The organism is Bacteroides sp. DH3716P (assembly GCF_025914115.1).
GTDB classification, from domain to species: domain Bacteria; phylum Bacteroidota; class Bacteroidia; order Bacteroidales; family Bacteroidaceae; genus Bacteroides; species Bacteroides ovatus.
Map to the genome: position 1 here is coordinate 3,371,210 of NZ_CP083673.1, position 47,754 is coordinate 3,418,963.

Here is a 47,754-nt window from a genome sequence, read left to right on the forward strand (position 1 = left end):
GAGATCCATTAAAAAACATCTGGAAAGACCGTCCCTCCATACCTGACTCTCCAGCCTTAATTTATGATATCAAATATGCAGGAAAAAGCTGCAAAGAAAAAATATCCGCCATCCGTGCGGAGTTGAAGAAGAAAGGTGTCTATGCCTTATTCATATCTGCACTGGACGAAATAGCATGGACTCTCAATCTACGAGGAAACGATGTACATTGCAATCCAGTCATAGTGAGCTACCTGTTAATTACACAGGATGAGGTGACTTACTTCATTTCTCCGGAAAAAGTGACGCCGGAGGTCGAGACTTATCTGAAGAAACAACAAATAGGAATACAGAAATATGATGAGGTAGAGACATTCCTGAATTCTTTCCCCGGAGAAAATATTCTTATTGATCCACGGAAAACGAATTATGCGATTTACTCGGCCATCAATCCGAAATGTTCCATTATTCGTGGCGAGTCTCCCGTCACATTATTGAAAGCCATTCGCAATAAACAGGAAATAGCCGGCATCCATGCTGCCATGCAACGAGATGGAGTGGCACTTGTCAGATTCCTCAAGTGGCTGGAAGAATCTGTATCCACCGGAAAAGAAACTGAATTAAGTATAGATAAAAAGCTGCATGAATTCAGAGCAGCACAGCCCCTCTACATGGGAGAAAGTTTCGACACCATTGCAGGATATAAAGAGCACGGAGCAATCGTGCATTATTCGGCAACGCCGGAAAGCGATGTAACTCTTCAGCCTAAAGGATTCCTACTCTTAGATTCAGGGGCACAATACTTGGACGGAACCACTGACATCACTCGTACCATCGCATTAGGCGAACTGACGGAAGAGGAAAAGACGGATTATACCTTAATATTAAAGGGACACATAGCATTGGCTATGGCTAAATTCCCAGCCGGAACCCGTGGTGCGCAACTCGATGTACTGGCGCGTATCCCTATCTGGAATCACAGAATGAACTTTCTCCATGGCACAGGGCACGGCGTCGGGCATTTCTTGAGTGTACACGAAGGACCACAAAGCATTCGTATGAATGAAAACCCTGTAATTCTCCAGCCCGGTATGGTTACATCCAACGAACCTGGTGTTTATAAGACAGGCAGTCACGGGATACGTACGGAGAACTTGACGTTAGTTTGCAAAGATGGAGAGGGAATGTTTGGAGAATATCTTAAGTTTGAGACTATCACTTTATGCCCCATCTGCAAAAAAGGGATCATCAAGGAGATGCTGACAAATGAAGAAATTGAATGGTTAAACAATTACCATCAGACTGTCTACGAGAAACTATCACCGGATCTTAACGAAGAAGAAAAAGTTTGGTTACAAGAGGCGACTGCTTCCCTTTAAAAAGAACTTGCCTGACACCCGGGTGTCAAGCATACCAACACCCGGGTGTCAGACTGCTCAAGACCCGGGTCTCATACATCACGACACCCGGGTGTCGTACAACATAGAACTGCATTAAATAAAAAACTTTATTAGAAACAAATATTATATGGCTTTAATTAAATCAGTACGGGGTTTTACTCCCGAAATCGGAGAAAACTGCTTCCTCGCAGATAATGCAACTATTATAGGAGATGTAAAAATAGGAAATGATTGTAGCATTTGGTTTAATACGGTATTAAGAGGTGACGTCAACTCCATACGAATCGGCAACGGTGTCAATATTCAAGATGGAAGTGTCTTGCATACATTATACCAGAAATCGACTATTGAAATTGGCGATCACGTATCCGTAGGACATAATGTCACCATTCATGGGGCGACCATCAAAGATTACGCATTGGTCGGGATGGGGTCAACCGTACTGGATCACGTTGTAGTCGGTGAAGGAGCAATCGTTGCCGCCGGCTCTCTGGTATTAAGCAATACCATCATTGAACCGGGAAGCATTTGGGGAGGAGTACCCGCGAAATTCATTAAAAAGGTAGATCCTGAACAAGCCAAAGAACTGAATCAAAAAATTGCTCACAACTATCTGATGTACTCACAATGGTATAAAGAATAGCTTTAAATAAAACCTAAAACAAAACTTCGTTCCTCCTTACTCTTATATTTTTAAGAAAAGGGGGAACGTTTTTTTTCAGAACACCATTGACACTTCAATAGCCACATAAATAAGCCATTTACAAACACATACCATAAGATCCACACTACTAAGACTAATCATCATTGATTTCCAAAGTCCATATTTATATTATTTAACCCTCTGAATATATTTTTATTACGAATTATTCGTAGATTTGTAAGGCATTAAATCTGAGCAATGAACCAACAAACACTTATTCATTATGAAAATAAAACTACTACTTACAATTCTCTTATTGGCAGAAATAATAACCGCCAATGCACAAAACGCAGAAAAAGAATATTTAAAGAAAGTACTTACCAATTTAGAAAAGATTGAATCTGCAACCTACTATGTCACTAACGAAAGCTGGCAACCTAGTGATTCAACCGCATTATTTACCTTGCATGGCTTCGTTAAAGAGTACGATAATCCAATGGACTCAACCATAGGCGCAAGCTATGTTTCACTAGATGCCAATGATACAACAAAACTAGAATTTTGTTATGACGGCAACATAAGAGTATTACCTTATCACGAAAATAAGAAATTAGCAATTGATGATTTCACATTCAGACCACTTCCTTTCAGACTAGTAAGTCCCCCATTCTTCAACCATGCAAAGAATATCATCAAATATGCACTTACCACTAAGGATCATATTGTAACAGAGTTGAAAGACGAGGGCGATAATTATTATTTCAAATTAGTAATTGATGAGAATCAACAAGTTGAATTCTTTGGAAAAGCTTATCATATACCACTTCCCCCATTCGATATCAACAGTACAACTTCTATTTATGAGTTATGGGTCAACAAATCGAATGACTTACCTTATAAAAAACGAAGAGAGATGTCGCATGATATTTCCGTTTCAACCTGTTCGAATCTTGAAATCAATAAACTAACAATCAACGACTTTAATGCGACTGATTATTTCCCAAAAGATTATGAAATAGTAAAATACAGCGACCTCTACAAGAAAAATGAAGAATCAACAGCATCCGAACTTATAGGGAAAAAAGCTCCAGACTGGATATTAGAAAATATAGAAGCACAACCGGTATCATTAGCCGACTGTAAAAGCAAAATCATACTAATCAACTTCACAGGCATTGGTTGTGGTGCCTGTCAGGCGGCTGTTCCTCTTCTGAAACAGTTAAAAGGATTATTCACCAGTGAAGAGTTTGAGTTGATTGCAATAGAATCCTGGAGTCGTAAAGTATCTGCCATCCGGAATTATGCAAACCGAAAGGAATTGAATTATACCATTCTAAATGCAACAAATGAGGTTATCAAACAATACCAGACCGGTGGTGCCGCACCCTACTTTTTCATAGTAGACCAAGAACGAATCATACGAAAAGTAATCAGAGGTTATAGTAATGAGAATACAGATAAAGAAATAATAAATGCAATAAAAGAACTACTATGAACATGAACAGACTATTTACTTGTCTTTGTTTGTCCTTGTTATTCAACCTGGCACAAGCACAATTACCCATCCCCGAATATCAGAAAGGAAAGGCCATTTTAAGTGGTACAATCGCCAATTACCATCCGAATGATAATCTGATATTCAAGATCGGAGCTCCCAATATCGTGATGGGAACAGCCGAAACTCTTTATCCGACTGTTGAGTCAGACGGAAGCTTTACTATTAATATTCCTCTCTACCATCATACACAAGTACGGATGATGATAGGAAATGCTGATTTAGTCATTCTGCTAAGTCCCGAAAAAGAAACAAATGTAGCTATCAATCTAAGTAATCCACCAGGAAAACAGTTTGTATTTAGCGGTCAATATGCTACCATTAACAATGAATGGTGCCAGCCGGAACTAATAACAAAGATACCACCTGTTTATAGTGATGGCGACCTATTGGATTCCATTGTAGGCATTAGTGCCAATGAATTCAAAAAACGATGTATCAACCAATACAAACGATATGTAACGCACAACAACGCACAGTTACAATTCAGCGAAGACACTCGCACACTCGCCAATCTCTCATGCGCATTTGATTGCCTGGAAAATCTACAGGCCACCCACTATTGCCTGCAAACTGCTTATCAAAAGAAGGAAAACATTACGCGGGAACAAGCTTTTGCTGCTTTTCTTGATGTATATTTGCCCGATGATTTCCACAATTATTTGAAGGATTTCCCAGTCAATCACCCTTTAGCACTCTATTGTTATAATTACCGCAATGTAGTCATGGATTTATATGATACCCACAAAGACCCACTCGCTTACGAAAAAAATCTATTGAAAAATGCACCACTCACTAAAGAGGAACAGACACTTATCCATCAATATGAAACGGCTTTCAAAGCAGGTATCTCCTTTCAGCAAGAAAGCGAGCTAATGGCACTTAGTGCAAAATACTTCAAAGAAAATGACCTATTCAGATGGGAGTCATTCTCCAAAGCAAAAGAACGTCTTAGTAATATCATACAAGACAGCACAAGTTTAATAGTTGACTACATACGAGCAATCTATATGCGTTCCAGTTTTTACAATTTACAACCTCTGACACCCCGACAAGAGCTCATGGCTTCGGAAATTACCAATCCTATTTTCTTAGGTATCATTCAAGACATGAACCGCCAGATGCAACCCCGACAGAAAACGATAACAAAGAAATTCACTATTTGCGAAGCACCACAAGTTCCGGAAAAGGAACTGTTGACTGCTCTCATTGCCCGCCACAAAGGGAAGGTACAGTTTATCGACTTTTGGGCTACCTGGTGCGGTGGCTGCCGGCAAATCATCAAGGAATATGAACCACTAAAGAAAGAAATAGGTGAAGACAAAGTTGCTTTCATTTACCTCACAGGCCCCAGTTCTATAAAAAAGACTTGGGATATACTAATACAAGACATTGCCGGAGAACATTACTGGTTGAACAAAGAACAGTGGGGTTATCTTTGGAATCATTTTCAGATGACGGGATTACCGATGTACCTGATAATAGATAAAAAAGGAAATATCGCAAAACAATTCACCCACGTAACAGCCAAAGAGTTGAAAGAGTTGCTAGAGTTAGAAGTCAACAGATAAGGTGCCTAGCTACAAATGCAGGAAACAGGTTCTTCGTCAAATCTGGTGAAAAGTTGTCCTCTATTCATTTATATAATTCAGTAGATGCCTGTTTTTCTAAAGGATTTACCACCCAATTTGACAAAGAGCCGAAAGCAATGAGAAGTGTGCCAAAGCTCCTTAATAAACAAAGAATCACCTTTACCACAGATAATTGTGATAAAGGTGATTCTTTGTTTATTAAGGTTTTGTATTGCCCTCTTATATCGAATTCACATTGATCTACAATATATATTTAGAAATTAATCATGTGCATAATCTTCTCCGTCGCACCGGCATTGCTAGTCACATAATAACCGGCATTCGTTCCGGTTTCCCGCAAAAACACCTCATCTGTCAGGAAACGATCCAGCAAAGTTTTCAGTTCATCATAGTCTTTGATAGAATAGGCACCTTTTGCTTCCAGCAATTGAACAGCCTCCATGAATTTCTGATACTTCGGTCCGAAAATCACCGGAATACCATATACAGCCGCTTCCAAGGTGTTGTGGATTCCGACCCCGAAACCACCGCCGATATAAGCTATTTCACCATAGCGGTAAATAGAGGACAGCAGTCCGAAGCAGTCTATAATAAGACAATCCGCTTTCAATACATTCCTCTCATCGGCACGGGTATAGCGCACATACGGACGCTTCAGTTTACCGATGATCTCAACCAGGTGATTCTCATCGATCACATGCGGAGCAATAATCAGTTTCATTTCCGGATGATTATTGAAATATTCGAGGAATAAATCCTCATCAGGTCCCCATGAACTTCCGGCAACAAAAGTAAAGGAGTTGTTTCCTTTAAATTTCTCCACCAGCGGGAGTTCTTTCGCCTCTTCACGGATTTGCAACACGCGGTCAAAACGGGTATCCCCCACTACTGTCACACGACTGATGCCGATTTTCGACAAATAACGTTTGGATGCCTCATTCTGAACAAACAGATGATCGAAATCTTTCAAGACATTGCGATAAGTGCCACCGTACCATTTAAAGAATATTTGTTCGCGACGGAAAATAGACGACACACTATATACCGGAATACGGCGCTTGTGAAGCTCATCCAGATAATTCTTCCAAAACTCATATTTGATAAAGAACGCCATGCAAGGATTTGCAATATCCAGGAACTTCTTCACATTCCTCGGCTTATCAAACGGCAGATAGCAGACAATATCCGCCCCCCGGTAATGCTTGCGCACTTCATAACCGGAAGGAGAAAAAAATGTCAGCAATATCTTATAGTTAGGATATTTCTCACGAATCATTTCTATCAGAGGGCGTCCTTGTTCAAACTCCCCCAGTGAAGCAGCGTGAAACCAAATATACTGTTCCCCTTTTTCCACTTGTTGGCGTAAGAGTTCATACACCACCCAATGCCCCTTCATCATCTTCCGTGGCTTACGGCTAAACGGAGCAGCCAAATGGACGATAAAGTCATAAATGACTATTGCCAGGTCGTAAAGCATAGTACTGTGTCGATTACTTCAAAACCTCTACCGCTCGTTTCATACGAGCTATCGTCTCCTCTTTGCCCAATACCCAGGAAATATCGAACATGTGCGGGCCTTTTCCTTCACCCACCAATGTCAGACGGAAAGCATTCATGATATTACCGGTATGGTAACCTTTCTCTGCAATCCAGTCCATAACGACTTTTTCCTGTCCTTCAATGCTAAAATCTTCAATACCGGCAATCACTTCTGCCAATTCGGTCATACATTTGGCAGAATCTTCTTTCCAGCGTTTCTTCACCGTCTTTTCATCATATTCGGTAGGAGCCACAAAGAAGAAGCTACATACATCCCACAGTTCTTTAATGAAACTTACCCGGTCTTTCATCATGCCAACCACAGTCACTACCTTTTCGAAAGGAGCCTCTACGCCTTGTTCTTTCAAGAAAGGCAAGAACAGTTCCGCAATTTCTTCGTTAGGTTTCTGCTGTATATATTGATGATTGAACCATATTCCTTTTTTATAGTCGAACTTAGCTCCCGACTTGCTGCAACGGTGAAGATCAAACAACTTAATCAATTCATCCATCGACATCACTTCCAGATCATTACCCGGATTCCATCCCAATAAAGCCAGGAAATTAATCACAGCTTCGGGTAAATAACCGGATTCGCGATAACCAGAAGAGATTTCTCCGGATTTCGGATCGTGCCATTCCAATGGAAATACAGGGAATCCGAGACGGTCACCGTCACGCTTGCTTAATTTTCCATTACCTTCCGGTTTCAATAACAAAGGCAGGTGAGCAAATTCCGGCATCGTATCTTCCCAACCGAAAGCACGGTACAACAACACATGCAAAGGAGCGGAAGGCAACCATTCTTCACCACGAATCACGTGGGAAACTTCCATCAAATGGTCATCCACGATATTTGCCAAATGGTAAGTAGGCAGTTCGTCAGCCGATTTATAAAGCACTTTGTCATCCAGAATAGATGAGTTGATTACTACTTCGCCACGAATCAGGTCATTTACATGTATATCTTCATTCGGTTCGATTTTGAAACGAACAACATATTGTTTGCCTTCAGCAATCAGTGCATCCACTTCTTCTTTCGGCATAGTTAATGAATTGCGCATCATACCACGGGTAGATGCATCATATTGGAAGTTAGCAATTTCAGCACGCTTAGCGTCCAGCTCCTCCGGAGTATCAAAAGCGATGTAAGCTTTTCCATTTTCCAGCAAAATCTGCACATATTTCTTGTAGATTTCGCGGCGCTCCGACTGACGGTATGGACCCTGTTCACCACCGAAGCTCACTCCCTCGTCAAAGTGGATACCTAACCACTTAAAAGATTCGAGTATATACTCTTCCGCTCCCGGAACGAACCGGTTAGAGTCAGTGTCTTCAATACGAAATATCAAGTCTCCGCCGTGTTGACGTGCAAATAGATAATTATACAAAGCTGTACGCACACCACCGATGTGCAATGCTCCCGTAGGACTTGGAGCAAAACGAACTCTTACTTTTCTTTCTGCCATAATTTGGGTTAGTATAGGTAAATCGTGGCAAAATTAAACCTTTTTTTCCACACTATTGTTTTTTTTTGTACTTTTCGCAAAAATTTCAGTGGATATGGAACATTTGAAGAAGAAAAAAAGATTTTCATGGAGAGATTTACTATATAAATCACTGCTGTTTGTAGGCACTGTGGCGCTGATTGTTTATTTCCTGCCACGTGACGGAAAATTCAATTACCAGTTCGACATCAACAAGCCCTGGAAATACGGACAGTTGATCGCTACTTTCGACTTTCCTATTTATAAAGAGGATGCAGTGGTAAAAAGGGAACAAGATAGCCTGATGGCTTTCTTCCAACCTTATTATCAACTGGATAAAAATATAGAAAAAGACGCAATCGCCAAGCTGAAAGAGAATTACCATACGAATCTGAAAGGTATTCTCCCTTCCATCGATTATTTGCGGTACATTGAGCGCACTTTAAAAGAAATCTATCAGGCAGGCATCGTTTCGACAGAGAATATACAGCTGCTTCACAAAGACAGCACTTCATCTGTCATGGTGATTGATGACAAACTGGCTAATCCACAGGCTACCGAGAATCTTTACACGGTAAAAAAAGCCTATGAGCACTTGCTGTCAGCAGACTCTACTCATTTCAACCGGGAAATTTTAAGGCAATGCTCCCTGAACGAATACATCACCCCCAACCTTACCTTTGACGAGGAACGTACCCAGGCTGCCAAAGAAGAAATCCTGAACAACTATTCCTGGGCAAACGGATTAGTAGTCAGCGGGCAAAAGATTATCGACCGGGGGGAAATCGTCAGCCCGCATACCTATAATATCCTGGAGTCATTACGCAAAGAATCCATCAAACGGAATGAGTCCATGGGACAGAACCGTCTGATTCTCGGCGGACAGATTCTGTTTGTAGGAATGCTGATGCTTTGTTTTATGCTTTATCTCGACCTGTTCCGAAAAGACTACTATCAACGAAAAGGCAGTCTGTCATTGCTATTCACGTTGATTGTATTTTACAGTGTCATAACCGCTTTTATGGTAACACATAATCTATTTAATGTGTATATCATCCCGTACGCGATGCTACCCATTATCATCCGTGTTTTTCTTGATTCGAGGACTGCTTTCCTGACGCATGTCATCACTATATTGATATGCTCCATATCCCTACGCTTTCCGCATGAATTCATTCTGACACAGTTGGCAGCAGGATTGGTGGCGATATTCAGTCTAAGAGAGCTATCGCAAAGGTCCCAACTTTTCCGGACGGCTTTATTGGTTATACTGACTTATGCAGCCATTTACTTCGCCTTCGAATTGATGACAGAGAACGGTCTTTCCACCGACTTCTCGAAGTTGAACATACGAATGTACACTTACTTCATCATCAATGGAATTCTGCTATTATTCACCTATCCTTTACTCTTTTTATTGGAAAAGACTTTCGGATTTACTTCCAATGTAACGTTGGTAGAACTTTCGAATATCAATAATGACCTTTTGCGGCAAATGTCCGAGACGGTTCCGGGCACCTTCCAACATTCCATGCAAGTGGCCAATCTTGCTGCAGAAGCAGCCATCCGTATTGGAGCTAAAAGCCAGTTAGTACGTACAGGAGCTTTGTATCATGATATTGGTAAGATGGAAAACCCTGCTTTTTTCACAGAAAATCAGTCAGGAGGAGTTAACCCGCATAAGAACCTGAATTACGAACAAAGTGCGCAGGTCGTCATCAGTCATGTGACGGATGGATTGAAGTTAGCCGATAAACACAATCTGCCTAAAGCCATCAAGGACTTTATCAGCACGCATCATGGACGGGGGAAAACAAAATATTTCTATATTTCCTGGAAGAACGAGCATCCGGACGAAGAGCCGAATGAAGAACTGTTCACCTATCCCGGCCCGAATCCGTTCACCAAAGAACAGGCTATCCTGATGATGGCGGATGCCGTAGAAGCTGCCTCACGCAGTCTTCCGGAATATACAGAAGAAACAATCAGCAACCTGGTCGATAAGATTATCGATTCCCAGGTCACTGAAGGTTACTTTAAAGAATGTCCTATCACTTTCAAGGATATAGCAACAGTGAAAGCTGTGTTCAAAGAAAAACTAAAGATTGCTTATCACACCCGGATCAGTTATCCTGAGTTAAAGAAGTAAGCAAACCTGCGCAAGCATCTTCAAGAACATCAAGTACATATTCAAACCCCTCGGCCCCTCCATAATAGGGGTCGGGTACATGATCTGCAGGAATACGGGTGCAATACTCCGTCATGCGATGAATCTTCTTCCATTCTTCGGGAGAAGGAGCTTTGTCTTTCAAGTCATCTATGTTCCGGTCGTCCATACCGATAATCAGATCAAAATTATAAAAATCTTCCGTACGGACGGGGCGAGAACGATGCACCAATTGATAACCGCGACGGGCTGCATGAGCACGCATCCGGCTATCCGGCAATTCCCCCTGATGATAAGACAGGATTCCGGCAGAATCTATCACAAATTCTTTTTCCAGTCCCGCTTCTTCTATTAAATGAAGCATTACGCCTTCAGCCGTAGAGCTACGGCAGATATTTCCTAAACAGACAAATAATATTTTCTTCATATATACATGATTGTTTCTCAAAAAGAGTTCAGTATCTGATTGGCCCGGTTCACGGTTATTGCGGCCGGGATTTCCGGCATACTACCCAAATTGAACGGAGCAAGCATTTTTTCTATCTTCTTTAATCCGGCCTTATTTCCTTTTTTCTCAAATTCCTGACGAAGGATATTGATCTTCTCATGCGCCTGTATTCCTTCAATCAAACGCTCGAAACGAATACAGCTACGAGCTCCCGGATATACAAGGTAAGTATCTCCGCCTGCCCAACTACGGAAACGGGAATCGAGCAGCGGTTCCAATGGCCAGCTGTTATATGCCCAACGCAGATAACCATCCAGATGTTTCTTAGATGAATAATAACTCATCCAGGCTGCTTCTGCAGGATCAGAGAAAGTAAACGTGTTGGGATGGGCTTCCGTACAGCAGGTATAATAATTAGTACGCTTGTTCTCGGCAACACGACGCAGACGCACTTCTTCCGGGAAGTTCTGTCCGATAACAATACAATAATCATATAGATCGGGCTCAATTTCTTCATGATAGTTCCCGGCCAACGATACTTTAAAATCCGGATCAGCTTTACGAATCACTTTCAACGTCTTCTGCATCACTTCCATCGGACGTTCGTCCATTGCAATAGCACAAATATCAAACCATCCTTTTTCTTTCAGATGCTTGGAGAAAGAGGCAAGCATCGCTCCCCACATTTCTTCATAAGCCGCATCACCCGGTGCAGTTTTCACGAATTGCAGAGAGTTGGTTGCCTGATCGTAGTATTGGAATGACAATTCCCATGGAACCATTGAGTAACAATTAATCTGTTTATCAATGCCTACACTCATCATAAATTCCACCCAACGGTCGAAGATAGTATAATCAAAAGCCCATGTTCCATCTGCCCGTTTCATCCAGGTGACCATTGTATCAAAATAATCTTCTGTCTGACCATTCCAGGGTTTATGTGTCAAAGTAGCCGTGATAATCTTCTGTCCGGCATCTGCCAACATTTTCATCAAAGGACGCATAGCGTCAAAATGCTCCTGGCTCCATAAAGGAACCTGATAATAACGTGCCACTGCATAAGGACTTTGCCATAAATCCAAGTGATAAGCCCATTCCGAAGGTTGAGGAAGTTCACGGGAAGAAACGGTAATTTCGAGATTCAGGCGTTGCAATAAACGCGAGCCGTCATTGATTAACAATTCCCCTTGATAAGTTCCGGGAGTAGCCGATTGAGGAATCCAACACTGCACCCAGACCGGTTGAACAGTACGAGCGGGCAAAGCCATCGTTTTCAGGTTGGTATCAATAGGATCGGCCACCAATAATGAATCATAATCTATAGACTTCCGATATCCGCAGGCACCTCTCCCATCCTTATTCAATTCATCCGTCATCACATAACGGACAAAACCACCTGTAAATGCATCTTTGGGAAGAACATTTCCCTTTTTGTCTTCAAAATCACCAAAGCTGAAATTCAGGTCTTTCAGTTCTACGCCTGTCCACACAACAGCTTGCGCGTTCACACGTTCACCACGCCAGCCTTTCAGGGAAACAGTCTGTTGTTTCTTCAACTGCGGGAGTTGATGTTTTGCATACCGAGTATCTGTTGTACCCCAAGAAACTTGGGTGGAAGTCACCGCTGCCCACTCTTTATCAGAAGGTGCAGTAGGATCAGGTAACTCCTGATAAGTCAGTAAAGGGAACTTCGGTTGTCCTGTCGGAACGCCACATTGAGTTACTCCCTGCTGGGCAAAAACTGCACCCATGCTAAAGAGACAAGTCAGAGAAAAAATAGTAAGTCGTTTCATGGTTAGTTAATTAAATGATTAAAGGTTATTATATGGGGGAAAATTATTAAATCACATAGGGTCTACATCATAATAGACAATCAAAGATTTATAGCGTTCGTCCGCCAACATCTCGCGCTGGATACGTAGCAACAATTCCCGTGCACGTCCCATCGGGGCATTCTGCTCAATCTTGACAACAATCTTCTTGATAAACAAAGTCTGGATACGGGCAACAGGAGGTTTATCCGGGCCTAATACCCGATTGCCAAATACAGCCCGCAACTTATCCGCCATCACTGCCGCCATCTGATCCAGCAACGCTTCATTATGATTTTTCAGATAAACATATACCAGCCGGTAATAAGGAGGATAATGGAACATCTGACGTTCCACCAATTGTCCGCCTACCATATCTTCATAATCATTGGCAATGACCTGATGAATGATAGGATGATCGATGCTCTTGGTTTGCAATACCACCCGTCCGCGTTTATTCTTACGCCCGGCACGTCCCGCTACTTGTGCCATCAACTGAAAAGCACGCTCATAGGAACGGAAATCGGGATAATTCAACATGGTATCGGCATTCAATATACCTACTATACTGACATGATCGAAATCCAACCCTTTTGATACCATTTGCGTACCGATCAATATGTCCGTCTTTCCCTGCTCAAAGTCTGCAATAATCTTCTCATAGGCGGAACGGGTACGTGTAGTATCCAAGTCCATCCGGGCTACGGCAGCTTCCGGGAAAAGGATTTTGATGTCATCTTCAATCTTTTCCGTACCGAAACCACGGTTCACCAGTTCTGTTCCCTCGCAGGCAGGACAGGATTTCGGCAGTTGATACGTATAACCGCAGTAGTGACAGGTTAATTGATTGATTCCTTTATGATAGGTAAGGCTTACGTCGCAATTCTTACACTTAGGCACCCAACCGCAGGTACGACACTCCACCATCGGAGCAAACCCACGACGGTTCTGAAAGAGAATCACTTGTTCTTTCTGTTCCAAAGCCTCTTTCATATATTGTATCAGAAGTGGCGAGAATTGTCCGACCATCCGCTTTTTGCGATGCAGTTCCTTGATATCCACCGGAATAATCTCCGGCAACTGGATTTCTTTATATCGTTCTTTCAGTTGTACGAAACCATATTTTCCCTCTCTTGCATTCTGCCATGACTCGATAGAGGGAGTGGCCGTACCCAACAGGGTTTTAGCTCCGTACATGGCGGCCAGTACAATAGCCGCGCTACGCGCATGATATCGGGGAGCGGGATCTTGTTGCTTATACGTATTTTCGTGCTCTTCATCCACAATCACCAATCCCAGATTTCGGAAAGGCAGGAAAATAGAAGAACGAACACCCAGAATAATATCATACCCGTTCTCTCCCAGTTGCTTCCGCCATATTTCAACCCGTTCGGCATCAGGGAACTTAGAATGATAGATACCCAGACGAGCACCGAAGACCCGTTGCAAACGCTCCGTGATTTGAGTGGTCAATGCAATTTCCGGCAACAAATATAACACCTGCTTTCCCTGACGAATCGCTTCTTTTATCAGATGGATATAAATTTCAGTCTTACCACTGGACGTTACCCCATGAAGCAGACAGACATTTTTCTCCTGAAAAGACTGCACGACTTCATCAAATGCACGCTGTTGAAACTCATTCAAAGGATTTAATTCGACAATCTCCTTCTCCTGCTTATCCAACCGCCCGATTTCATGGTAGTAGATTTCAAAAATCTTCTTATCCACCAATCCATTCAATACAGAAGGAGCCACATTAGTCCGCTGCAACAGTTCTTTCTTGGAGACTTCTTTCGGAGTTCCCGCTCCTAAAACGCCGGAACACTCCACATACTTCATGAGTAATGCCAACTGCTTCGGAGCACGAGACAGAATATCAAACAGGATATGAAGCCGCTTTTCATCCGCTGTACCCGCAAGCCGAACCCGTGCCTCTGTTTTAGGTTTATAAGTACGCCTCAACTCCTCCTTTACGAAAATCGCTTCTTTATCGAGCAAAGACTTGATGACCGTAAGAATATTTTTGATACCACTGTCCTTCTCCAGTTTAGTGACGCACTGTTGCGAATCTACGGCAAGTAAATCCAAAATACGTTGCTCACGTTCCGGCAATGGCGCATCCGCTTCAAAATCAGGATTATATTCAACGATCGTTTCACTCTCCAGTTTCAGGCCGGAGGGAAGTGCCGCTTTATAGACATCGCCTTGTGTACAGAGATAATAATCAGCTATCCACTCCCAAAATTTGAATTGAGCGGGTAACAGAATGGGAGAAGCATCCAGCAATGCAGATATATCTTTCACTTCGTACTCCGTTGGAGCACAATAATGAACGTTAAGGACGATAGCCGTATAAAACTTCTTCCGCCCGAAAGGAACTACCACACGGCAGCCTATCTTCACATCTTCCGCACATTCATCCGGCAAAGAGTAAGTAAAACTCTTCGGAAGCGGAAGCGGTAATATGACATCTACATACTTTTTCATTGTAATCAACAAAGTTACTACAAAAAAGTGAAATGCGGAAAGATATAGTGATAGAATTGAGTTACAAGGGTTTTGGTTGAAGTGGCGAAAATTCGTGAAGCCATTACAATCCCTGCCGAAGCCAAATCCTGACGCTGCAACGTTACTTGTTCGTAACCATGCCCGAAAATGCGACAAACGGGCACGAATGGCGAAACAAGGCACTATGTTATAGTGAGTTACCCACAACTCACGCGAAAAATCCGGTTACGGAAAAAGATTGCTCCGTTCCTCCCCGTTTTGCGTACCGACACCGGACTCTTCACCAACTAATTTTGAAACCAAAAAATTAAGAACGATGAAGAGTACATTTTCAGTAATCTACTACCTCAAGCGTCAGGTAGTGAAAAAGGACGGGACGGTTCCCGTCATGGGACGCATCACGGTGGACGGCAGCCAGACGCAGTTCAGTTGCAAGCTGAGTGTCGATCCGAAGCTGTGGGACACCAAAGGAGGACGTGTTACGGGCAGAAGCACGGCGGCACTCGAAACGAACCGTATGCTTGACAAGATGCGGGTACGTATCAACAAGCATTATCAGGAAATCATGGAGCGTGACAACTTCGTCACTGCTGAGAAGGTGAAGAACGCTTTTCTCGGACTGGAACACCGCTACCACACGCTGATGCAGGTGTACCGTCGTCACAATGAGGACTATGAGAAACAGGTGGAAGCAGGCATGAAAGCAAAAGGTACACTGGAAAAGTACCGTATCGTTTACAAGCACCTGCAAGAGTTCCTCGACATCCGCTACCATGTGAAGGACATCGCACTGAAAGAGCTTATCCCCGCTTTCATCTCCGACTTCGAGATGTTCCTGCGCACGGACAAACACTGCTGCACCAATACCGTGTGGCTGTATGTCTGCCCGCTACGGACGATGGTGTTCATCGCCATCAACAACGAGTGGCTGACACGCGACCCGTTCCGCGAGTATGAAATCAAGAAGGAGGAAACAACACGCAGTTTCCTGACCAAAGAGGAAATTCGCCTGCTGATGGACGGGAAACTGAAAAACGCCAAACAGGAACTGTACCGCGACCTCTACCTGTTCTGCGCTTTCACCGGGTTGTCTTTCTCGGATATGCGCAACCTCACGGAAGAGAATATCCGCACCTACTTCGACGAACACAAGTGGATAAACATCAACCGCCAGAAAACGGGTGTGGTGTCCAACATCCGCCTGCTTGACATCGCCAACCGCATAATCGGCAAATACCGGGGTCTGTGCGAGAACGGCAGGATATTCCCCGTCCCGCATTATAACACGTGCCTTGCCGGTATCCGTGCCGTCGCCAAGCGTTGCGGCATCACCAAGCATATCACGTGGCATCAGAGCCGCCACACGGCAGCCACGACGGTATTTCTCTCTAATGGCGTACCTATCGAAACCGTCAGCTCCATGCTCGGACACAAGAGCATAAAGACGACGCAGATTTACGCGAAGATAACCAAAGAAAAACTCAATCAGGACATGGAGAACCTTGCCGCAAGGTTGAACAGTGTTAAGGAATTTGCAGGTTGCACCATCTAAAAAAGAGAAGCCATGAAACGTGACATAATCATCATAGAGGACAAGGCGGTCAGCGTAACCGGTAACGACGTGTGGATGACCGCCACCGAAATCGCCGGACTGTTCCATACGACCGTCCCGGCAGTGAACGCCGCCATCAAAGCCATCCGCAAGTCGGACGTGCTGAACGACTACGAGGTATGCCGCTACATACAGCTTGAAAACGGGCTGTATGCGGACGTGTATGCCCTTGAAATCATCATTCCGGTCGCTTTCCGGCTGAACACCTACAACACCCACCTGTTCCGTACATGGCTGGTGGGAAAGGCACTCTCACAAGATAAAGGGCAAACATACGTGATGTTCATACATAACGGAAAAGCCGGGTATTGCTGATTACAGATACCCCTAAAACAAGGAAACGGGCGACATCTTGAATGGTGTCGCCCGTTTTTTTTCATGCCCGCCTCACTCCAGCGGCTTGCGGTAGTTCTCTTCCAGTACCTCGCGCAGCCCCGTTTCCGGGTAAAGCACCTTCCCTCCCAAAAGTATGAAAGGCAACACGCGGTTGTTGCGGTATTCCTGCAATGTGCGTCGGCTGACACGGAGCAGTTCTGCCACCTCAACGTCCGTCAGGTAACGTTCCCCGTCCAGCGGAGGACGGTAATTCTCCAGAAATGCAGACAGCCATTTCGAGCCTTTGCGCATATCCTGCACCACAGAGGCTATCGGCTCGTCTTCCATCGTAAAAACGTTGTCGTTCTCGTTCATCATAACTTCGGATTCAGTGGGTGAATAAATCAAATCATCTGCCGTGCGGATAAAGCGTGTCGACAAGCGGTATCAGCCGCTTCACCTCCTCCGGCTTGTAATAGAACCTGCGGTTTATCTGCGAGTAGCCGATAAGCCGCCTGTCACGCAGCGTCTGCAACGTACGCGGGCTTATTCTCAACTGCCCGCAGACCTCCTCGCCCGTGAGCCATCTTTCCATGCGCCCCGTGTCGCTTTTGCACCTCAGGGCGGCGACCTTCTCCGAGAGTGCGTCGAATGCCGCCACCATCATCTCGAAGGTCTTTTTCTCGATAGATACTATTTCCATATTCATGCAATTATCGGTTTGCCCGCAAAGGTAACGGTACGGTCCCGAATACGTGCCGTTTTCCGCTGAAAGGCTGCCTGTTGCGCCGTTTGACCGGGTTACGGAGCCATCTTCCGTAAAAATCTTACGTGAGTCACGTAGTGAGTTGTTAAAGCCCCTTTTGTTTATTGCCGAATTTTGCCGCAGATACAAAAAGAAAGAACTGAATATGAAAGTGATAACGATGGAAAGTTCCGTCTTCCGGTCATTAACGGAACAGATAGCGGAGATTGCGGCACACGTCCGTGCCGTCTCCGGCGACAAGAGAGCGGCATCGCCCGACAGGTTGCTCACCACACGCGAGGCGGCGCACCTGCTTAACGTGAGTACACGCACCCTCCAGCGTATGCGCAGCGAGCAACGCATCGGCTATGTCGTGCTTCGCGGTAAATGCCGCTACCGACAGTCGGAAATCGACCGCCTGCTTGAAGCATGTGCCGTCAACGAGGACGCGGCGACACCGCAGGAATTGAAACGCAACCACACGCTGCGCACGGGCGGCAAACCAAAAGGAAGGAGGACATAGGTCATGGAACTGCTCACACGAAACAACTTCGAGGGCTGGATGCAGAAGCTGATGGAACGGCTCGACCGTCAGGACGAACTGCTGCTGGCGATGAAGGCTGAGGGGAAACAGCCCACTATCACGGAAAGCATCCGCCTTTTCGACAATCAGGATTTGTGCATGTTGCTCCAGATAAGCAAGCGCACACTGCAACGCTACCGCAGCGTCGGCGCATTGCCCTACAAGACACTGGGCAAGAAAACCTATTACAGCGAGGAGGACGTGCTGACATTCCTTTCCAACCATATCAAGGACTTCAAAAAGGAAGATATAGCCTTCTACAAGGCTCGTATCCATAATTTCTTTCATAAATAACCCATTAAAACATTTTTCAGATGGCAAAGAAAAAAGACGAAAAGGACGTGCTGGTAGTCCGTGACGAGAAGACAGGCGAGATCAGCGTGGTAGCCGGACTGAATGCGGACGGCACACCCAAGCGTACCCCTGCGAAAGCGGAGAACGCGCAGAGTTTCCTGCAATTCGACCGACACGGCGACGTGCTGGACAACTTCTTCAAGAACTTCTTTCGGCAGTGCAAGGAACCCAGCCGCTTCGGTTTCTACCGCATTGCGGCAGACCAAGTGGATTCCATGCTAGGCGTGATGAAAGACCTGCTTCAGCATCCGTACCAGAACAAACAAATCCTTGCACCGCACAAAATCGACACCTTTCCCTATCAACAGCAGGTGCTGGAAGAACAAACAGCAAAACAAGAACCTCAAAAACAGGAAAACATGGAACAACAGAAAGAACAACAGGAAAACCCGCAGCAGACGCAGGGCAGACAGGGCTACCAACCCATCGACGAGAGCAAAATCAACTGGCAGGAGCTGGAGGACAGATGGGGCGTGAAGCGTGACGACCTTGAAAAGTCCGGCGACCTTACGAAGATGCTCAACTACGGCAAGTCCGACTTGGTGAAGGTTAAGCCCACCTTCGGCGGTGAATCATTCGAGCTGGACGCCCGCCTCTCCTTCAAGAAGGACGGCGAGGGGAATGTCAGCCTCGTGCCGCACTTCATCCGCAAGGAGCAGAAACTGGATGAATACAAGGAACACAAATTCTCCGACGACGACCGGAAGAACCTGCGCGAAATGGGCAACCTCGGCAGGGTCGTGGACATCGTGGACAGGGAAACGGGCGAGATCATCCCCTCCTACATCAGCATCGACCGCAAGACGAATGAAATCACGGACATTCCGGCAAGCAGGGTGCGCATCCCGGAGCGCATCGGCAAGACGGAAATCACCACGCAGGAGCGGGACATGCTCCGCGCCGGACTGCCCGTGCGCGACAAGCTCATCGAGCGCAACGACGGCAGGAAGTTCGTCACCACCCTGCAAGTGAACGTGGAGCAGCGCGGCGTGGAGTTCGTGCCGGGAACCGGCAAGTCACCCCGTACCGCACAGACGCAGGAAACCAAAGGCGACACTTCGAAAAATCAGGCGCAAGGCGGGGAAAATGCCGACCAGACCAAGAAGGAGCAACGCCGCAACACGTGGACGAACGAGGACGGCAGCATCCGCCCCATCAGCAAATGGAGCGGCGTGAACTTCACCGACCAGCAGAAAGCCGACTATGTGGCGGGCAAAGCCGTGAAGCTGGAGAATGTGACCGACAAGCAGGGCTTCCATGCCACGATGTATATCAAGTTCAACCCGGAGAAGGGACGCCCATACCGCTACGAAACAAATCCCGACATCGGGCAGCAGGTCGCCCCGTCCAACGAGAGCCGCACACAGGTGGCGGTGAACAACGAGGGCAAAACCAACGAGGCGACAAAGAACCTGAAAGAGCCTTTGCAGAAAGGTCAGACCGCCCCAAAGGACAACCGCCAGCAACAGCAGCAGGAGAAGCCGAAAAAGAAGAACAACAAAGGCATGAAAATGTAATCCCGTGTCCGCCACTGAATCCAAAATAAAATCCAAAGTATCAACAACAAAAGCAAGAAAACATGAAGACAATCATTGCAGAAAAGCCCTCCGTGGCACGTGAAATCGCCCGCATCGTGGGCGCGACAAAGAGAGAGGAAGGATATTTCGAGGGAGGCGGCTATGCCGTGACATGGGCATTCGGACACCTCGTTCAGCTTGCCATGCCCGACGGCTACGGCGTGCGCGGCTTTGTCCGTGACAACCTCCCGATTATTCCCGACACATTCACGCTCGTCCCCCGTCAGGTCAGGACGGAGAAAGGTTACAAGCCCGACAGCGGCGTGGTGTCGCAGATAAAAGTCATCAAAAGACTGTTCGACACAAGCGAACAAATCATCGTGGCGACCGATGCCGGACGCGAGGGAGAGCTTATCTTCCGCTACCTCTACCACTATACGGGTTGCACCACTCCTTTCGTGCGCCTGTGGATCAGCTCTCTCACCGACAAAGCTATCCGCGAGGGACTGCGGAAACTCGAAGACGGCAGCAAATACGACAACCTCTACCTCGCCGCCAAAGCGCGGAGCGAATCCGACTGGCTCGTGGGCATCAACGGCACACAGGCGTTATCCATCGCCGCCGGACACGGCACGTATTCCGTGGGGCGGGTGCAGACACCAACGTTGGCTATGGTATGTGAACGCTACTGGGAGAACCGCCGCTTTACGTCCGAAGCATTCTGGCAGCTCCATATCGCAACGGACGGTTGCGACGGCGAAGTCGTGAAATTCTCATCCTCCGAGAAATGGAAAGAGAAAGAACCGGCGATGGAACTATATAATAAGGTAAAGGCGGCAGGCTGCGCAACAGTAACGAAAGCCGAACGCAAGGAGAAGACGGAGGACACTCCGTTGCTGTACGACCTGACCACCCTCCAGAAGGAAGCCAACACCAAGCACGGTTTCACGGCGGAACAGACGCTTGAAACTGCGCAAAAACTCTACGAGAAGAAACTGATAACCTATCCGAGAACGGGTAGCCGCTACATCCCCGAAGACGTGTACGCCGAAATCCCCAAGCTGCTCGCCTTCATCGGCACGCAGCCAGAATGGAAAGACAAGGTGCGGGCGAAAGCTACACCGACACGCCGCAGCGTGGACGACGGAAAGGTGACGGACCACCATGCCCTGCTCGTCACGGGCGAGAAGCCGCTCTTCCTCTCCAAAGAGGACGGCATCCTCTACCACATGATTGCCGGACGCATGGTCGAGGCATTCTCCGAAAAATGTGTCAAAGACGTGACCATTATCACGACGGAATGTGCCGGAGTGGAGTTCACCGTGAAAGGTAGCGTTGTCAAACAAGCCGGATGGCGTGCCGTCTATGGCGAGGAGAAGGAAGATGTGATATTGCCTGATTTGCATGAAGGCGATTATCTGACGATTAAGGGCGTATCCGTCACAGAAGGAAGAACCAAGCCCAAACCGCTGCATACCGAAGCCACCCTGCTTTCAGCGATGGAAACGGCTGGCAAGGAAATTGAGGACGACGCGCTGCGTCAGGCAATGAAGGACTGCGGCATCGGCACTCCCGCCACACGCGCCTCCATCATCGAAACGCTCTTCAAGCGCGGTTACATGGAACGTTGCAAGAAATCGCTTGTGCCTACCGAAAAAGGTCTTGCCCTCAACTCCGTCGTCAAGACGATGCGCATAGCCGACGTAGCCATGACGGGCGAATGGGAACGGGAGCTTGCCCGCATCGAGCGCGGCGAGGTGTCCGCCGACGCTTTCCACAGGGAGATAGAGGCGTACACACGGGAAATCACTTCCGAACTGCTCTTGTGCGACAAGCTCTTCGGCAGCCGTGATTCCGGCTGTGCCTGTCCCAAGTGTGGCACGGGCAGGATGCGGTTCTACGGGAAGGTCGTCAGATGCGACAACGCCGAGTGCGGTCTGCCCGTGTTCCGGCTGAAAGCGGGACGCACCCTGTCCGACGACGAAATCAAAGACCTGCTCACCGAAGGACATACCAAGTTGCTCAAAGGCTTCAAGAGCAAACAAGGCAAGAGTTTCGATGCCGTCGTAGCCTTTGACGGGGAATATAACACGACTTTCGTGTTCCCGGAGGCTAAAAAGGGCAAGAAATTTTCAGGACGGAAGAAATAGTATTAACTTTGCCACTTGTTCAGAGTAATGAATTGTTCTTCGATACCGGATTACACTCATACTTTGGATTTAGTGGTGGCACTCGGAGGGATACCGAGTGCCTTTTTCTTCCTTTTCTCAACCGATTATCCCGTTAAATATCAATCCGCTAAACTCCAAAGTAATGAACAACAAGAAGAAAAACGAGGGTCAGACCGACTTTTCCTATTACGGTCTGTACCTGCTGGACTACCTCCGCACGAACAAGTTTGAACAGGCTGACGACACCGCGTTCATACGGGAACGGGCCGACCGTGCCGCCGAAACGTATGAGAAGGCACGGCTTGAAGGCTATCCCGCCGACGGTGCGCAGGAGCTGGCGATGGACACGCTGCTGCGCGGGCTGCGTTATTCTCGTTACGCCATCCTCCGCGAAGTCGTGGAAAACGAGTTTGCCGATGAAGTGCCGGAAGAGAAACAAGAAGCCTTTATCCATAAACTCCTGCCGCTGGTCGGCAACGTGTTCTCCGTCTATGACCTTTCGGACGACAACTTCGCCCTGTCTTCCGATTACGACCTGCTTTACACGGAGCTAACGGGAGCAACAGTCCTTTATATCGGGGAATATGGCGTTTAACCGCAAACAGAAACTGCGGGACAACATCGAGGCGATACGGACGGCATTCATACTTGACAGGGAACAGAGAACAGCGACAACCGAAGAGCGTGCCATACTCCAAAGGTACTGCGGTTTCGGAGGTCTGAAATGTATCCTCAACCCTGCAAAGGAACTGACGGATGCCGTCCGGTGGGCGAAATCCGACCTCGAACTGTTCGCCCCGACGGTGGAGTTGCACAGGCTTATCCGTGAGAACAGCAAGGATGAAACGGAGTATAAGCGGTTTGTGGATTCGCTGAAAGCGTCCGTGCTGACCGCTTTCTACACCCCCAAAGAGATAACCGACACCATCGCGGACGTGCTGGCGGATTACAGCGTCCGTCCTGCCCGTATGCTCGAACCGTCGGCGGGTGTCGGCGTATTCGTGGACTCCATGCTGCGGCACAACCCCAATGCGGATGTGATGGCTTTCGAGAAGGATCTGCTCACGGGTACAATCCTGAGGCATCTCTATCCCGACAAGAAAACGCGCACCTGCGGTTTTGAGAAAATCGAAAGACCGTTCAACAATTATTTCGACTTGGCGGTGTCCAACATCCCGTTCGGAGACATTGCCGTGTTCGACGCGGAGTTCGAGCGGAGCGATTCCTTTGGCAGACGCTCCGCCCAGAAAGCCATACACAACTATTTCTTTCTCAAAGGACTGGATACCGTGCGTGACGGCGGTATCGTGGCGTTCATCACCTCGCAAGGGGTATTGAATAGCACCAAAACCTCCGTGCGCAACGAGATGTTCAGTCAGGCTGATCTGGTATCCGCGATACGCCTGCCCAACAACCTGTTCACGGACAACGCGGGCACGGAGGTGGGCAGTGACCTGATTGTCCTGCAAAAGAACCTGAACAAGAAGGAAATGTCGCAGGACGAGCGGCTGATGACCGTGATACAGACGGACACGAAAACCGACCTGACCGACAACGCCTATTTCATCCATCACCCGGAACGTATCGTGCATACGACGGCGAAACTTGATACCGACCCCTACGGGAAGCCCGCTATGGTCTATCTGCACGAGGGCAAGACCGCAGGCATAGCCGGGGATTTGCGCCGGATGCTCAACGAGGATTTCCATTACAGGCTCGTCATGCGTCTGTATTCGGGAACAATCCGGCAGTCGGGAACGGAAGAAAAGGTTGCCGTACAAAAGGAAATGGAGCGTCCTGCCATAAAATTGGAAACGGCACCTTCGGCACAAGCGGTGGAAACTCCGACGGAAAAACCGCAACCCGTTGAGGAAAAACCGGAGATAGAGCCACGTCCGAAATATTCTGACGGTGTGCAGCTATCCTTGCTCGACCTCTGGGGTATGACGGAAGAAGTCTGCCAACAACCGAAAACCGCCAAAAAGAAAAAGGCGGCGAAAAAGGAAAGCCCGGCAAGGCGCATTCCGTCCAAGCCGCAGGTGCAGACCACGCAGAATGTTACGGAAAATAAAGAGGCGAAAGCGGACAGTGCCATCAAGCCTGCCGACCCGGACGACATCTATGCAAAGCTGGATTGGGAAACCAATCCTCCCATCAACGGCTTCTACGAGATGATGATGGGACTCACACCGGAGCGCAGGAAGGAACTTCGGGAGCTGGCAAGGCAGCATAATGAGAAACAGGAAAACAGAACGGCTGTGACGGTCACGCCGGAAGTACCACGTGAACAACCCCGGCAGGAGGAAATACAGCCGGTGATCGCCGCCACACCTGCCGCTACCGATGCCCAATCGGAAGCGGTGGCGACTTCCCTTTTCCCCGACATCGAAGCGGAGAAGCCGAAGGAGGAAGTCGTGGACCTTTCGCCGCGTGCCTACCACCGCACGCCGGAGATGCACCTGCGCGAAGGGTCGTTAGTGACAGATTGGGGACGTCATAACATCGGCTATCTGAAGGACATCACGCCTTACGGGGCGACATTCCAGCCGCTCAACCTGAAAGGATACCAGAAGGAGAAGGCGTTGCTGTATGTGTCGCTGCGTGACGCCTACGAGCGTCTGTACCGCTATGAATCGAACCTGCACGAAGCAAATGTCCCGTGGCGTGAGCATCTGAACACCTGTTACGATGAGTTCGTCATGCGCTACGGCAACCTCAACGCCAAACAGAACGTGAAGCTGGTGATGATGGATGCAGGCGGGCGTGATATCCTTTCTTTGGAACGGGCGGAGAACGGGAAGTTCGTCAAGGCGGACATCTTCGAGCATCCCGTTTCCTTCTCGGTGGTGAGCCATGCCAACGTAGGCTCACCCGAAGAAGCCTTGTCCGCGTCGCTCAACAAGTTCGGCACAGTCGATATTGACTATATGAGAACGATAACCGACAGCACGGCGGAGGAATTGCTCACAGCCCTGCAAGGGCGCATCTATTATAATCCGCTCGTGACCGGTTACGAAATCAAAGACCGCTTCATCGCCGGAAACGTGATAGAGAAGGCGGAACGCATAGAGGCTTGGATGGGCGACAATCCCGAAAATGAGCGTATGCCGGAGGTGAAACCGGCGTTGGAGGCTCTGAAAGAAGCCGAACCGCCGCGCATCGCCTTCGAGGATCTGGACTTCAATTTCGGGGAACGCTGGATTCCGACGGGTGTCTATGCCGCCTACATGAGCCGGCTGTTCGACACGGAGGTGAAAATCGCCTACTCTGCCAGCATGGACGAGTTTTCGGTGGCTTGCGGCTACCGCACCATGAAAATCACGGACGAGTTTCTGGTGAAGGGGTATTACCGGAACTATGACGGTATGCACCTCCTAAAACACGCCCTGCACAACACCTGCCCTGACATGATGAAGTCCATCGGCAAGGACGAGCATGGCAACGACATCAAGGTACGCGACAGCGAGGGAATACAGCTCGCCAACGCCAAGATTGACGAAATACGAAACGGCTTCTCCGAATGGCTCGAAGAGCAGTCGCCGCAGTTCAAGGAGCGGCTTGTGACGATGTATAACCGCAAGTTCAACTGTTTCGTGCGCCCGCGCTACGACGGCTCCCATCAGACCTTTCCCGACCTCAACCTGAAAGGGCTGGCAAGCCGGGGTATCAAGAGCGTCTATCCCTCACAGATGGATTGCGTCTGGATGTTGAAACAGAACGGCGGCGGAATTTGCGACCACGAGGTGGGAACCGGTAAGACGCTGATAATGTGCATCGCCGCGCATGAGATGAAGCGTCTGAAATTGGCACACAAGCCGATGATTATCGGGCTGAAAGCCAACGTTGCGGAGATTGCAGCCACCTATCAGGCGGCATATCCCAACGCGCGTATTCTGTACGCTTCGGAGAAGGACTTTTCGACCGCCAACCGTGTGCGCTTCTTCAATAATATAAAGAACAACGACTACGATTGCGTCATCATGTCGCACGACCAGTTCGGCAAGATACCGCAGTCGCCGGAGTTGCAGCAGCGCATCCTGCAAGCGGAGCTTGACACGGTGGAAGAAAACCTCGAAGTGCTGCGCCAGCAGGGAAAGAACGTGTCGCGGGCGATGCTGAAAGGTCTGGAGAAGCGCAAGCACAACCTTGAAGCGAAGCTGGAGAAGGTGGAACACGCCATAAAGTCACGCACGGACGACGTGGTGGATTTCAAGCAGATGGGCATCGACCACATCTTCATAGATGAGAGCCACCAGTTCAAAAATCTGACGTTCAACACACGCCACGACCGTGTGGCGGGGCTGGGAAACAGCGAGGGAAGCCAGAAGGCGTTGAACATGCTCTTTGCCATCCGCACCATACAGGAGCGCACAGGAAAAGACTTGGGAGCGACCTTCCTCTCCGGCACGACTATCAGCAACTCGCTGACTGAATTATACCTGCTGTTCAAGTACCTGCGCCCGAAGGAGCTGGAACGGCAGGACATAAGGTGTTTCGATGCGTGGGCGGCGATATTCGCCAAGAAGACGACGGATTTTGAATTTAACGTGACGAACAATGTGGTCCAGAAGGAGCGTTTCCGCTACTTCATCAAAGTGCCGGAACTTGCCGCCTTCTATAATGAAATCACGGACTACCGCACGGCGGAGGATGTGGGCGTTGACCGCCCAGCCAAGAACGAGATACTGCACCACATACCGCCAACGCCGGAACAGGAGGACTTCATACAGAAGCTGATGCAATTCGCCAAGACGGGCGACGCCACCCTGTTGGGCAGACTGCCGCTTTCGGAAACGGAGGAAAAGGCGAAGATGCTTATCGCCACGGACTATGCCCGGAAGATGGCACTTGACATGCGCATGATAGACCCGCATTACGAAGACCACCCCGACAACAAGGCGAGCCACTGTGCCAAAATAATCGCGGAGTATTATCAAAAATACGACGCGCAGAAAGGCACGCAGTTCGTTTTCTCTGATTTGGGGACATACCAGCCGGGCGACGGGTGGAACGTCTATTCGGAAATCAAGCGAAAGTTGACGGAGGATTACGGCATACCACCAAGCGAGGTGCGCTTCATTCAGGAGTGCAAGACCGACAAGGCTCGGAAGGCGGTGATAGACGCCATGAATGCCGGAACGGTGCGTGTGCTGTTCGGCTCCACCTCCATGCTCGGAACAGGTGTGAACGCACAGAAAAGGTGTGTGGCAATTCATCATCTCGATACGCCGTGGCGACCGTCCGACCTGCAACAGCGTGACGGACGCGGAGTTAGAGCCGGAAACGAAATTGCTAAGCATTTCGCCGGGAACAACGTGGACGTAATAATCTACGCGGTGGAGAAGTCACTGGACAGCTACAAGTTCAACCTCCTGCACTGCAAGCAGACTTTCATCAGCCAGCTAAAAAGCGGTGCGATGGGTGCGCGTACCATCGACGAGGGGGCTATGGACGAAAAATCGGGCATGAATTTCTCGGAATACATGGCGTTGCTCTCCGGTAACACCGACCTGTTGGACAAGGCGAAACTTGAAAAGCGCATCGCATCACTCGAAGGGGAACGCAAGTCGTTCAACAAAGGCAAGCGTGATTCGGAGTTCAAATTGGAGTCAAAGACGAGTGAGCTGCGCAACAACACGGCTTTCATAGATGCCATGACGGAGGACTGGAACCGCTTTCTTTCGGTGGCGCAGACTGACAAGGAGGGCAACCGTCTTAATATGATAAAGGTGGACGGCGTGGATTCCTCCGATGAGAAGGTTATCGGAAAGCGTTTGCAGGAGATAGCCAAGAATGCCACGACCGGAGGGTTGTACACGCAGGTCGGTGAACTTTACGGTTTTCCGATAAAGGTGGTGAGCGAAAGGATACTCAAAGAGGGATTGGAGTTCACCGACAACCGCTTCGTGGTCGAGGGGAACTACAAGTACACCTACAACAACGGGCATCTGGCGATGGCTGACCCGTTGGCCGCCGCCCGCAACTTCCTCAACGCGATGGAGAGGATACCCTCCATCATCGACCAGTACAAGGCGAAGAACGAGGTGCTGGAGAGGGAGATACCGCAGTTACAGGAGATAGCGGGTAAGGTGTGGAAGAAGGAGGACGAGCTGAAGCAGTTGAAGTCCGAACTTGCCGCCCTTGACCGAAAAATTCAGCTGGAGCTTGCGCCACCCACGCCCGAAGTCGCAGAAAAGGAGAATGAAGGGCAACAGCTCAAGCCGGAAGCGGAAGATGTGAGGAACAGGCAGGCGCAATATCCCGAAAATGCACCGCCGCAGATACGCAGTCCGGCGGATAGTATCGTTGCCAACCATGTCATAATCGGGCGTCCGGGACTGTATGCCAAGGAGGAAACCCGGTCCAAAGGATTGAAAATATAACCTAAGGAATTTTATCTGAAGTATTAATAAGGGCTATCCCAAAAGGTCTAAAAGTAAATTTTATCCTTTCTGCAAGTATCTATAGGATGGCAACTGCATTTTTTTCTTTTTGGGCAGCCCTTATTAAAATTTATTCTTATTTTAGGTTATATACATTCATGTCCATTTATGTAAAAAATTCCTGCTGACCTTGTTTATGTCTTGTCAGTCACCATTTGCAAAACCATATTTGACCCTCAAAGAGGCTGAATTTGATAAGTAACTTGCTACATACTCATAATAAGGAGCTAAATAGAACACGAATGGGAAATACACAAATGCTAAACTAAAGAAGATATTGGCCAAAATAAACGCTATACCGAGAGAGAAACTTGATTTTTCAACTTCCTAAAACGGTGTTGTTCAAACATTTCTACTTATTTGTACTTGCCAGTTGAACCTACGCTTCCCTAATAAAATGTCTATGGTAAAAAGTTAAAAAATCCTCCCACTTTTGTTAGATATATTTTTTTGTGTAATTTTGTAATCGTTATGCGGCAGTAATAATATACATATTAATACGAGTTAGTAATCCTGTAGTTCTCATATGCTACGAGGAGGTATTAAAAGGTGCGTTTCGACAATGCATCTACTGTAGTATATTATTGCTTAATCCAAATGAATATTATAAATTTAGGAATTCTTGCTCACATTGATGCAGGAAAAACTTCCGTAACCGAGAATCTGCTGTTTGCCAGTGGAGCAACGGAAAAGTGCGGCCGTGTGGATAATGGTGACACCATAACGGACTCTATGGATATAGAGAAACGTAGAGGAATTACTGTCCGGGCTTCTACGACATCTATTATCTGGAATGGAGTGAAATGCAATATCATTGACACTCCGGGACACATGGATTTTATTGCGGAAGTGGAGCGGACATTCAAAATGCTTGATGGAGCAGTCCTCATCTTATCCGCAAAGGAAGGCATACAAGCGCAGACAAAGTTGCTGTTCAGTACTTTACAAAAGCTGCAAATCCCGACAATTATATTTATCAATAAGATTGACCGTGCCGGTGTGAATTTGGAGCGTTTGTATATGGATATAAAAACAAATCTGTCACAAGATGTCCTGTTTATGCAAACTGTTGTCGATGGATCGGTTTATCCGGTTTGCTCCCAAACATATATAAAGGAAGAATACAAAGAATTTGTATGCAACCATGACGACGATATATTAGAACGATATTTGGCGGATAGCGAAATTTCACCGGCTGATTATTGGAATACGATAATCGCTCTTGTGGCAAAAGCCAAAGTCTATCCGGTGCTACATGGATCAGCAATGTTCAATATCGGTATCAATGAGTTGTTGGACGCCATTTCTTCTTTTATACTTCCTCCGGCATCAGTCTCAAACAGACTTTCAGCTTATCTCTATAAGATAGAGCATGACCCCAAAGGGCATAAAAGAAGTTTTCTTAAAATAATTGACGGAAGTCTGAGACTTCGAGACGTTGTAAGAATCAACGATTCGGAAAAATTCATCAAGATTAAAAATCTAAAGACTATTTATCAGGGCAGAGAGATAAATGTTGATGAAGTGGGTGCCAATGATATCGCGATTGTAGAAGATATAGAAGATTTTCGAATCGGAGATTATTTAGGTGCTAAACCTTGTTTGATTCAAGGATTATCTCATCAGCATCCCGCTCTCAAATCCTCCGTCCGGCCAAATAAGCCCGAAGAGAGAAGCAAGGTGATATCCGCTCTGAATACATTGTGGATTGAAGACCCGTCTTTGTCCTTTTCCATAAACTCATATAGTGATGAATTGGAAATCTCGTTATATGGTTTGACCCAAAAGGAAATCATACAGACATTGCTGGAAGAACGATTTTCCGTAAAGGTCCATTTTGATGAGATCAAGACTATCTACAAAGAACGACCTATAAAAAAGGTCAATAAGATTATTCAGATCGAAGTACCACCCAACCCTTACTGGGCCACAATAGGGCTGACTCTTGAACCCTTACCGTTAGGGGCAGGGTTGCAAATCGAAAGTGACATCTCCTATGGTTATCTGAACCATTCTTTTCAAAATGCCGTTTTTGAAGGGATTCGTATGTCTTGCCAATCTGGTTTACATGGATGGGAAGTGACAGATCTGAAAGTAACTTTTACTCAAGCCGAGTATTATAGCCCGGTAAGTACACCTGCTGATTTCAGACAGCTGACCCCTTATGTCTTCAGGCTGGCTTTGCAACAGTCAGGTGTGGACATTCTCGAACCGATGCTCTATTTTGAGTTGCAGATACCCCAAGCGGCAAGTTCCAAAGCTATTACAGATTTGCAAAAAATGATGTCTGAGATTGAAGACATCAGTTGCAATAATGAGTGGTGTCATATTAAAGGGAAAGTTCCATTAAATACAAGTAAAGACTACGCCTCAGAAGTAAGTTCATACACTAAGGGCTTAGGCGTTTTTATGGTTAAGCCATGCGGGTATCAAATAACAAAAGGCGATTATTCTGATAATATCCGTATGAACGAAAAAGATAAACTTTTATTCATGTTCCAAAAATCAATGTCATCAAAATAATGGAGCGGTCAGGAAATTTCTATAAGGCAATACGGTTGGGATATATACTTATCTCCATTCTTATCGGATGTATGGCATATAATAGCCTCTATGAATGGCAGGAGATAGAAGCATTAGAACTTGGCAATAAAAAAATAGACGAGCTCCGAAAAGAAATAAACAATATCAATATTCAAATGATAAAATTTTCTCTATTGGGTGAAACAATACTGGAATGGAACGATCAAGATATCGAGCATTACCATGCACGGCGTATGGCAATGGACAGTATGCTCTGCCGTTTCAAGGCCACCTATCCAGCAGAGCGCATCGATAGTGTGCGCAGTCTTTTAGAGGATAAGGAACGACAGATGTTCCAGATAGTCCGGTTAATGGATGAACAACAATCTATTAACAAGAAGATAGCCAATCAAATTCCGGTTATTGTGCAGAAAAGTGTGCAGGAACAGTCCAAAAAGCCAAAACGAAAAGGTTTCTTGGGCATCTTTGGCAAAAAAGAGGAAACACAGCCAACGGAAACCACGTCCATGCTTTATTCACTCAATAGAAACGTAATCAACGAACAGAATACGCAAAGCTGCCGATTGTCAGAACAAGCCGATAGCCTTGCAGCTCGTAATGTTGAACTTAACAGGCAGCTGCAAGGATTGATATTCCAAACAGAAGAGAAAGTACAAACCGACCTGCAAAATAGGGAGACTGAAATAGCCGCTATGCGTGAAAAGTCTTTTATGCAGGTAGGCGGTTTAATGGGTTTTGTCCTTTTGCTGTTAGTCATCTCCTATATTATCATACACCGTGATGCAAATAGTATCAAACAATACAAGCGCAAGACAACGGATTTGATAGGGCAATTGGAACAGTCCGTGCAACAAAATGAGGTACTCATAACCTCCCGAAAGAAAGCGGTATATACTATTACCCATGAGTTGCGTACACCACTGACGGCAATAACCGGCTATACCGAACTTTTGCGGAAAGAATGCAATAGCGGTAATAATGGGCAATATATCCAAAATATACTGCAATCCTCCGACCGTATGCGGGATATGCTCAACACTTTGCTTGACTTCTTCCGCCTGGACAACGGCAAGGAACAGCCCCGTCTGTCACCCTGCCGGATTTCTGCAATCACGCACACACTTGAAACGGAGTTCATGCCTGTTGCAGTGAACAAAGGGTTGTCCTTGTCCGTGAAGACTGGACACGATGCCATTGTATTGACCGACAAAGAGCGAATAATACAAATCGGGAATAACCTGCTGTCAAACGCAGTCAAGTTCACAGAAGAAGGCGGTGTTTCTTTGATTACTGAATATGATAATGGAGTTCTGACACTGGTCGTTGAAGATACAGGTACAGGCATGACAGAAGAGGAACAGAAACAAGCGTTCGGTGCGTTTGAACGTCTATCAAATGCCGCCGCAAAGGAGGGTTTCGGGCTTGGGCTTGCCATAATGCGTAATATTGTGTCGATGCTTGGCGGAACAATCCGTTTGGACAGCAAGAAAGGGAAAGGCAGTCGTTTCACAGTTGAAATTTCTATGCAGGAAGCTGAAGAACAGCTTGGATATACAAGCGATACACCTGTTTATCATAACAATAAATTCCATGATGTTGTCGCTATTGACAATGATGAGGTATTACTTCTGATGCTGAAAGAGATGTATTCCCAAGAAGGAATACACTGCGACACTTGCACCGATGCTGCGGCACTGATGGAAATGATACGCCAGAAAGAATACAGCCTGTTGCTGACAGACTTGAATATGCCCGGTATAAACGGTTTCGAATTGCTGGAACTGTTGCGTTCGTCCAACGTGGGCAATTCACCAACAATCCCGGTGGTTGTGGCAACCGCTTCGGGCAGTTGTAACAAAGGGGAACTATTGGCAAAAGGCTTTGCCGGATGCCTGTTCAAGCCGTTCTCCATATCGGAACTGATGGAAGTTTCCGACAAATGTGCCATAAAAGCGACACCGGACGGAGAACCTGATTTTTCAGCCTTGCTGTCTTACGGCAATGAAGCCGTCATGCTGGATAAGTTGATGACGGAAACTGAAAAAGAGATGCAGGCGGTACAGGATGCGGCAATAGAGAAAGACCTGCAAAAGCTGGATTCTCTTACACACCACCTGCGCAGCTCGTGGGAAGTACTACGTGCCGACCAACCGCTAAGGGAACTTTACGGATTGCTTCATGGCGATACACTCCCGGATGGTGAAGCGTTAAGCCGTGCTGTGACTGCCGTGTTGGAAAAAGGAGCGGAAATAATCCGGTTGGCAGAAAAGGAAAGGAGAAAATACGAAGATGGATAAGACAAAAATAATTGTGGTGGAAGACAACATTGTGTATTGCGAATATGTCTGCAATATGCTGTCACGGGAGGGCTACCACACTATGAAGGCTTACCATCTCTCAACCGCGAAGAAACATCTGCAACAGGCAACGGATAATGACATCGTGGTTGCCGACCTGCGTCTGCCTGACGGTAACGGTATAGACCTTTTGCGCTGGATGCGAAAGGAGGGAAAGATGCAACCCTTCATTATCATGACCGACTATGCCGAAGTGCATACCGCAGTGGAAAGCATGAAGCTCGGTTCGATAGATTATATCCCCAAACAGCTTGTGGAGGATAAACTGGTCACTCTTCTCCGTTCCATACAGAAAGAACGACAGGCGGGACAACGCCGTATGCCCGTGTTTGCCCGTGAAGGTTCCGCCTTTCAGAAAATCATGCACCGTATAAGGCTGGTAGCCGCTACCGATATGAGCGTGATGATATTCGGAGAGAACGGAACAGGTAAAGAACATATTGCCCACCACCTGCACGACAAAAGTAAACGGGCAGGCAAGCCATTCGTGGCGGTGGACTGCGGTTCACTCACTAAAGAGCTTGCACCATCAGCTTTCTTCGGACACGTCAAGGGCGCGTTCACGGGTGCGGATAGTACCAAGAAAGGGTATTTCTATGAAGCGGAAGGCGGCACGCTGTTTCTGGACGAGGTGGGCAACCTTGCGTTAGAAACCCAACAGATGTTACTCCGTGCCATACAAGAGAGGCGGTATCGCCCGATCGGTGACAAATCGGACAGAAGTTTCAATGTTCGCATCATCGCCGCCACCAATGAGGATCTGGAGGCGGCAGTGAGTGAAAAGCGTTTCCGGCAGGATCTGTTTTACCGTCTGCATGACTTCGGGATAACCGTTCCGCCCTTGCGTGACTGTCAGGAGGACATCTTGCCGTTGGCGGAGTTCTTCCGCGAGATAGCCAACAAGGAATTGGAATGCAATGTGAGCGGTTTCAGTTCCGAAGCCCGTAAAGCGTTGCTGACCCACGTATGGCCGGGCAACGTGCGGGAACTTCGGCAAAAGATAATGGGAGCTGTATTGCAAGCGCAGGAAGGTGTGGCGACGAAAGAACATCTGGAGCTTGCCGTAACCAAACCTACCTCACACGTCAGTTTCGCCCTGCGCAACGACGTGGAGGATAAGGAACGGATATTACGGGCGTTGAAACAGGCAAACGGCAACCGGAGTGTCGCCGCAGAACTGCTCGGAATAGGCAGAACAACACTATACAGCAAACTTGAAGAGTATGGACTTAAATATAAATTCAATCAATCATAGCCCGTAATTCACTGAATTTGGCTATCTTTGCATAACATTTGAGAAAAAACGGCGATTTGCAGGAGCTTTTCGCTGCCGACATATAGGATAAGACCGCAAGGCGTTTCAAGCGAAAATCTGGTAAATTGGAACTACGGAGACGATTGCGTGATGCTTATGCTATGCCTACGCATAGCGTGCATTCACGTACTCTCCGTAAAGGCTTTACCAGAGCCATCGCTTGAAGGTAGTGTGAATTGCACGCTACTTTTTTGTCCTTGCCTAACGAAAGGAAACGATTATGGGTAAAGTTCAGATTCTCGCCGTACTGACGATTGACGGATGTCTTTCTTCAGAGTTATATGATAAAGCACATCAGGATTTGTGCCTTGACCGTTGCGGTCTTGATGAAATCAGGAAGAAAGCCCTTTACCGTGTGACACCGGACTATTCCATTTCAATGCTGCACGAATGGAGAAAAGACTGCACAAACATCTGCTATCTCGCGGAAGCCACACCGGACACGGCAGACTATATAAACGGACTGCTGCGGATGCACGCTGTGGATGAAATCATACTATACACCGTTCCTTTCATATCCGGAAGCGGACGACATTTTTTTAAGTCGGCTCTGCCAGAGCAACACTGGACGCTTTCCTCTTTGAAAAGCTACCCCAACGGTGTATGTCGCATTATCTATATCCTTGATAAAAAAGCAAGATAGCCAAAATGTGCGGCAAGCATACATTTCTATTTTCAGGAATAGAATAAATGTTCTGATTACAAACAATTTAAGTCGGAGATAATTTGTCCTTGTGAAAAAATATTGAATTTTATGCCTCTGAAATCCAGCACTTTGTAAAATTGAGTGTTGGATTTAATATTTTCTGCCGCGCTTTTTGCCAATTATATTTATGTGCGCACGCAGAAAACAAAGTGTAATTTTCAAAATTGACAGAACCATGAATTATTTCTTGCTGGCGGAAACCGACTTTTTCCGCCTGATAAACGAAGCCGGCGACTGCAATATGGAAACGGCATACACGGCTTTCGCCACCCAAGTGATCGAACTGTGCAACGGCGGCATGGACATGAACCTTACTGTCATCGCGCTTGCCTACATCGAAATCGAGTTGCAGCACCATCCCGTACGTAATCTGTCAGAAGAAAAAAGAGAGATTGCCGCCTACGTCAGCAAGGCTCTGTCTTTCGTAAGAAAGATGCAGAAATTCCTTGCCACGCCCCAAGTGCCACCACTAATATCCGCCAACAACGCAACAGAAACCACCGCCAGCCTTCTTCAATGGACGGGCAATGCCATCGACCTCGTGGAACTTATCTACGGCATTGACGAAATGGGCTGCATCAACAACGGCAATATGCCGCTCAAACAGCTCGCCCCACTTCTCTATAAGATATTCGGGGTTGATTCTAAAGACTGCTACCGCTTCTACACTGATATCAAACGCCGGAAGAACGAAAGCCGCACCTACTTCCTCGACAGAATGCAGGAGAAATTGAACGAGAGGATGCTGCGTGACGAGGAGCTGGAACGTCTGAGAAAGTAGTCTTGCACCAGTGACGAATCAGGGGGGTGACGTTATGCTGCTCTCTAATTTTTATAAAATGTTCTTGCGGATAGACACTTTCCGCCGTCTATTCGCAAGAAAGCCAGCGAAAAACGCTATCTTTGCATTTAGGTTACACAATTGTATATGAGCATCGACAACCTTGACATAGTAAAAGGGCTGATAGCCGAAAAAGAATGCGGACGTGTGGAGTTCAAGGAAACCACCGGGCAGTTGGAGCGTGGCATGGAAACGCTTTGCGCCTTCCTTAACGGGAAGGGCGGCACGGTATTGTTCGGTGTCACCGACAAAGGAAAAATCATCGGGCAGGACGTGAGCGACAAGACCAAGCGGGACATAGCGGAAGCGATCCGGCGTATCGAACCGTTTGCGACTGTTGACGTTTCTTATATTGAAATCCCGGACACCGGCAAAAGCGTCATCGTCCTATCTGCGGAAGAACAAAGATATATGCGTCCGTTCTCTTGCAAGGGACGGGCTTACATACGGGTGGAAAGCGTGACGTCCACCATGCCGCAGGAGATATATAACCAATACCTGATACAGCGTGGCGGGAAATATACTTGGGAGGCAATCACGAATCCCGACCTCAAAATATCCGACCTTGACGAACATGCCGTCATAAGTGCTGTTCGCGGAGGAATCAGAAGTGGCCGTTTACCCGAAGCAACCATAAGGGAAGACCTGCCGACCATTCTTGAAAAATTCAGTCTGTTGCATGACGGGAAACTTAACAATGCTTCCGTAGTGCTGTTCGGTCGTGATTTTTATTACTACCCCCAATGCCTGCTCCGGCTGGCACGATTCAAAGGCACGACAAAAGACGAGTTTATAGACAATCAACGTGTCACCGGGAATATCTACGCGCTGCTGGATGCGGCAATGGCGTTCTTTTTCAAACATCTGTCACTTTCCGGCAAGATAGAAGGGCTATACCGTGAGGAAGAATTGGAAATCCCGTATAAGGCTTTAAGGGAGTGCTGCATAAATGCGCTGTGCCACCGCCTGTACCACCGTCCCGGCAGTTCAGTGGGAATCGCCATCTATGACGACCGTGTGGAAATAGAGAACAGCGGGACCTTTCCGCCAGATATAACAATGGAGAAACTGTTAAGCGGGCATAATTCAGAACCACAAAACCTCATTATAGCGAACGTGCTGTATAAAAGCGAGGTCTTGGAAAGTTGGGGACGGGGCATCGGGCTTATGATAAGCGAGTGCCGACGTGTCGGCATCCCAGATCCCGAATTCCACACGGACGGAAACAGCGTATGGATCGTTTTCCACTATACCCGGAAAGCAGTCGGGTATAACCCGACAGTCACCCGACAGTCACCCGACAGTCACCCGACAGTCACCCCGCAAGTGGAAAAAGTGTTGTCCGCAATCGGGAAACAGACACTCTCGACAAAAGAGGTCATGGAGATGATAGGATTGAAGGACAAGAGTAATTTTCTGGAGCTTTACCTGTATCCTGCAATAAGGCTGGATTTAGTAGAACCGATTTATCCGGAAAAGCCTAAACACCCGCGACAGAAATACCGTCTTACGGAGAAAGGTCTGAATTTAATTAAAAATAAATAGTCATGAACTCGCAAACTGTAGAAATAACATCTGCTGGCATTAGGAAGATATTGAATAAATATACTCCAGAGCGAGCTATTGCCGAATATGTATGGAATGGATTTGATGCAAAAGCGACCGTTGTAAATATTGATTTTGAAATTGACAATGCAGAATTGGACACAATCAAAAATATTAGAATAACAGACAATGGTACAGGCATCTGCTATGAAGAATTACCTATAAAATTCAAAAAATTCTATGAGTCTCAAAAGAGAATAGCCAACGAGAATAATACTGAATTTACAAGAGGAAAAAACGGTTATGGTCGTTTTACTTTCTATAAATTTGCAAGATTTGCTAATTGGGAAACACGCTATAGTAAAGATGAACAAATAATGTCTTATGACATTAGAATTGATAGCGACACTTTAAAAGACTACATAACAACAGAGCCACTTGTATCTGATAACACAACAACAGGTACTTGTGTCGTTTTTAATGAGATTTCTTCTGATATTTCCAGTTTGTTTATAACGAAAGCTCTTATTCCTTATCTTAAGGCTGAATTTGCGTGGTTTTTAGAATTGAAATCCGAATATCAAATATACATCAATGGGCAAGAATTAGATTATTCTTCTATAATAGCAGAACAAGAATCAATATCACCGATATTATCACATAACCAGAAAAATAGCATCAGCTTTCAATGCAAGTATATCCGATGGAATGTAAAAATGAATGATGAATATTCTCGATTTTACTTCTTGAATAATGACTTGGAATTGAAATTTACCAAAACGACATTATTAAATAAAAAAGGAGATAATTTTTGGCATTCTGTAATTGTGATTGATGATTTCTTCAATGAAATCAATTGTGATAGCGAATTAGACGATAATACTGTCCAACCTAAATTGTTTGATAATTCTGCCGATAGAAAATTATTTAAGGAACTAATTACGCAGCTCAATGATTTTCTCAAAAAGAAAAGACGCCCATTCCTAAAGGAGCAAGCAGAAGTTATGGTAACCAAATATAAGAATGAAGATGTTTTCCCTAAATTTGGTACTGAAGATTGGGATATAGTGCGTAGAGAAGGTTTGGAAAACTTCGTAAAGGAACTATACGAAGTAGAACCTGCTGTTTTCATGAAGTTGAACAAAGAACAAAAAAGGGTTTTCTTAGAACTTCTGAATTTGGTTATGGATAGCGGTGAGCGCGATAGTCTGTTTAAGATTTTAGATGCGGTTGTTGAACTAGACTCGAACGACAGGAAAGAATTTGCAAAAATATTAGAAATAACAAGGTTAAAACAAGTCGTTTCCACGATTAAGCTTATTTCAGACAGATTGCTGACACTGGAAAATCTAAAAAAGATTGTTTTTAATCATACTTTACAAGCCAATGAAGTTCGTGATTTGCAGTCGTTCATAGAAAAACACTATTGGATTTTTGGCGAAGAATATAGAATGGTATGTGCGGAAGAGGTCAAATTTGAAGAGGCTTTAAGAAAATACATTTATATTCTGCGTGGAGTTAGCGAGAAAAAATATATTGCTCATCCTAATAAATACAAAGAAATGGATTTATTTCTTACTGGTACTGATTTTAGGGATGGGAGACCTCATAATATAGTTGTAGAAATCAAAAATCCGACAACTATAAAACAATTAAAATCAGAACAGTTGAATCAATTAGAACAATATATGGATGTTATTCTAAAACAAGATTGTTTTAATGATGCTAATGAGTTTTGGACTTTCATTTTAATAGGACAAGACTATGATGATATTGTAGGTCGAAGGGTTATAAATAAACTTACAGGTTTAGTCCAAAATGACAGTAATTATAGCCTCTATGTAAAAAAATGGAGTGAAATAACAAATGAAGTGGAGCGTAGGCTGAAATATTTGCTTGATAAGCTCAAAATAGAAAGAGCCACTTTATCTAAATCCCAATCATTAAATGAGGTAATGAATGAAGTTTCAAATAACACGGCCGCAATGATTAGTTGAACTTGATAAATATGTGACATTTGATACCTTGTATAAGTAATAAGAGGGATGTGTCATAATGCCCATATAAAGAATTACAAATTACTCCTGTCACAGATAGCTGTAACAGGAGTAATTCTCAAAATGAGAGTCTGATACATATATATTATTTCTGCTGCAACAGATGCGCCAGTGCCGGGTCGTTATGTATGCGCTGCAACTCATCGGCGACAATCTGTTTCACGTCAGACTTGATGCGGTTGTAGTTCTCCTGTACCATTTCCTTCATGCAGTCGTTGCCATTCTCGTCCGTGAAATCGGTAATGACGGGAATTTTCTTGTATGCGCTTTCCTCCCGCTTGACCTTCTCGGCATCCACCACAATCTCACAATGAAAAATCTTCTGCTCGATGCGCTCGTTGAAGTTGTCGGACACCGAACCGACAAACATGCCCTGCGTCAGACCGGAAATCTTGCTGGGCGGGATAAGCGCGTCCATCTGCGTGTTGATGGACGTGGACACATCCTGCCGGTTGATGGAGATGGACTGCCGTTTCTGCAACACCTTACCGAACCGTTCCGATAGTGTCTTTGCCGTTTCACCAACCACCTGCCCGGAGAAAATGTTACCGACCGTATTCATCACCACTTTCGCCTCCTTATCACCGTAGTCGCGCACCAGCTGGCTGAAATCCTGAAATCCCAGACACACGGCAACCTTGTTGCTTCGGGCGGTGGCTATAAGGTTGTCCAACCCCTTGAAGTATATCGTGGGCAGCTCGTCGATGATGACCGATGACTTCAGCATTCCCTTCTTGTTGATGAGCTTCACGATGCGGGAGTTGTACAATCCAAGAGCCGCCCCGTAGATGTTCTGACGGTCGGGATTGTTGCCCACGCATAGGATTTTCGGCTCTTCGGGATTGTTGATGTCCAGCGTAAACTCGCTGTCCGACATCACCCAGTAGAGCTGCGGTGAAATCATCCTCGACAGCGGAATTTTCGCCGACGCTATCTGACCCATGAGCTGCTCCGCGGCCCCTCCGAGCCACGCATCCATAAACGGAGAAAGGTAGTTTTCCAACTCCGGGTAAGAGGTAAGAATCGGGAAAATATCCTCGTATCGGCGGTTCAGAAACTCGATGGCATGGGGAAACGTGCAATATTTCCCGTTCTGATAGATTTTAAGATACCATATAATACTGGCGAACAAAATGATAGGAGACTCCACAAAGAAGTCGCCCTGCTTTTGCACCCACGTTTTATTGAGGTTGAGCATTATTGTATAGGCACTCTCATAGGCGTCCGTAATATCCTCCATGAAATCCGGGTGTATGGGATTGCAACGATGGGAGCGTCGCGGGTCGTCGAAGTTGATCACATAGAACTTCGGCTTTACCTTGTAGCCCTCCGGATTATTCATCAGATGGTTATATGCGATGGTCGAAAGGTCGGGGTACTTGAAATCGTAGATGTATTGACTAAATCCCTTTTCAATCTGTTGCTTGATAAAATTGTTTACAACGGCGTATGACTTGCCGCTGCCCGGCGTACCCAACACTATGGACGCACGGAAGGGATTAACTACATTGATCCAACCGTTGTTCCAGCGTTTCCTGTAATAGAAACGTGTCGGCAGATTGACCGAATACTCGCTTTCAATAAGCCTCGTTTCCTGCATGAAACTCTCGTTCTCGTTGTTGAAAACATCCTCCATCAGATTGTGTTTCAACAGACGGCTCATCCACAGACCTCCCATCAACAGGCAGACATAGCCTGTACCGATGGTAAGGACATACAGCCCCATCACCGCCTCAATCGGAAGCGGCAGAGCCAGTATCCACCAGTTTAGGAAAAACAGCACGGACCCGGCGGCGAGTGCCGTCCATATTCTTCCCCAAGTGATTTTCTCTCCCTTGACCCCCTTTGTACCCAGACAAGACAGGGCAAGCAGCAGGACGGCAAACAGCTTTGTGTACAGTATGGAATGGAACAGCCCAGCCGTGCGGTCGAAGTTCAGAAGGATTCTGTCCACCACACCGATGTTCACGCCCCACAGCCGGATGACTTCGTAACAGAACCAGTACACGTTCATGACCACTAAAATAATACTCACGGCACGCAGAAAATCCATGATTTTCGCCAATGCCCTCAAATCGTCTTCTTGTTGTGACATACATTGATTTTTTAATTGTTGATACTCCGATTACAAACCCAAGCCCTTGCGCTTTTTCTTCTTTTTGCGCTTCATCGCCCGGATGAAAGCCTCTTCCTCGGCATCTACCGCCGGACCTTCGGGAGTGAGCAAGCCCATTCCGCCCGATACGTCTTCACGGTCGTATGCGGTCTGTCCGTGTGCCTTGTCCGCAGCATCCATAGGGATGGATAACGGTATCGGCGGTTGTCCGGCGTATGGCAGGGTGAAGTGTTCCTGCAAGGCATTCGCCGAAAGCTCCTTGCCCATGCGCGAACCGTTCAGCACACTCCCCGTGCGGTGGTCGATGAAGGTAGCCCCGTAGATGCGCCCTTCCTCCGTGTAGCGCAGTACGGTGTCGATGCCCTTCTCTTTAAGTTGGGAAACAAACCTATCCTTGTCATAAGTGCCTTGCAGCACGGAAAGAACGGTACGTTTCGTCATGTCTGCCAGTTTCCTGTCCTTAATCTCCGATCTGGAACGTACAAACTTCTTCTGCATGGCTTCATAGCCTGCGGACTTCCCGAAGAGCGAGGACTTGAACGGGTTGCCCACCTTGTTGCCCTTGTCGTCCGTGACGGAATAGACCAGCCCGTGATATTCCCGTCCGCGCACGTTACCCCTCGCTTCCTCCACCGTCAGGTTATAGAGGGAAAGGAGCGCACGGTATTCGCCCATCGTCTGAAAACGGTACTGCCCGTTCAGAGCCTTCACGGTGTTGCCTACCTGTTTCTTCACATCGCCTGCCGATGCGTCCACCTTGCTTAGCGGCGTGTCAAGACGGCGGTTCCTGCGCTCCGCATCGTGCAGCCCGTATTTCTTCTCCAGCTCACGGGTGATTTGTTTGCTACGATAGTAGTTGTTCTTGTCGCTGATACATTTCCCGTTCTCGTCCACCCGAACCGTCACGATGTGCAGGTGGTGGCGGTCGATGTCCTCGTGCTTGAAAACAAGATAAGGCTGGTTGCCGAAACCGAGTTTTTCCAGATACTCGCGGGCTATATCCTGCAATTCCGCATCGGTCAACGCATCCTCAGGATGCGGGTTGAGCGAAATATGCACCACCGGCTTCTCCACCTTCATCTGTGGCGGCATGAAGGTGAGAAAACCCTCCATCGCCTTGTTGATGTCCACCTTTCCCGAACCGTCATTGTAGATGCGGTTGGTCGTAAGCAACCGCCCCTGCGCCTCGTTAATCTTCTCCCCGTTATAGGCAATCGCGCCGTACAACGAGTTTCCTACACTGATTTTTGCGACCATTTCGCCTCCATTTCCCTTGAAAGTTCCACAATCCGGCGGCTCAGTTTCACGAGTTCGACGGTGTGTTGCTCCAATTTGTAGAGCAACGCCATCGCCTTTTTCTCTGAAAAATGCAGCCTCAGTTCCTTCACGACTTGGTTGTAATTCGTACCCACGGCACGGAACTGCGCATGAAAATCCGACAGTTTGGTGTAATAGTCCACCAGCGTCTTGTCCACCTTCAGCACCTTGAACGGTTGCCCGAAGAAGTGCGCTTTGAGGAAAACAGACCGTGCATAGACACCCGATTTTCCGAACATGGCGAGGAAACGGTTGTGTTCCTCCTCGTTGAAACGGACGGTGTACCGGTACACCGCCGGATCAAGTTTGGGATTTCTCCCTGATTTGCTTTTCCTTTTCTCTTTCATATTACTTTGGATTTAGCGGATTGACGGCATAAGCCGCCGCTTCGGATTACAGCACCGCAGTTCTGAAAGGCTTCCCGACTTCGGAGGGAAAGCCCGCCCCCTGCAAGGGCAAGGCGTTTTCCGGGATGCTCAAAATATTTTGAGCGGCTGAAAACATACCTTGCTATGTTCAGGTGAACATAAAAATCCGTCAGGGGACGGATTGGGAAAATACCTATCAGGACTCCGGGCCGCGCACCATCGGCGAACCCTGCTGTCCGGGGGCAAAGTTACGCCCTTAAAGCGGTGTCGGACAGATGCTTGACCCGGTCAATGACTGCCAACCGGCGCAACGTGCTGCCACTTGCCTGGGAAGTGATACAAGTTCCAAAATATACTTGTTTATTTGCAGCATGATTCAAGAAACGAACGATTTGAAGATATGAGAAAAGGAACATTCAAATACCCGGACAACCGCTTCGGCGGACACTTGCCGAAGCGGATACCCGAACCGTCGGAAACCCGGTTGTCCGACAATTCGGTGACGTATGGATTCAATGACTTCATGACGCAATGTCATCATTCATCACTTGTCCGCCGCACCGCTTCACCACAGAACCGGATACGCGATGACCCGTTCGCGTGCTTGTTCACGGAAACGGATAATGCAGAAATTCAATCCGCATATAAACAGAAAATAAAATCATCAACAATTAAAATAAATGGAACCATGAGTAAAGAAATCTTCGTTGCATTCGCAACACAGAAAGGTGGCATCGGCAAATCCACTGTCACGGCACTTGCCGCCAGCTACCTGCACAACGTGAAAGGCTACAATGTCGCCGTCGTGGACTGCGACGACCCGCAACACAGCATCCACGGGCTGCGCGAACACGAAATGAGGCTTATTGACAGCAGCACCTACTTCAAGGCTCTCGCTTGCGACCATTTCCGCAAAATCAAGAAGAACGCCTACACCATCGTCAAGAGCAACGCGGTGAACGCCCTCGACGATGCCGAGAGGATGATTGCCACCGAGGACGTGAAACCCGATGTGGTGTTCTTCGACATGCCCGGCACGCTCCGTAGTAACGGTGTGATAAAGACGCTCTCGCAGATGGACTATATCTTCACGCCCCTTAGTGCCGACCGCTTCGTTGTGGAGAGTACCCTGAAATTCGTCACGATGTTCCGCGACAGGCTGATGACGACCGGACAGGCGAAAACAAAGGGGCTGCATCTGTTCTGGACGATGGTGGACGGCAGGGAGAGGAACGACCTGTACGGCATCTACGAGGAAGTGATAGCCGAAATGGGCTTTCCGGTGCTTTCCACCCGTCTGCCCGACAGCAAGAAGTTCCGCCGAGACCTTTCGGAAGAGCGCAAGAGCGTGTTCCGCTCCACCATCTTTCCGATGGACACGGCACTGCTGAAAGGGAGCGGTATCCGTGAGTTTTCCGAAGAGATAAGCGACATCATCAGACCGCAGTGAGCATGGGCAGCAGGAAAGTGAACACGGAAGGCATCGACGAGGAACTGCTGTTGGCCTCCATCGGGCGACGCACACAGGACGGGAGTCTGCGCCCGGCGCAGGAGATTCCCGCAGCCGCACCGACCGAAGATGACACCGCCGTACCGGAGCCGCCTCCAGCGCAATCCGTGACACGGGAGAGAGCGCAGAAGGAAGGTGGCCGCCGGAAAAGGCAGGATGAGGACTATAACGAGCTGTTCCTACGCCGCAACGAGATAAAGACCCGCCAGTGTGTCTATATCAGCCGCGATGTCCACGGCAAAATCCTCAGAATCGTGAACGACATCGCCGGAGGTGAAATCTCGGTGGGCGGCTATGTGGATACCGTGCTGCGCCAACATCTGGAACAGCACAAGGAGAGAATCAACGAGCTGTACAAGAAACAACGTGAAGATCTGATTTGAAAATGGAAAAAGAAATGACACCGAATGAAAAAAGACCACAGCAAGACTGCGGAGGTATGTTTACCCAAGTGCAGGCGAGCGTGGAAATACTGTCGCCCGTCCCGGTAAGCGGCAAATGCTGCGAGAAGGACTATGAACGTCTGTTCATCCGTGACCCGGAAGTAAAGGCACGTGAGGGGAAGATGGCGTATGTGCGCCCGGAATACCACGAGCGTATCATGCGTATCACCCGTGTAATCGGGCATGACCGGCTTACGCTGTCCGCCTACATCGACCATGTGCTGACGCACCACTTCAACCAGTGCGAGGATGCGATAAAGAGCCTTTATGCCCGAAATTATAATTCAGTATTCTAACCAAAAACGGAAGGATATGAATTACACAATCAGCATGACAGACATTCTGCTGGCGGTATCGGTCGGCTGCAACCTCTGGTTCCTGTTCCTGCTCCTTTACGAGCGCATCATGGACACTCGGATTGTCCGCTTCTTCAAGGGCATTGTCGGATTATGGCGGTCACTGGACGGGAATGAGGCTAAACGCATAGCGGCACACGAGGAAGTCCCTGCGGAAAAGGCGGACATCATCGGCAAGAGCCGTTTCAGGATGGCATCCACCCGGACAACCGCTGCCATACCGACGCAAGAAGCCGCCACTATGGAAAAAGGCATTGAGCTGTCGGAGGAAGAGGCTACTTTTGACGACGGAAAAACGGGAAACGCATCCCGCCCGGCACAAGTCCCGGAGGAAAAACTCGATGAGACCTTCACGAGCATACCGCCGGAGGAACTGGGATACGGGGACGACGAACCGGAAGAGGACGCCTCGGACACGCCACGGGCTTCGGGCAGCAGCTTTGACGAGATTGACGACGCCTGCAAGACCGCCAAGAACCCGGACGCGACACAGGCGGAACGTGAAAAGGCGGCGCAGGTGTTCACCGACATGGAGGGCACGGAGTTGTACGAGAAAATGATGGAAGGCTCTTCGGAGATAGGCATCCGCATCAAGGGGCTTATCGAGATCCGGCTGAAGAAACCTGAAAAGGAGTTCGTCGTGCCAGACAACATCGAGGAGTTCGACATTCGCAACTATGTATGACAACAATAAAAGAAATGAACATGAAAGAATGACATCAACCCACGCGGCGAGGAAACGCAAGGCGCATCCCCATCCGCAACGGACACGCCCACGTCCGTGGAAACAACCGGGCATCCACTAAAACCAAAGTAAAGTAACAGAGTATCAACCGCCCGACAAAGGACCATCCATCCTTTTGACGGCAAAAAACAAGGACAGTTTATGAACAAGAACATCTTGAAAAACAGAAAAGCAATCCTCTCTGCGGCACTTGTCATCGCCGCAACCGCCTCCGCTTTCGCGCAAGGAAACGGCATCGCGGGCATCAACGAAGCCACCTCTATGGTGAGTTCTTATTTCGACCCCGGAACTAAACTGATATACGCCATCGGTGCAGTCGTCGGGCTTATCGGGGGCGTAAAAGTATACGGCAAGTTTTCATCGGGCGACCCCGACACCAGCAAGACAGCCGCCTCGTGGTTCGGTGCGTGTATCTTCCTGATTGTTGCCGCCACCATCCTGCGCTCATTCTTCCTTTAATAAATAATGTATGGCTGAATACCCAATCAACAAGGGTATCGGCCGTCCGGTAGAGTTCAAGGGCTTGAAGGCACAGTACCTCTTCATCTTCTGCGGAGGTCTGCTGGCTCTCTTCGTCCTGTTCGTCATCCTCTACATGGTCGGTATCGACCAGTGGATATGTATCGGCTTCGGCGCGGCATCGTCCTCCCTCCTTGTATGGC

At 47.3% G+C, this 47,754-nt stretch carries 36 protein-coding genes (1 of these 36 running past the window's edge); 26 read left to right on the forward strand and 10 right to left on the reverse strand.

Annotated features, from left to right (window positions below; genetic code table 11):
* The 4 genes from KQP79_RS12500 to KQP79_RS12515 all read left to right on the forward strand — a co-directional run.
* Positions 1–1,358, forward strand: partial view of an aminopeptidase P family protein gene (locus KQP79_RS12500; protein WP_004310897.1) — the 3' portion only. 424 nt of this gene lie to the left of the window's left edge; 1,358 of the gene's 1,782 nt are visible here — the last part of the coding sequence; its start codon lies off the left edge, out of view; it ends in the stop codon at positions 1,356–1,358.
* Between the two features lie 148 nt (positions 1,359–1,506).
* Positions 1,507–2,022, forward strand: coding sequence for a gamma carbonic anhydrase family protein (locus KQP79_RS12505; protein WP_004307560.1), 516 nt, complete (start codon positions 1,507–1,509; stop codon positions 2,020–2,022).
* A gap of 283 nt (positions 2,023–2,305) precedes the next feature.
* Positions 2,306–3,517: a peroxiredoxin family protein gene (locus tag KQP79_RS12510; RefSeq protein WP_138343767.1), complete on the forward strand. Its 1,212-nt coding sequence runs from the start codon at positions 2,306–2,308 to the stop codon at positions 3,515–3,517.
* Positions 3,514–5,148 carry a TlpA family protein disulfide reductase gene (locus tag KQP79_RS12515; RefSeq protein ID WP_162864666.1) on the forward strand — a complete coding sequence of 545 codons (1,635 nt, stop codon included), beginning with the start codon at positions 3,514–3,516 and terminating at the stop codon, positions 5,146–5,148. The genes KQP79_RS12510 and KQP79_RS12515 overlap by 4 nt, the downstream gene beginning before the upstream one ends.
* Positions 5,149–5,422: 274 nt before the next feature.
* On the opposite strand, the gene KQP79_RS12520 is transcribed toward KQP79_RS12515, so the two are convergent.
* Both KQP79_RS12520 and gltX read right to left on the reverse strand, forming a co-directional pair.
* Positions 5,423–6,646 (reverse strand): 3-deoxy-D-manno-octulosonic acid transferase, encoded by a 1,224-nt coding sequence (locus tag KQP79_RS12520; protein WP_004296372.1) that lies wholly within the window; start codon positions 6,644–6,646, stop codon positions 5,423–5,425.
* 13 nt (positions 6,647–6,659) lie between these two features.
* Positions 6,660–8,177 carry a glutamate--tRNA ligase gene (gltX, locus tag KQP79_RS12525; RefSeq protein WP_004307566.1) on the reverse strand — a complete coding sequence of 506 codons (1,518 nt, stop codon included), beginning with the start codon at positions 8,175–8,177 and terminating at the stop codon, positions 6,660–6,662.
* Between the two features lie 94 nt (positions 8,178–8,271).
* On the opposite strand from gltX, the gene KQP79_RS12530 reads away from it, so the two are divergent.
* A complete protein-coding gene (locus KQP79_RS12530; RefSeq protein WP_004296374.1) occupies positions 8,272–10,344 on the forward strand; it encodes an HD family phosphohydrolase in 2,073 nt (690 codons plus the stop codon).
* On the opposite strand, the gene KQP79_RS12535 is transcribed toward KQP79_RS12530, so the two are convergent.
* From KQP79_RS12535 to priA, 3 genes are read right to left on the reverse strand one after another with little or no spacing between them, the layout of a single operon-like run.
* Positions 10,319–10,789: a low molecular weight protein-tyrosine-phosphatase gene (locus tag KQP79_RS12535; protein ID WP_004296375.1), complete on the reverse strand. Its 471-nt coding sequence runs from the start codon at positions 10,787–10,789 to the stop codon at positions 10,319–10,321. The two genes, KQP79_RS12530 and KQP79_RS12535, sit on opposite strands and share 26 nt — an antisense overlap.
* A gap of 17 nt (positions 10,790–10,806) precedes the next feature.
* Positions 10,807–12,603 carry a DUF4091 domain-containing protein gene (locus KQP79_RS12540; protein ID WP_138343764.1) on the reverse strand — a complete coding sequence of 599 codons (1,797 nt, stop codon included), beginning with the start codon at positions 12,601–12,603 and terminating at the stop codon, positions 10,807–10,809.
* A gap of 51 nt (positions 12,604–12,654) precedes the next feature.
* Positions 12,655–15,111 (reverse strand): primosomal protein N', encoded by a 2,457-nt coding sequence (gene priA, locus KQP79_RS12545; protein WP_138343762.1) that lies wholly within the window; start codon positions 15,109–15,111, stop codon positions 12,655–12,657.
* A 337-nt stretch (positions 15,112–15,448) separates the two neighbouring features.
* Here priA and KQP79_RS12550 point away from each other — a divergent pair, with 337 nt between their 5' ends.
* The gene (locus KQP79_RS12550) at positions 15,449–16,684 is read left to right on the forward strand and encodes a site-specific integrase (protein WP_149886110.1); all 1,236 of its coding nucleotides are present in this window, start codon (positions 15,449–15,451) and stop codon (positions 16,682–16,684) included.
* Positions 16,685–16,696: 12 nt separating this feature from the next.
* Entirely contained in the window at positions 16,697–17,059 is a 363-nt protein-coding gene (locus KQP79_RS12555) for a RhuM protein (RefSeq protein WP_149886111.1), read from the forward strand.
* A 72-nt stretch (positions 17,060–17,131) separates the two neighbouring features.
* Here the strand turns inward: KQP79_RS12555 and KQP79_RS12560 are convergent, their stop codons facing one another.
* Both KQP79_RS12560 and KQP79_RS12565 read right to left on the reverse strand, forming a co-directional pair.
* Positions 17,132–17,437: a helix-turn-helix domain-containing protein gene (locus KQP79_RS12560; RefSeq protein WP_149886116.1), complete on the reverse strand. Its 306-nt coding sequence runs from the start codon at positions 17,435–17,437 to the stop codon at positions 17,132–17,134.
* Positions 17,438–17,468: 31 nt separating this feature from the next.
* The gene (locus KQP79_RS12565; RefSeq protein ID WP_149886117.1) at positions 17,469–17,768 is read right to left on the reverse strand and encodes a helix-turn-helix domain-containing protein; all 300 of its coding nucleotides are present in this window, start codon (positions 17,766–17,768) and stop codon (positions 17,469–17,471) included.
* A 202-nt stretch (positions 17,769–17,970) separates the two neighbouring features.
* Here KQP79_RS12565 and KQP79_RS12570 point away from each other — a divergent pair, with 202 nt between their 5' ends.
* The 13 genes from KQP79_RS12570 (at position 17,971) to KQP79_RS12630 (ending at position 40,177) form a co-directional block, all read left to right on the forward strand.
* On the forward strand, positions 17,971–18,327 hold the full coding sequence (locus tag KQP79_RS12570; RefSeq protein WP_149886112.1) for a helix-turn-helix domain-containing protein: 357 nt from the start codon (positions 17,971–17,973) through the stop codon (positions 18,325–18,327).
* 3 nt (positions 18,328–18,330) lie between these two features.
* Positions 18,331–18,681 (forward strand): helix-turn-helix domain-containing protein, encoded by a 351-nt coding sequence (locus KQP79_RS12575; protein ID WP_004291454.1) that lies wholly within the window; start codon positions 18,331–18,333, stop codon positions 18,679–18,681.
* 20 nt (positions 18,682–18,701) lie between these two features.
* Positions 18,702–20,258 (forward strand): DUF3945 domain-containing protein, encoded by a 1,557-nt coding sequence (locus tag KQP79_RS12580; protein WP_149886113.1) that lies wholly within the window; start codon positions 18,702–18,704, stop codon positions 20,256–20,258.
* 62 nt (positions 20,259–20,320) lie between these two features.
* Positions 20,321–22,408, forward strand: a complete 2,088-nt coding sequence (locus KQP79_RS12585) for a type IA DNA topoisomerase (protein WP_149886114.1) — start codon at positions 20,321–20,323, stop codon at positions 22,406–22,408.
* Positions 22,409–22,571: 163 nt separating this feature from the next.
* Entirely contained in the window at positions 22,572–23,024 is a 453-nt protein-coding gene (locus tag KQP79_RS12590; RefSeq protein ID WP_149886115.1) for a DUF1896 domain-containing protein, read from the forward strand.
* A complete protein-coding gene (locus tag KQP79_RS12595; protein ID WP_151879476.1) occupies positions 23,014–28,812 on the forward strand; it encodes an N-6 DNA methylase in 5,799 nt (1,932 codons plus the stop codon). Before KQP79_RS12590 ends, KQP79_RS12595 begins: the two co-directional genes overlap by 11 nt.
* 657 nt (positions 28,813–29,469) lie before the next feature.
* Positions 29,470–31,395, forward strand: a complete 1,926-nt coding sequence (gene tet(Q), locus KQP79_RS12600; protein WP_149886195.1) for a tetracycline resistance ribosomal protection protein Tet(Q) — start codon at positions 29,470–29,472, stop codon at positions 31,393–31,395.
* The gene (locus KQP79_RS12605; protein ID WP_151879475.1) at positions 31,395–33,713 is read left to right on the forward strand and encodes an ATP-binding protein; all 2,319 of its coding nucleotides are present in this window, start codon (positions 31,395–31,397) and stop codon (positions 33,711–33,713) included. Before tet(Q) ends, KQP79_RS12605 begins: the two co-directional genes overlap by 1 nt.
* A complete protein-coding gene (locus tag KQP79_RS12610; RefSeq protein ID WP_149886196.1) occupies positions 33,706–35,028 on the forward strand; it encodes a sigma-54-dependent transcriptional regulator in 1,323 nt (440 codons plus the stop codon). The genes KQP79_RS12605 and KQP79_RS12610 overlap by 8 nt, the downstream gene beginning before the upstream one ends.
* A gap of 280 nt (positions 35,029–35,308) precedes the next feature.
* Entirely contained in the window at positions 35,309–35,731 is a 423-nt protein-coding gene (locus KQP79_RS12615) for a dihydrofolate reductase family protein (RefSeq protein WP_149886197.1), read from the forward strand.
* A gap of 238 nt (positions 35,732–35,969) precedes the next feature.
* Positions 35,970–36,575 carry an RteC domain-containing protein gene (locus KQP79_RS12620; RefSeq protein ID WP_149886198.1) on the forward strand — a complete coding sequence of 202 codons (606 nt, stop codon included), beginning with the start codon at positions 35,970–35,972 and terminating at the stop codon, positions 36,573–36,575.
* 147 nt (positions 36,576–36,722) lie between these two features.
* Positions 36,723–38,180, forward strand: a complete 1,458-nt coding sequence (locus KQP79_RS12625) for an ATP-binding protein (protein WP_149886199.1) — start codon at positions 36,723–36,725, stop codon at positions 38,178–38,180.
* Positions 38,181–38,182: 2 nt separating this feature from the next.
* Positions 38,183–40,177 (forward strand): ATP-binding protein, encoded by a 1,995-nt coding sequence (locus KQP79_RS12630; RefSeq protein ID WP_149886200.1) that lies wholly within the window; start codon positions 38,183–38,185, stop codon positions 40,175–40,177.
* Between the two features lie 145 nt (positions 40,178–40,322).
* On the opposite strand, the gene mobC is transcribed toward KQP79_RS12630, so the two are convergent.
* From mobC to mobA, 3 genes are read right to left on the reverse strand one after another with little or no spacing between them, the layout of a single operon-like run.
* Positions 40,323–42,332 (reverse strand): conjugal transfer protein MobC, encoded by a 2,010-nt coding sequence (gene mobC / locus KQP79_RS12635; protein ID WP_151879474.1) that lies wholly within the window; start codon positions 42,330–42,332, stop codon positions 40,323–40,325.
* A 30-nt stretch (positions 42,333–42,362) separates the two neighbouring features.
* A complete protein-coding gene (gene mobB, locus KQP79_RS12640; protein WP_149886212.1) occupies positions 42,363–43,610 on the reverse strand; it encodes a conjugal transfer protein MobB in 1,248 nt (415 codons plus the stop codon).
* Positions 43,589–44,017, reverse strand: coding sequence for a conjugal transfer protein MobA (mobA, locus tag KQP79_RS12645; RefSeq protein WP_004291488.1), 429 nt, complete (start codon positions 44,015–44,017; stop codon positions 43,589–43,591). The genes mobB and mobA overlap by 22 nt, the downstream gene beginning before the upstream one ends.
* Before the next feature lie 421 nt (positions 44,018–44,438).
* On the opposite strand from mobA, the gene KQP79_RS12650 reads away from it, so the two are divergent.
* The 6 genes from KQP79_RS12650 to KQP79_RS12675 all read left to right on the forward strand — a co-directional run.
* Positions 44,439–45,488 carry a ParA family protein gene (locus KQP79_RS12650; RefSeq protein ID WP_149886210.1) on the forward strand — a complete coding sequence of 350 codons (1,050 nt, stop codon included), beginning with the start codon at positions 44,439–44,441 and terminating at the stop codon, positions 45,486–45,488.
* A gap of 2 nt (positions 45,489–45,490) precedes the next feature.
* Positions 45,491–45,931 (forward strand): DUF3408 domain-containing protein, encoded by a 441-nt coding sequence (locus KQP79_RS12655; RefSeq protein ID WP_149886209.1) that lies wholly within the window; start codon positions 45,491–45,493, stop codon positions 45,929–45,931.
* Positions 45,932–45,933: 2 nt separating this feature from the next.
* Complete coding sequence (locus tag KQP79_RS12660) at positions 45,934–46,287, forward strand: DUF3408 domain-containing protein (protein ID WP_149886208.1); 354 nt, start codon at positions 45,934–45,936, stop codon at positions 46,285–46,287.
* 16 nt (positions 46,288–46,303) lie between these two features.
* A complete protein-coding gene (locus KQP79_RS12665) occupies positions 46,304–47,032 on the forward strand; it encodes a conjugal transfer protein TraD (RefSeq protein ID WP_149886207.1) in 729 nt (242 codons plus the stop codon).
* Positions 47,033–47,233: 201 nt separating this feature from the next.
* Entirely contained in the window at positions 47,234–47,551 is a 318-nt protein-coding gene (locus KQP79_RS12670; protein ID WP_002560983.1) for a DUF4134 domain-containing protein, read from the forward strand.
* A gap of 10 nt (positions 47,552–47,561) precedes the next feature.
* Positions 47,562–47,754 (forward strand): DUF4133 domain-containing protein (locus KQP79_RS12675; protein WP_264386513.1); only part of this gene is annotated, 193 nt, incomplete at its 3' end.

Coding starts and splice junctions, on each gene's coding strand:
- KQP79_RS12665 (WP_149886207.1), top strand. CDS start 46,304: ATGAATTACACAATCAGCATGACAGACATTCTGCTGGCGGTATCGGTC.
- KQP79_RS12560 (WP_149886116.1), bottom strand. CDS start 17,437: ATGATGAACGAGAACGACAACGTTTTTACGATGGAAGACGAGCCGATA.
- KQP79_RS12580 (WP_149886113.1), top strand. CDS start 18,702: ATGGCAAAGAAAAAAGACGAAAAGGACGTGCTGGTAGTCCGTGACGAG.
- KQP79_RS12620 (WP_149886198.1), top strand. CDS start 35,970: ATGAATTATTTCTTGCTGGCGGAAACCGACTTTTTCCGCCTGATAAAC.
- mobC (WP_151879474.1), bottom strand. CDS start 42,332: ATGTCACAACAAGAAGACGATTTGAGGGCATTGGCGAAAATCATGGAT.
- KQP79_RS12575 (WP_004291454.1), top strand. CDS start 18,331: ATGGAACTGCTCACACGAAACAACTTCGAGGGCTGGATGCAGAAGCTG.
- KQP79_RS12510 (WP_138343767.1), top strand. CDS start 2,306: ATGAAAATAAAACTACTACTTACAATTCTCTTATTGGCAGAAATAATA.
- KQP79_RS12535 (WP_004296375.1), bottom strand. CDS start 10,789: ATGAAGAAAATATTATTTGTCTGTTTAGGAAATATCTGCCGTAGCTCT.
- KQP79_RS12515 (WP_162864666.1), top strand. CDS start 3,514: ATGAACATGAACAGACTATTTACTTGTCTTTGTTTGTCCTTGTTATTC.
- KQP79_RS12630 (WP_149886200.1), top strand. CDS start 38,183: ATGAACTCGCAAACTGTAGAAATAACATCTGCTGGCATTAGGAAGATA.
- KQP79_RS12660 (WP_149886208.1), top strand. CDS start 45,934: ATGGAAAAAGAAATGACACCGAATGAAAAAAGACCACAGCAAGACTGC.
- KQP79_RS12670 (WP_002560983.1), top strand. CDS start 47,234: ATGAACAAGAACATCTTGAAAAACAGAAAAGCAATCCTCTCTGCGGCA.
- KQP79_RS12530 (WP_004296374.1), top strand. CDS start 8,272: ATGGAACATTTGAAGAAGAAAAAAAGATTTTCATGGAGAGATTTACTA.
- KQP79_RS12585 (WP_149886114.1), top strand. CDS start 20,321: ATGAAGACAATCATTGCAGAAAAGCCCTCCGTGGCACGTGAAATCGCC.
- KQP79_RS12610 (WP_149886196.1), top strand. CDS start 33,706: ATGGATAAGACAAAAATAATTGTGGTGGAAGACAACATTGTGTATTGC.
- KQP79_RS12540 (WP_138343764.1), bottom strand. CDS start 12,603: ATGAAACGACTTACTATTTTTTCTCTGACTTGTCTCTTTAGCATGGGT.
- gltX (WP_004307566.1), bottom strand. CDS start 8,177: ATGGCAGAAAGAAAAGTAAGAGTTCGTTTTGCTCCAAGTCCTACGGGA.
- KQP79_RS12570 (WP_149886112.1), top strand. CDS start 17,971: ATGAAAGTGATAACGATGGAAAGTTCCGTCTTCCGGTCATTAACGGAA.
- KQP79_RS12655 (WP_149886209.1), top strand. CDS start 45,491: ATGGGCAGCAGGAAAGTGAACACGGAAGGCATCGACGAGGAACTGCTG.
- KQP79_RS12595 (WP_151879476.1), top strand. CDS start 23,014: ATGGCGTTTAACCGCAAACAGAAACTGCGGGACAACATCGAGGCGATA.
- mobB (WP_149886212.1), bottom strand. CDS start 43,610: ATGGTCGCAAAAATCAGTGTAGGAAACTCGTTGTACGGCGCGATTGCC.
- KQP79_RS12605 (WP_151879475.1), top strand. CDS start 31,395: ATGGAGCGGTCAGGAAATTTCTATAAGGCAATACGGTTGGGATATATA.
- KQP79_RS12625 (WP_149886199.1), top strand. CDS start 36,723: ATGAGCATCGACAACCTTGACATAGTAAAAGGGCTGATAGCCGAAAAA.
- KQP79_RS12650 (WP_149886210.1), top strand. CDS start 44,439: ATGAGAAAAGGAACATTCAAATACCCGGACAACCGCTTCGGCGGACAC.
- mobA (WP_004291488.1), bottom strand. CDS start 44,017: ATGAAAGAGAAAAGGAAAAGCAAATCAGGGAGAAATCCCAAACTTGAT.
- KQP79_RS12615 (WP_149886197.1), top strand. CDS start 35,309: ATGGGTAAAGTTCAGATTCTCGCCGTACTGACGATTGACGGATGTCTT.
- KQP79_RS12565 (WP_149886117.1), bottom strand. CDS start 17,768: ATGAATATGGAAATAGTATCTATCGAGAAAAAGACCTTCGAGATGATG.
- KQP79_RS12505 (WP_004307560.1), top strand. CDS start 1,507: ATGGCTTTAATTAAATCAGTACGGGGTTTTACTCCCGAAATCGGAGAA.
- priA (WP_138343762.1), bottom strand. CDS start 15,111: ATGAAAAAGTATGTAGATGTCATATTACCGCTTCCGCTTCCGAAGAGT.
- KQP79_RS12555 (WP_149886111.1), top strand. CDS start 16,697: ATGAAACGTGACATAATCATCATAGAGGACAAGGCGGTCAGCGTAACC.
- KQP79_RS12520 (WP_004296372.1), bottom strand. CDS start 6,646: ATGCTTTACGACCTGGCAATAGTCATTTATGACTTTATCGTCCATTTG.
- KQP79_RS12590 (WP_149886115.1), top strand. CDS start 22,572: ATGAACAACAAGAAGAAAAACGAGGGTCAGACCGACTTTTCCTATTAC.
- KQP79_RS12550 (WP_149886110.1), top strand. CDS start 15,449: ATGAAGAGTACATTTTCAGTAATCTACTACCTCAAGCGTCAGGTAGTG.